Genomic DNA, 57,235 nt, shown 5'->3' on the forward strand with positions numbered 1-57,235 from the left:
CCCACGGTGCCATCCACGGGCGCGCGCAGTTCCGTATAGCTCAGGTTCAGTTTGGCGATGTCCCGCTCGGCAATCGCCTGCGCCAGCGCGGCCTGCGCCTGCTGCTTCTGCGTGCCGATCACATCCAGTTGGCGCTGCGCGGCGAGCAGCGACGCACGCGCGCGCTCGCCATTGGCCTGCGCCTGCTTGTAGTCCGAATCCGCCTTTTGGGAGCTTTGGATCGAGACCGCCGCCTTGGCCACCAGGCTGGCGTAGCGGGCCTGGTCGTCTCGGGCGCGCACGGTGTCGGCGTTGGTCGACGCAATGCCAGCCTTGGCCTGCCCGATCACCGCCTCCTGCAAGCGCGCCGTCGCATCGAGGTTGGCCAGCAGTGCCTGCTGGGCCGCCACGGCGCCCTCGGCCTTGGCCAGCGCGGCGCGATAGTCGCGGTCGTCGATGCGCACCAGCAGGTCACCGGCGCGGACGGACTGGTTGTCGGTCACCGCCACTTCCGCGATATAGCCGCCCACCTTGGCGCCAATCACTGTGACATCGCCGCCGACGTAGGCATCGTCGGTGCTTTCCACGAACCGGGCGGATGTCCACCAGTGGTAGCCGTAGCCCACCCCGGCCAGCCCGGCCGCTACCAACAGGCCAGTCGCCAGCAGSCGCTTGGCGCTGACCTTGGATTTCGTCGCGGGAATAGAGTCGGCTCCGACCCGTTCAGTCAGCGCATCGCTGCTCATGGCACTTCCTCTCTGCATGCGGGGATTGCCCGCTGCCTGCGCAGCGGTGTTGATAAAAGGGGATGGATTCAGGGGATCGACTCAGGCCTCGGCCGAGCGCTCCAGCCGCTGGCGCAGGCGCTCGGTGGCGGCGGGGCCGGGCACGACGTGGAAATCGTGTCCGACGATGGGACGTCCGCTGGCGGCATCCACCAGCACCGGCTCGACGCGCTCGCCGGTCTGRCGRTCCACCAGTTGCACGCTTTCGCCTTCGGGCGCGAGATGCCTGTTACCCCAGGCGAGCATCGCCAGCAGCACCTGGCGGAAGTCACGGCCGCGGTCCGTCAGGATGTATTCGAAGCGCGGCGGGCGCTCGCAGTATTGGSGGCGCTCCARCATGCCCTCCTCCACCAGCGAGTTCAGGCGGCGGGTCAGCATGTTCGGGGCGATGTCCAGRTTCTGCTGGAACGCATCGAAGCGGGTGATGCCGTAGAACGCCTCGCGCAGGATCAGCACGCTCCAGCTGTCAGCGACCCGGGCAACCGTGCGGGCGATGGGGCACGGCGTCTCGCCAAGTGGCTTTTTCTGCATCTCCGGACTCCTTGAAATACACGTTGCTATCAATTTGAAAGTTAGTCTAGACTAGTCACTATCATCATGCAAGTTAGTTGATGCAATTCTCCCTAGTTGCTGTCGAAAGGTGTCCGCAATGCCGCTTCATTCGCCCCGCCCCACCCGCGCCGGTCTCCCGCGCCTTCTCTCTACCCTGATCGCCGCCACCCTCGCCGCCTGCGCAGCCGGCCCGGACTACCACGCGCCCGATGCGAATATGCCGGCGGCCTAYCCGCATGCCGCGGCCCTGGCTGCCCGCGAAGCCACCCAGCCCGCACCGTCACTGGATAGCTGGTGGCTGGGCTTCGACGATCCCGCGCTSACGCGGGTCATCCAGCGCGCGCTGGAGCAGAACCTGGATCTGGCGGCGGCCATCGCCCGCGTGGATCAGGCCCGCGCCGCCGCGCGCCGGGCCGGTGCCGAATTGCTGCCGCAGGGGTCGTTCTCCGCCAGCGTCGGCAAGCAGCGCCAGTCTCTGGAAGGGCCGCAAGGCAGGCTGGGCAGAAACCTGCCGGGCTATGACCGCAACCAGACGCYGTACAGCACGGGCGTGGGGGCAAGCTGGGAGATCGATGTGGCCGGTGGCCTGCGCCGGGGCGCCGAGGCGGCCAGCGCGGAAGCCCAGGCCGCCGAAGCCGAGCATCTGGGCGTGCGCGTGCTGGTGGTGGCGGAAGCCGCCGATGCCTACTTCCGCGTGCGCGGCGCGCAGCAACGCATCGCCATCGCACAGGAACAGGTACGCACCAATGCCAGGCTGCTGGAGCTGGTGCAACTGCGCCTGGCCGATGGCATCGGCGCCGAGCGCGAACGGGCTCAGGCGGAAGCACAGCTCGCGCAGACCCGCGTCACCCTCCCGCCGTTGCAGATCGAACTGGAGACCCAGCTCAACCGCCTCGACGTGTTGATGGGCGCGCAGCCGGGCACCTACAGCGCCGAACTGACGACGCCCACCGAGCGTATGACCGTACCGCAGATCTCCGTGGCGCAAGGGCCGGCCAACCTGCTGCAACGCCGGCCGGACGTGATCGCGGCCGAACGCCGTTTGGCGGCATCGAACGCCCAGATCGGCGTTGCCACGGCGGAGTACTACCCGAAGGTGTCGATATCGGCCCTGCTCGGTTTCGAGAGCCTGACCGCCAGCACGCTGTTCACCGCGTCGGCATTCCAGCCCGCCGCTATCGCCGGGCTGCGCTGGAGACTGTTCGATTTCGGCCGGGTGGATGCCGAGGTGGCACAGGCCAAGGGCGCCAAYGCCGAGGCCCTGGCCAACTATCGCAAGTCCATGCTGCGCGCCACCGAGGACGTGGAGAACGCGATCATCGCGCTGACCCAGCTGGAGGTACAAAGCCGGGAACTGGCCGTGGAAGTGGCAGCCCACGCCCGCTCGCGCGGCGCCGCCGAGGARGCCTAYAAGGGCGGCGCGGTCAGCCTGTTYGAAGTCCTCGAAGAAGACCGCCTGCTATTGGCGGCGCGTGACCAGCAGGCCAGCGTGCGCGCCGACAACGCCCGCGCAGCCGTGGCGACGTTCCGCGCGCTGGGCGGCGGGTGGACGGAGTGAAAGCGCGGCCACGCTAGCCGCGTCAGCCCGGGCGCGCGGGGTCTGCCGGCAAATTCAGATAGTCATCCACTGCGCTGCCCACGGTGGGATGAAAGCGATCATTGCTGAAGACCTCGGTCAGTTCGAAGCGCCTGAGCTTGTCGCGGACMGGGTCCTTCATCTCGGCGAAATGCAGGGCGATGCCGTCCGCGCTCAGGGCGTGGCTCAGTTCGCGCAGCATGTCCGCCGAGGTGACGTCGACACTGGTGACCGGCTCGGCGGCCACCACCACGCGGCGCACCGGGGTGGGCGAGTCCGCCACCGCCTCGGTGAGCCGTTGCTGGAATTGCTCGGCATTGGCGAAGAACAGCGGCGCATCCCAGCGAAACAGCACCAGCCCGTCGATGCGCGCCGCCTCGGGGTAGCGCTTCATGTCGTGATAGCCGCGCAGCCCGGGCACCCGGCCCAGCACCGCGAAGTGCGGCCGCCAGCCGTCCCACAGGAACTCGATCACCGCCACCACCACGGCGAGGCAGATGCCGGGAATCGCGCCGAACACAGCCACGCCGGCAAAGCACAGCATCGACAGCCAGAACTCCCATTGCTGGATGCGAAAGATGCGCTGCAGGTCCTTGAACTCGAACAGCCCGATCGCTGCGGCGATGACCACGGCGGCCAGCGCGCTGGTGGGCAGGTAGCGCAGCAGGTTGGGCGCGAACATCAACAGCGCCGCCACGGCGACGGCGCCGACCACGCCGGTCAACTGCGTGCGTGCGCCGGCCGCCTCCGCCACCGGGGTGCGTGACGCGCTGCTGCTGATCGGAAAGCCCTGGAAAAAGCCCGCCGCCAGATTAGCGGCGCCGAGCGCCACCATCTCCTGATTCGGGTCCACGCGCATATGCGCGCGCGCCGCGAAGGTGCGCGACAGCACGCTGGTATCGGCAAACGCGATCAGCGCCACGGCGCAGCCGCCGAGCACGATCTTGACCAGATCCGCCTCGCTGAGCCACGGCACCGCAAACGCCGGCAGGCCCTGCGGAATTTCGCCGAGGATCTTCACGCCGCGGCTATCCAGATGGAACAAGGCGACCGCCAGCGTGGCCAGGATCACGGCGATCAGGATGCCGGGAACCCGCTCGAAGCGCTTGAGCAGCAGGATCACGACCAGGCTGGCCGCCCCCACCGCGAAGCTGTAGCCGTTGGTCTGGCCATCGGCAATCGCCCGGCCCAGCTCCCACAACTCGCGCAACGGCCCGGCATCCTCGATCTGGATGGCGAACAGTTTCGGCAGTTGGCTGACCAGCACGGTCAGCGCAATGCCATTCATATAGCCGTAGCGGATCGGCTTCGACAGCAGCTCGGTGATGAACCCAAGGCGCAGCAGCCCCAGCACGATGCAAAACAGGCCGGAAACGATGGCCATCAGGCTGRCTGTGGCGATGGCGCGCGCCGGATCGCCGGCGGAAGCGGTAATGACGACGGCCAGAATCGGCGCCGCCAGCGCGGAATCCGGCCCCAGCACCAGAATTCGGCTCGGGCCGAACAGCGCGTAGGCCAGCAAGGGGACGATCGTCGCGTACAGGCCATAGACGCCGGGCACGCCCGATGCCTCGGCATAGGCGATGCCCACCGGYACCAGCATCGTGGTCAGGACCAATCCGGCAGCGATGTCACGGGGTAGCCAGGCTGGCTGGTAGGTCGCCAGGGTTGCCAGTCCGGGCAACCAGCGCCGCCACGGGGAGGCAGGCGCGTCACGCGGTGCAGAGGCGTTGGCCATGGATGGGGTGGGCAGGCACGCCGCATGCAGCGCGATGCTTCAGCATAGGCCGGGAACGCCGCAAAGGGAAATGGCGCGAASGTCAGGTCTGGATGAAGTCCCGGTGGGCCGGCGCGGCGCTCTTGGGGGCYTCGCCGATCATCTCCAGCACCGTCGATTCGATCATGTAGGACATGGCGGTCAGCGCCAGATCATTGGGTTCCTCGCCGAACGGCTCCTCGATCTCGGCGCTGAGCGCCTCCAGCGCGAAGAAGGTGTAGGCGATAAAGCAGACGATCACCGGCGTCATCAGCCCGATCGAATCCAGCAGGCCGAACGGCAGCAGCATGCAGTACAGGTAGATGCACCGATGGATGATGACGGAGTAGGTGAACGGGATCGGCGTGCCGGCCAGCCGCTCGCAGCCGCCCAGCGCCGTGCTGAGCTGATTCAGCGACATTTCCATCGACTGGGCCAGCGGCGGCGCCAGTTGACCGGCACGGAGTCGCTCCCCCACCCATTCACCCGCCATCAGCAGCACGATGGCGGGTTTGAACTTCGCGACCTTGAGGCGGGCCGCATCCGCCTCGTCGAGGAACGGCGCCACATCGGGCCAGGCCTCGCTGCCGCGCAACTGATGGCGCAGCGCGTGCACGAACGCGCAGAGCCGATAGGCCAGCTGGCGCGCGTCGCGCGGGTCGGCCCCGAGCGTCAGCGCCTGCCGCGTCAGCGAGCGCGCTTCATTGAGCACGCTGCCCCAGAGCGTGCGCCCTTCCCAGAAGCGCGCGTAGCTGGTGCTGTTGCGAAAACCGAGGAAGATGGCCAGCGTCAGGCCGATCAGCGAGAACGGCACGAAGTTCAGCGACACCTTCCAGTCGCCAATCCGGCCGTGGAAGGTGGTGATCAGCGCGGCAAACAGCGTGATGGTGACGAGCTGCGGGGCGATCTTGGGCAGCACCGAGCCCCGCAGGACAAACAGCATCCGGAACCAGTGCAGCGGCGGGCGGGTAATCATGTCAGGGGGCCTCGCGCAGCCGCAGCGCCGCCAGTGCCAGCGGCTTGGCGACGACGGTCGTGGCGAGGGCCATCAGCAGCAGCCCCGAGAACGCCGCCGCGCTGATCAGGCGGTTCTCGAGCAGGATGGCCAGCACCACCACCTCCATCAGCCCCTTGGTCTGGGCCAGCGCGCCCAGCGTCCAGGCATCGCGCCGCCCCAGGCCGGCCATCCGCGCCGGCAGCGCCGTACCCGCCATCTTGCCCACCACGGCCACGACGGTGGCCACGGCAAACACCACGAGGGCGTCGCCGCCGGCCGTCGTCAGGTCGGTGCGCAGGCCGGTCATCAGGAAGAAGAACGGCATCAGCACCACCACCGTGGTCGGCTCCAGTTGCCGGCCGATATCGGCCGCCGCGCCCCGCGGCAGCACCACGCCGGCCAGGAATCCGCCCAGGATGTAGTGCAGGCCGATCAACTCCGATGCGCAGGCCGAGCCGAAGATCAGCACCACCACCGCAGCCAGCCGGGCGTCCGTCCCGCGCAGGCGCGGCAGCCCCGCCGCCAGCAGCGGCCGGACGATCAGGAACATGGCGGCCACGTAGGCGGCCCCGGTCAGCACCAGCTGTAGCGGCGCCTGGGCGGCCTGCCCGGTACTGGCGAGAATGCACGAAAGCACGATCCAGATGACGGCATCGCTGACCGCCGCGCAGGCCACCGCCAGCCGGCCGGCCGTGGAATCGCTCAAGCCCATTTCCCGCAGGATGGCGCCGAGCACTGGCAGCGCGGTCACGGCCATCGACACCCCCACGGCAATCGCGAATTGCCAGGGCGTGGCGGCCTCCCCAAGCAGCCCGGGCCGATAGTGGCCGAGCCCCAGCCCGGCGCCCACGCCCAGCACAAACGGCACCAGCACGCAGCCCAGCGCGGCGCTAATGGCGATCTTCCGCAGGCCGCGCGCCTCGCCCCCGCCAATGTGCAGGCCGGACAGGAAGGCGAACAGCACCACGGCCAGCCATTGCAGGCCGGTCAGCGCGGTCAGCCGGGTGGCGCCGAACAGCGCCTGCCAGCTATCCGGCCAGAAGGCCCCGAGCAGCGACGGCCCCAGCAGAATGCCGCCCACGATCTGCATGACCACGAGCGGCACGATGCCACCCATGCGCAAGCCGCGCCACAGCAGCAGCGGTGTGCCGACGACCAGACAGGCCTGGGCGAAGAAAATCGAGGTGGGATTCATGGTCTGAGCGATGGTTGGCGCGATGCAGCGGCGATGATACCTCGCCCGCATCACGCGCCCGTCGCTCAGGCCGGCGYCTTGCGGAAGGCAATCGCGAAGCGGTTCCAGGTATTGATCGCGGAGATCAGCAGCGTCAGGTCGACCAGTTCGGCATCCGAGAAATGGGGCCGCACGGCTTCCCAGACAGCGTCCGGCACGTGATCCTGCGAGACCAGCGTCACCGCCTCGGTCCAGGCCAGCGCGGCCTGCTCGCGCGCCGTGAAGAACSGGGTTTCGCGCCAGACCTGCAGCGTGGCCAGCCGGCGGTCGTCCTCGCCGCCTTTCCGGGCGTCGGCGGTGTGCATGTCGATGCAGTAGGCACATCCATTGATCTGCGAGGCGCGCAGGCGTACGAGTTCGACGAGCGACTTTTCCAGTTCGYTCTTGGCAATGCGATCTTCCAGCCCGAGGACGGCCTTGATGGCGGCGGGACTGGCCTTGTAGAAGTCGAGACGGTGTTGCATGGCTTGCTCCGGTAGTGGATGTAGTCGATTGCGGCGGCAGCGTCGTCGCGGCCTTGGATCCAAGCTTAGGAGCCGGAGTGGTATTTCCCAATTACCAATTTCCGGCATTTTCAGGTAGCCACCCGGCGTGGCGGGTTCACGTGATACAGGCATGATCGATCACACGCGYCAGCGGCATTAGGTCGCAGCCGCAACCGTCACCCGGAAGGTATCCTTGGCGCACGTTCTTTTCGCACGCCTCATGCCCCAAATCGCTCCCCGGCCCGCCGCCCTCGCCAGCGCGGACGCCTCGTACCGCATGCTCTGGCGCTGGCATTTCTACGCCGGCCTGTTCGTGATGCCGTTCCTGATCGTGCTGGCCGTGACCGGCACGCTCTACTGCTTCCAGCCGCAGATCGAGCCCCTGCTCTACCCGCAGTTGCTGAAGGTCGAGCCGTCCGGCGAGCGGCTACCTGCCCAGCGCCTGCTGGACCGCGCACGGGAGGCCGCGCCCGCCGGGGCGACAGTCACCAMCTWCACGCTCAATACCGATCCCCGGGCGAGCGCCGAATTCGTCTTCCGCCTGCCTGCGGGCGGCAGCGACAGCGTCTTCCTGAACCCCTACACCGGCACCTACCTCGGCAGCCTGAGCGTGGAAGACCGCTTCATGAAGCAGGTGCGCATGATCCACCGCGCCCTGCTCGTCGGCAAGCCGGGCGAGTTGCTGATGGAACTGGCGGCATGCTGGGTGCTGGTGATGATCGCCACGGGCCTGGCGATGTGGTGGCCGCGCCTGCGCCAGCGCGGCGCGCGCGCCTTTGTGCCCGGCCCCGCCACGGGATCGCGCGGCGGATGGAAGGAAATCCATCTCGTGCTCGGCGCATGGCTGGCCGTGGGCGCCTTGGCGTTCATCCTGTCCGGTTTGCCGTGGACGGGTTCGTGGGGCAAGCAGTTCAAGGCGCTCGCCACGGCCGCGAATCTCGGCCGTCCGGCCGATGGTCAGGGCGACATGCACGCGCATGCCGCGCCCCCGGCCGCCGGCGCCGATCACGCCAAGCATCACCACACGATGGAATCGCTGCCGCTGGCAGACATGCCATGGGCCGTCGGCCTGACCGCCGTGCCCAGCGTAGCCCCGGCGCAGACCGCGCCGCTGACACTGGATCAGGTCGTGGCCGTGGTGGCCGCCCAAGGCATCACCACCGGCTGCCAGGTGGTCTTCCCGAAGGCGCCCGGCGGCGTCTATACCGCGTCCTGCTTCCCTGCCGATCCGAGCGGCGAGCGCACGCTCCATATCGATCCCGCCAACGGGCGAGTCGTCAAGGATCTCCGCTTCGCCGACTACGGGCCCGTGGCGCAGGCCATCTCGTACGGCACCTCCCTGCATATGGGCCGCTACTTCGGGCTGGCCAACCAGCTTATCTGCGCGGCGATTTCGTTGGGCCTGATGGCGATGGCCATCACGGGTCTGGTGATGTGGATCCAGCGCAAGCCGGCGCGCAAGCTCGGCGCACCGAGCCATCCCGCCGCATTGCCGCCRATGCGCGCCTGGGCCATCGGGCTGGGCCTGCTCGGCGCCGTGTTCCCGATGATGGGCGTCACGCTGCTCGCGGTCTGGCTGCTCGACCGCCGCATCGCTGGGGCGGGCGGTGTGCGGACTGCGCCGACGGTGTGACACGCCTTGCCGGGGAATTGGGGGTAAGATCGCCCCACTCCCCAGCCTTGCCTCCACCGTGGAAGACTTTCCTTACCTTGATTTCGACGCCTTGCAGCAACTGGCGCAGCGCACCGACCACGTCACCACCGACTGCACCTGCGCCGCCGACGCGCTACGCGGCTGGGCCAGCCTGCCAATTTCGTTTCCCGACGCACAACTGAAGAAGATCGGCACGCTGGTTGCCAGCGCCTATGAGGAAGCGACGTTCCAGGAGTACGACCCCGACAGCGTCGGCTTCTGGTCGCCCGAGGCCCCGGTGGCGCCGCTGTACTACCCGGCCAACCGCTGCGATGTCTGGGCCTGCACGGTCTGCGACCGCGCGTTCCTGCGCTATGTGGAAGGCGGCGGCTACTTTGTCGATCCCCGCATCCGCCGGCTCACGGGCCGCGTGCTGGTCGATGCCCGCCTGGGTTGAATCGCCCGACTAGCGCAGGCGCAAGCGCCTGACCCACCGGTCGCCGGCTGCCTGTACGCCGGTGACCAGCGCAATCAGCACCACAATCACCACGACCATCACCACCGTATCGAAGCGCTGGTAGCCGTAGCGGATCGCCAGGTCGCCCAGCCCGCCCGCACCGACCGCGCCGGCAATCGCGGACGCCCCGATCAGCGAGACCACGGTGATCGTGAACCCGCCGACGATGCCCGGCAACGCTTCCGGCAGCAGCACATGCCAGACGATATGGCGGCGCTGGCATCCCATCGCCTGGGCCGCCTCGATCAAGCCATGGTCCACTTCGCGCAGGCTCACCTCGGCAATCCGCGCGAAGAACGGTGTGGCGCTGATCGCGAGCGGCACCACGGCCGCCCAGACGCCAATCGTCACCCCTACCACCAGCCGCGTGAACGGCAGCAACGCCACCAGCAACACGATGAATGGCGTAGCGCGGAAGCCGTTGACCAGGGTGCCAGCCAGCCGATGGAAGCGCGGTGCGGGCCGCATGCCGCCCGGCGCAGTCACCACCAGCAGCACGGCGAGCGGCAGCCCGGCCAGCGCGGCGATCAGCGCGGAGGCGCCGACCATCGTCAGCGTATCGAGGAAAGCGGCCCAGAGGCGGTCAATGAGTATCGGAGACATAACCTAGCGTGGTGACGTGATGGGCGATAGCCCCGGCCGACGCCACCGCAGCCTCCAGCGCGGCGTGGGCGGGGATGGAGAGCAGCAGCGCGCCTTGCGTGTGCCCCTGAATCCGGTCGAGACTGCCATGCAGCAGCCGCACGCCGGCGCCGAACGCGGCGGCCACGCGCGACAGATCCGGCACCTCGCCGCCGGCATAGCGCAGTTCGACCACTCGATGCCAGTCCCCCGCGCCCTCCGGCTGCGCATGCAGGCGCTGCGCGATGTCCTCGGGCACGCGCGTGGCCAGCGGCGCCAGCAGCGCCCGCGTGGCATCGTGCTGCGGATTCCCGAAGACCTGCCACACCGGCCCGGTCTCGGCGATGGCCCCGCGTTCCAGCACCAGCACGCTGTCGCAGATCGCCCGAATCACGCGYATTTCGTGGGTAATCAGCACGATGGTGATGCCAAGCCGCGCGTTGATGTCGCGCAGCAGGSCCAGGATCGACTGCGTGGTCTCCGGGTCCAGCGCGGAGGTGGCCTCGTCGCAAAGCAGGATGTCGGGGCGATGGACCAGCGCGCGCGCGATGCCCACACGCTGCTTCTGTCCGCCCGACAGCCGGCCGGGGTACGCATCCGCCTTGCCGTCGAGGCCGACCAGCGCCAGCAGCGACGCCACGCGCTCCGCGATCTCCGCCCGGGGCACGCCGGCCACCTTGAGCGGCAGCGCCACGTTTTCGGCCACGGTCTTGGCGGACAGCAGGTTGAAGTGCTGGAAGATCATGCCGATCCGCCGGCGCAACGTCACCAGCTCGCCCGTCCCCAGCGTCGCCACGTCCACGCCGCCCACGGTGACCCGGCCTGCGCTCGGCGTCTCCAGCCCGTTGATGGTGCGCAGCAGGCTCGACTTCCCCGCGCCGCTGCGACCGATGATCCCGAAGATGCCGCCAGCGGGAATCTCAAGGTCAATCTCGCGCAGCGCCTCCACCGGCCCGCTCGCCGCGTGATAAGTCTTGCCCACGCCCTCGAATCGGATCGAACCCGCATTGGGCGCGGTTGTGCCTTCCGCGCGTGCCACCGGCGGCGCGCTACGCGAAGCAGTCTGGAGAAGTCCCCTGCGGAACAACGGAAAGGTGGCGGCCATCTGCACGAGTCTCCAGTCAGGGCTTCAGCCAGGGCAGGCTGTAGAGCTTGTCGTTGTTCGCGAACGAGGTGCTGAGCTGCTTGCGCACCGCCGGCGACTCCTGGTAGATCTTCACGAAGCGCGCCACGCGGGCATCGCTGGCATTATTCTCCCGCGTCACGAAGCGGATGGCGAAGTAGGTGTCGTCGATGCCCGAGTAGAGCAGTCCGGAGCCCGCCACCTGCGGCTTGCCGGCGTTGACGAAGTGCGCCGGGTAGCCCTGCGCGAGGTCCACGTCATCGAGCGCGCGCACGAGCTGCGGCCCCTCCACTTCCACGAACTTGAGCTTCTTGGGGTTGTCCACGATGTCGTTGACGCTGCCCTTCGCGCCCACGCCATCGCGCAGCYTGATCAGCCCCGCCTTCTGCAACAGCAGCAGGCCGCGCCCCTGATTCACCGGATCGTTCGCCACGCCCACGCGCGCGCCGTCCTTGAGGTCGCCGAAGCGCTTGATGTGGGTGGAATACAGGCCGATGTTGGGCAGCACCCCAAGCGCCACGCTGCGGAACTTGTAGCCGCGCTCCTTCACGGCGTTGTCCAGAAACGCCTGATGCTGGAAGTAGTTGATGTCGAGGTCCCCGGCAGCCAGCGCCACGTTCGGCGTGGTCCAGTCGGTGAACTCGATCACCTTGACGTCGAGACCCTGCTTGCGGGCCTCGGTGGCGGCCACCTCGACCGAGTCGGCCAGCGAGCCCGGCGTGACGCCAATGGTGAGCGGCGCGGCGTGCGCGGCTGAAGAGGCGGAAGCGACGATCGCCAGCGAAGCAAACAGGGGAAGCAGCAGYGAGGATTTCAGCATGGTGATGGGCAGGATGAAGAATCAAAGGCGGCGGAACTGCGCGGCCGCGTGGCGATCTGGCAGGCGGTCGCCGTCGCCGAACAGCTTGTGGCGCAGCGACCCCTCGGCATAGGCCGTCTTGTAGCGGCCCCGGTTCTGTAGCTCGGGAACGATCAGGTCGACGAAGTGCGTGTAGCTCTCCGGCACCACGGTGCGGCTCAGGTTGAAGCCGTCGATGCCGGTCTCGTCGATCCAGGACTCGAGTTCGTCGGCCACCTGTGCGGGGTCGCCAACGATGGCGGGATAGCGTCCGCCCAGCTCGAACAGATCCAGCAGCTTGCGGCGCGTCCAGCCATGCTGGGCGGCGGTGCGCTGCGCGGACTCGATGGCGTTGCCGCCGCCATAGTCCACCGGCTCATCGAGGCCATAGCGCGCGAAGTCCACGCCCGTGCTGGCGGCGAAATGCGCAAGCCCGGCTTCGCGGCTCGCGTAGTCGCGGTACTCGGCGTGGAGCGCGCGCGCCTCCGCTTCGGTGCGGCCCGTGACCACGGCAGCGCCGGCAAAGACCTTGACGTCATCCGGGCGCCGGCCCGCCGCCACCAACTGCTCGCGCAGTGCGCTGACGGTCTTGCGTGCCGCCTCCTTGCTCGGCGGCGAGATGAACACGCATTCCGCATGGCGCGCCGCGAACTGCTGCCCGCGCCCCGAACTGCCGGCCTGGAATAGCACCGGGGTGCGCTGCGCGGAGGGYTCCGCCAGGTGGTARCCCTCCACGTCGTAGTAGCGGCCGTGATGGACCACCTTGTGCACCCGGGCCGGATCGGCGAATGTGCGCGAGGCCTTGTCGCGCAGCACGGCGCCCTCCTCCCAGCTGCCCTCCCAGAGCTTGTAGAGCACCTCCAGATACTCGTCGGCGCGGTCGTAGCGCTCGTCATGCGGGAACTGCCCGTCGAGGCCCATGGCGCGCGCCGCGCTGTCCAGATAGCCGGTGACGATGTTCCACCCAACCCGGCCGCGCGTCAGGTGATCGAGCGTGGAGAAGCGCCGCGCCAGCAGGTACGGTGCGTCGTAGGTCAGGTTGACGGTTACGCCGAAGCCGAGGTGGCGCGTGGCGGCGGCCATGGCCGGTACCAGCAGCAGCGGATCGTTGACCGGCAGCTGGATCGACTCACGCAGCGTGACATCGACATTGCCGCGATAGAGGTCGTAGACACCGACGATATCGGCGATAAACAGCCCATCGAACAACCCGCGCTCCAGCGTGCGCGCCTGCTCCACCCAGTATTCGAGCGTGTTGTATTCCGTGGAGCGGTCGCGCGGRTGGGTCCACAGGCCGTGATTGATGTGCCCGACGCAGTTCATGTTGAACGCGTTGAGCAGGATCTGCTTGCGCGCCATCAGAGGGCTCCGTGCCGCGTCGGCAGGCGGTCGTTGAGGTAGTAGTTGCCGATGGCGTGATACTTCCATCGCACCGGATCGTGGAGGGTATGGGTGCGCGCGTTGCGCCAGAAGCGGTCTAGCCCTTGCCCGTCGAGCGTCGATGCCGTGCCGCCCAGTTCGAACAGCCGGGTGCCGGCCAGCAGCGAGGCGGTGGTTGTGGCCGCGCGCGCTTCCGCCACGGCGATGGATGCCGCCGCTACGGTCTGGGCGTCGGGGCTGCGCTGCGCCGCATCGACGATGCGCCCGGCCCGCCGCACCARCGCCTCGGCGGCGCGGAGCCTGACCTTGACGTCACCGACCTGATGGATCGTCAGCGGATCCTCGCTGGCATGTGCGACCTTCGCATCCACCCAGGGCCGCGCATGATCGCGGATGAACGGCAACGTGGCGGCGAACGCGCCGTGCCCAATGCCAAGGTCAATGGCCGCATGCATCAGCTGCGCCACGGGACCGATGGTGGTCGGCGTCTCGAACGACGCCTGGAACGGCAGCACCCAGTCCGCCTCGACGCGCACGTTGTCGAAGGTCACCGATCCGCTACCCGTGACGCGCTGGCCAAAGCCATCCCAGTCGTCGACGATGGTGATGCCGGCTGCATCGCGCGGCACGATAGCGATGTAAGTGACCTCGCGCCCATCCTCCTGCGCCACGGCCAGCGTGGGAATCTGGTGCGCGAAGAYYGCACCCGTGCAATAGAACTTGTTGCCGATCAGCCGGAAGCCGTCGCCATCCGGCACCAGCCGCGTGCGGCGCTTGAAGTCCTTGTGACCGATCTCGGCCAGCGCATTGCCGAAGCGCTCACCGGCCAGCGCCCGGGCGTAGAACGCCGCTCGCTGCGCCGCCGTGCCGCCCACGCGCAGCACTTCGAGCGCGTAGTAGTGGTTCTGCGGGATCTGGCCCAGCGAGCCATCGGCAGCAGCGAGCGTTGCGATCACTTCGGCCAGCGTGCCGTTGGACACGCCGGCGCCGCCGTGCTCGCGCGGCACRGTGATGCCCAGCAGGCCGCTGGCGCTCAGCGCGTCGAGTTCTTCCCACGGCAGKCGGCGCTCGCGGTCRCGCAGCGCGGCGKCGGGGGCAAAGCGTTCCGCCAGCAGTTGCGCGGCGGCGATGGCTTCGGCGTCATCGGCAATGCGATGGGCGCGCGGCGGCGGCGCGGCCGGTGCGGGACGGCTGTCCCGATGATCGGCAGCAGGTGGAGGCGTAAACAGCAAGGTCATATCAATTCCAGGAGTGCCGTGCCGGCTGAACGCCGTTGAGGTGATAGTTGCCGATCAGGTGGAGCTTCCAGCGCACCGGATCGTGCAGCGTATGGGTGCGCGCRTTGCGCCAGTGGCGGTCGAGGTTGTGCTTGGCGCGCGTGGCGGAGGAGCCCGCCAGCTCGAACAGCTTCTCGCTGGCCGCGAGCGCGATCTCGGTGGTCAGCACCTTGGCTTCCGCCACGGCCACCGACGCCTCCGCGCTCAGCGCATCCGTCACCGRGCCTGCGGCGATGGCATCGAGCGCGCGCCCAGCCTCGCCCAGCACTTCGCGCGCGGCGTGGAGATCCACGGCAAGCCGGCCGACATCGCCGATCAGATAGGGATCGTCGGTGGCGTGCTCCACTTTGGCGTCGATCCACGGCCGCGCGTAGGCGCGCACGAAGGCGATGGCATCGTCAAAGGCAGCCTGTGCGATACCCAGGTCGATGGCGGCCTGGATCAGCTGCGAAGTCGGCCCGTAGATCCCGGGGCGCTCCGCAAGCTGCCAGACCGGCAACACGTCTTCCTCTGAGACGGCCACGTTGTCGAAGAGCACCGTGCCGCTGGCGGTGGTGCGCTGGCCGAACGACGACCAGTCGTCGTTCACGGTCAGGCCCGCCGCATCGCGCGGCACCCATGCCTGCACGGCGCGGCCTTCGTCGTCCAGCGCGCGTACGGGCACCCGATGCGCGAACAGCGCGCCGGTCGAATAGAAGCGCTGGCCAGTCAGCCGCAAGCCCTGTTCTGTGCGGCGCAGCCGCGTGCCGGTTTGCAGGACGGTCTGGCTCGTGGCGGAGCGGCGYTCCGGCCCYGCATTGCCAAGCCGCTGCCCGGCGAGCACCTCGGCGTAGTAGCGCTGCTTCTGCGCCGGCGTGCCGATCTCGCGCAGCACGCCGAGCAGACCGAAGTGATTCTGCGGGATCTGACCCAGCGAGCCATCGGCGGCGCTGAGGATCGCAAAGACCTCTGCGAGCGTGGCGTACGACACGCCGGCACCGCCGAACACGCGCGGAATCGTGATCGCCCCAAGCCCGCTGCCGGACCAGCGGTTCAGTTCGTCCCAGGGCAGGATGCGCTCGCGGTCGCGTCGCGCGGCGCCTTCGGCAAAATCGGCCGCCAGGGCATGCGCCACGGCGATGGCTTCGGCGTCGTCCGCAATGCGCCGCACAGGCGCACCGGAGCGCTGTAGGACGTGCAATTCCGARAGGTTGGTCATGGTGCAGCGAGTGGGGGAACAAGCGGCCATTGGAGCATGGCCCCCCTACACGTCACGACGAATTTTTTCGAGGATGCTTAGGCGCTGCGGCCCGCATATCGATAGCCGCAGGCAGACATCGGCTGGCGTCAGGAATGGCAGACGAGGCCGTCGCCAAGCTGGCTGGCTTCGTAGGCAATATCGCCGGCGCGCTGCGTACGGGCAGTGGCGAGCGCCCCGCCKATCTTCCAATGCCGCACGGCGCGATCGAGCCACGCKGCGGAGCGGGAGTCGTCCTGCCGGATCACGATCTGCGGACCGGCGTTGTCGGGAAGCAGGCCCGCGTCGAGCCGCCGATAGAAGCGCCACTCGGGCAATCCCATCAGCCGCGCCACCACAGGGGCGTCTTCCGCCAGCGCCTGGCATTCGCCGGCCATAAACGCGGCCACGGCGCGGATCGACGAAGAATACGAACGTACCTGCGCGCCCAGCGTCTCCGTGACGGGATGCGCATAAGGGCTACCCTGTGCGACACAGACCGCGCGCCCGGCGAGATCACTCGGCGCACGATAGTCGCTGCCGCGCAGCGTGACGAGCGCGCCGGCGCCGCCGGTGTAGGCGGTCGGCACGGCATACGGACCGCTATCGATGGCGCCGGCCACCACAAGATCGACACCGGGCACGCTCACGCCGCGCGCATCGGCAGGCAGGCCGACTACCCGCAGACGCACCTGCAATCGTTCAGCAAGATAGCGCGCGAGCGAGACATCGAACGCATCGGGTTCAGGCGGCGTCGGCCGGCTAGGCGGCGCGGGACGGGCGTAYTGCCGCACGCCCACCACCARCTCGCCACGCGCCCGCACGGCTTCGAGCAACGGGCCGCGCGGCAGCGTCGTCCAGTCGGGCTCCCGCTCCAGGTACCGCGCCCCCGCCTGCAAGGCAACCGGCAATCGTTCGACAAGATGCGGCGACTGTTCTAGCCAGCGTGGCGCGGCAGCCAGGCCGAGCAGGCCGGCCGCCACCGCCAGCGCGATGGCATGCCACGCGCCGGGAATCGAACGTGGCGCTGCGGCGACCGGCGCGCACCCGCATTCGGACGCGATCTCAGCCATTGAGCGTGAGCCCCTTGCGCCAGCGCGTCATGCGGCGCTCCACCCGTGCCAGCCCGTAGTTGAGCACCAGCCCCAGCACCGCCAGCAGCAGGATGCCCGCGTACATGGTCGGAATCTGGAAGACCTCCTGCGCGTTGAGCGTCATGAAGCCGAGCCCGGAATGCGCGCCGATCATCTCCGCCGCCACCAGCGCGGTGATGCAATACGTGCCCGCCAGCCGCACACCCGTGAAGATCGATGGCGACGCCGCCGGCAGCACGACCTTGCGGAACACGAACAGCCGCGACGCGCCCATCGAGCGGGCCGAGTCGATCAACAGCCGGTCCACCTGCTTGACGCCGCCAATCGTGCTCAGCAGCACCGGCCAGAACGACGCCCAGAAGATGATCGCCACCTTCGAGGTCTCGCCGATACCAAGGAACAGGATGAACACCGGGAACAGCGCGAAGGCCGAGGTCTGCCGGAACAGTTGCAGAATCGGATCGACAATCGCCTCGAAGCGGCTGAACCAGCCCATCAGCAGGCCCAGCGTCACGCCGAGCCCGATGGCGGCGGCCAGGCCCCACAGCGAGCGCTGGAGGCTGGCGAGCAGGTGTTTCCACAGCGCGCCGCTGCCAATCAGCTGCCAGATGGCGCCCAGGATCTGCGATGGCGGACTCAGGTAGGCGGCGCTGACGATGCCCAGCCGTGGCACCAGCTCCCACAGCAGCAGGAAGCCGATGATGCCCAGCACGCCGAGCGCGCGGTCGGTGGCTTTTCCGCTCATGATGCGGCCCTCGCCAGCACAGGTTCGGCGGCCGCACGCTCGCCGGGATTGGCCGTGGCGCCGAGCGGGCGCGGCACGGCGGCCGGGTTCGCGAACTGCACTTCGTCCTTGAGCACGTCCCACGCCTGCTGGCGCAGTCGCACGAACGCTTCSGAATTTCGCACCTCGGGCGCGCGTGGGCGCGGCAGCGGCACGTCGAGAATCGCCTTCACCGTACCCGGGCGCCGCGTCATGATGGCGATGCGGTCCGACAGGAAGATCGCCTCGTCGATACTGTGGGTGATGAACACGATGGTCTTGCGCGTCTGCTCCCAGATCCGCAGCAGTTCGCCTTGCAGGATCTCGCGCGTCTGTGCGTCCAGCGCGGCGAATGGTTCGTCCATCAGCAGCACTTCGGGCTTGTAGGCCAGCGCGCGCGCAATCGCCACGCGCTGCTTCATGCCGCCCGAGATTTCATGCGGAAAGCGCGGGCCGAAGCCGGTCAGCCCTACCAGTTCGAGGTACTCCCCCGCAATGCGCCGCCGCTCCGCACGCGGCACGCCGCGAATCTCGAGGCCGACCTCGATGTTCTCGAGCACGGTACGCCACGGGAACAAGGCGTAGCCCTGGAACACCACGCCCTGCGCCGGGTTGATGCCCTGCAGCGGCTTGCCGTCGATGGCGATGTTGCCACCGGTGCGGTCAGTCAGGCCRGCGAGGATGCTCAGGAARGTCGACTTGCCGCAGCCGGACGGCCCCAGGATCGACAGCAGTTCGCCGTCGCGGATATCAAGGTCGAAGTCGCGCAGCACGGCCACGTTCTCCGGGCGCCCCGCCTCGTTGCGCACGGCATAGTCCATGCGCACGCCGCGCGCGGTGATCTTGTGGGAGTCGGTCGTGCTCATGCCTTCGCCGGTCCCTGCGTGGCGTACGGATTGAACTCGTTCGTGTAGAGATCGCGCGCGGCGACTTTGCCCTTGGGGAGCTTGCCCTCGGTTTCGAGGACGTCGATGTAATACTGGATCGGCGGCTCGGTGACGACGAGGTTATCGACGTAGGCGTAGCGGTCCACGTAGTCGAGCTGCAGGTTGATGCGCTTGGACACCAGCTTGCGCGCGTCCTCCGGGTTCGCGTTGACCCAGTTGGCCGCCTTGGCGAGCGCGGTCACGACGTCGCGCACGGATTCCGGATGCTCGCGAATGAACTTGCCGTGCGCGCTGTAGGGCTGCATGCCGCCCAGCCCGGCGTCGAGGTCGAAGTCGCTCCACAGCCGCACCAGCTTGTCGGCGTGGTCGGCGCGGCCCGAGAACGGTGCGTGGATGATCGCCAGGTCGGTGTTGCCGGTGACCAGCGTCTGCTCGGCCTGATCGTCCGGAATCACGACGAAGTTGATCTTGTTGACGTCCACGCCCTTCTCGCGCAGGTACGTCTTGGTGACGAACTCCGCGCACGCGCCGAAGCTGTTGATGCCGACGGTCTTGCCTTCGAGGTCTTTCGGGGCGCGGATGCCGGACGCCTTGCGCACGAAGTACTTCATGTGCGGCGCGTCCTGCAGCGTCTTGTTGCCGGCCGCCACTACCTTGATGTCGGAGCCGCTGGCCACCGCCGAGATCACCAGCGGCACCATGCGTGAGCCGAAATCGATCTCGCCCGTGCCCACCAGCGGGATGATCTGGGGCGCCGCCACCTTGCCGATGTACTCGGGCCGCGTGTTCGTGCCTTCGAAATAACCGAGCTGGTCGGCCAGGTAGACCAGATCGAAGGTCGGGTTGTCCGGGTAACGGAAGCGCACCTTGTCGCCAACCTTGCCGACCACCGCCGGCGCACCGGCCGCCGCTTTCGGCGTGGCGGTCTCGTCGCCACGAGAGCACGCGGCCAGCAGCGAGCCTGCGCCGCCGGCAACGGCGAGGGATACGAGTTGTTTGAGCGCGGTACGGCGGGTGTTGGCCACGGAGTGCGACGGCATCGGRAGTCCCTGTTCAGATTGGAATGCGGAGCGRCATTCAGTATCGGAAAGGGGCGCGGCGCGCACAACGAAGTCTTTCAACTATCGATATTGCCCGGGCGCGGCGGGTCGCCGGCGGATTTCGCACGATGTTTGCACGATCCCACGGGGCTGCGGGCAGGAAGTCACCGGAGACGGAATAGCCGGCGCGGGYGGTTCGTCTGACYGCAGACAGCCCATGACGCTGCAATTCATCCCTCTACCTGATCGAAAGGACTGACCATGAAACTCCACCGCACCCTCCCGGCCACCCTGGCCGCGCTCGCCGCCCTCACYCTCGCCTCCGGCGCCATGGCGCAGACSCCKTCGCYGGCGAACACCGTCCCCGTCAAGAACATCGTGCTGGTGCACGGCCTGTATGCCGATGGATCGAGCTGGGAGAAGGTCATTCCGCTGTTGCAGGCGAAGGGCTACCACGTCACTTCGGTGCAGAACCCGACGACATCGCTGGACGCGGACGTCGATGCGGTCAAGCGCGCCCTGGCGGTCCAGGACGGCCCCACGCTGCTCGTGGCGCACTCCTACGGCGGCATGGTCATCAGCCAGGCCGGCGATGACTCGAAAGTGGCCGGGCTGGTCTATATCGCCGCCCGCGCGCCGGACGCCGGCGAGGACTACCCCGCGCTGACAAAGACGTTCCCCGCCGCGCCGGCCTCGGGCGGATTGCAATGGGGTGCGGATGGATACGGCCGGCTTTCCGAACAGGCATTCCTGCACGACTTCGCCGGGGATCTGCCGGAAACGCAGGCGCGTGGCTACTACGCCGTCCAGCAGCCGATGGGCAAGGCCATCACCATGGCGAAGACCACCGTGGCGGCCTGGCGCGACAAGCCGACGTGGTACGCGGTGTCGACCCAGGACCGCACGATCAACCCGGACCTCGAACGCTTCATGGCCAAGCGCATGGGCGCGCAGACCGTGGAGATTCCGGCGAGCCACGTCTCGTTGCTGTCCCGCCCGCAGGAGGTGGCCAACCTGATCCTCCAGGCCGCCGCAGGCAAGTCGGCCGGATAAATACTTCCGCCTGACTGCATCCAATCGCTCCGCTGGTGTGTAGCGTCTGTGCGGCCTCCGGGTTCGCACCGATCCACGACACACCAAGGAGCCCCACCATGATCCGCCACGCCTGCCACCGGCACGCCCGGATGGTGGCATTCGCTGGCGCTCTGGCGCGGTATTACCTTCGGAGCGACGGCCTGCTCGCTGCTGCTGGCCGCCATGCTGGGCCTGCGCGCGTTCGCGCCGCCCGCGCCGCCTGAAACTGATTCCGCTCGGCGCGCAGGCCGCGCCGACCAATCGCGCGCTGCAATTCTGGACCAAGGCCGACGACTGGAGCGGGCCGGTCTCGCTGGGTCTGGTACAGGCYGACCAGTCGCTCGATGTCGCGCTGGACCGCCTGCCGGCCCTCCAGGACAACCAGTTGTTCGAGATCACGCTCGAGCCCGCCGCCGGATCGCCCATCGGCCGCCCGACCGGCCCGGTGCTCTATATCGGCCGCGCGGTGCTGGTGCGTTAACCCGCCCCGGCTTACGGCGCCACCGTCACGCTGCGGAACCCCTGCCGGGCCGCCGGCAGGCGCTTGCATGCCACGCCATCGCGCAGCACACCGCCGTCGTCGCTGAGAATGCGCAGGCGCTGCGTGCCCGGCATCGTGAAGATGGCTTCCGGCTTCAGCGTGGCGATGGCGGCCTGGCCGAACGCCACGGGCCGGTCATTGGCGGCGCCGGACCATTTATATAGGGCGAAGGTGCCATGGTCAGCCACCGGCCCTGCGGCGATCACATACCCCTGCCCCACGCGCTCGATGCTGCGGATGCCCCGTCCGCCCAGATCGAGCAGTAGCGGGCTGCCAAACTTCGCCGGCTTGCCGTCGATGAGCCCATCAGGGTTCTCCAGCGGCACGAGGATGGCCTTGCCATCGACCAGCGGATTGCGGAAGCCGATCAGCAAGCCGCCATCCGCTGCCGCGAGTCCTTCGATATTGAGCCCACCCGGGCTTTCCGGTGCCCGTTCGGCGGCCGTCTTGAGCGGCAGCGAGGCCAGCGCCGGAGACGCCACGAGATCTTTCAGCAGATCCTTGTAGGGCCGGCCCACCGGCTTCAGCGACAGCCGGCCCGGATCGAGTTCCACCGCGAAGAACCGGTGCCGGCGCCCCTGCTCCTTGCCCTTGGCATTGCGGCCGTGCGACGAGATGACGTAGGCGCGCTGGCCGACAACGGCGGCTCCTTCGAGGTCCGACTCGCCATCGTCATCGGTGCCGAGGAAGCCGCCAAGCGTGAAGGTCTTGACCGCGCGCGGCTGATCGGCCTGGTACACCGTCAGCACGTTGTGCTCGTCGCCCACCACGACGAAGTGGTCGGGGCCGAAGGCGAAGCCGGCCGAGGCGTCGCAGAGTCCGGTGTAGGTTTCCACGCCATCCGCCGGCCCAGTCGCCCCAGCCGGGCCTGCGCCAAGCATCAGACATATCGCCAGACAGGCCATGCCACGCAGGGGGATTCGCATCGTCCGTTCTCCGTTGGGGTCGAAGGTGCTACGCCAGATCGGCACCCGGGGCGCCATCCAGCCCGGTCCCAGCATACGCGCACCGGAAGCCCGCCGAGCGCAGTTCTTCGGCGATCAGGTCGGCAATCCACTGCTTGCGGGACTCCTGCATGCGGCTGCGGATGGCGGCCACGCTCACCGCCGCGAAGTTGCCCGGCGTGATTTCGAAGCGCATGCCGACGCCGCTCACGCCCTCGTTGACGAGGCTGTCCGTCTTGGCCAGCCCGGCCGAGCGCGCGCGCGTCACCAGCGTGCGCAGCTTGGCCAGCGACAGCCCGTGCGGCGTGAATTCGGACGTATGGCGCGCGTAGAGCGCGGCAATCTCGCCATCGTCGAGCATCGACAGCAGCGTCACGCCCGCCGAGCCGATGCCGAGCACGCGCATGCCGCCCACCTGCAGCACCAGCGCCTTGACCGGAAACGCGCCCTCCTCGCAATGGAGGCAGTGGCCGTAGTCGCCATTGCGCACCACGAGGAAAACCGTGTCCTCGGTGCGCCGCGCCAGCCGCTGCATCACGGGGCGGCAGCGGTCCAGGATCGGCGCGCCTTTCATCGCCGCCAGCCCGAGCTGCATGGCGTCCAGCCCGAGCCGGTACAGCCGTTGTTCGCGCTCGACCATGCCGGATTCGACCAGACTCGTCGCCAGCCGGTAGGCGGTGGCGCGGTCCAGCCCGGCCGCCTGCGCCAGCACGCCCAGCGCCACGCCGGTCGGGTGATGGGCCGCAATCAGCTTGAGCAGCACCATCGCCCGTGTGACGGTCTGTGCACCCTTGGGAGCGCTGCCGGTGTCCTCGCCGGCTTCCGTCTCTGCTTCTGTCTCTGCTTTTGTCATGTTTTCGGCCTCTCCCCGGTCGAGATGTTCACATAGTGAATATTGGTAAAGATTTCGTTTGAATACTGAACACGTCCGGGATGAAATGCAACCATACCAAGCACGAACACGTGCACACACCCGGAGACAACCCATGACGTTCCGCCGCCTCGCCAGTGCGATCCCCCGCGTGCTTTCCTTGCCGCGACTGGCCATCCTGCTTGGGCTGGCCGCCTCGCTGCAGCTACCCGCGCCCGCTCGTGCCGACACCTGGCCGACCCGGCCGGTGCGACTGGTGGTGGGCTATACCGCCGGCGGCGCGTCCGACACGGTGGGGCGAATCATCGCCAACGAGCTGGGCGCGATGATCGGCCAGCCGGTGGTGGTGGAAAACCGCCCGGGCGTGGGCGGCATGCTCGGCATGGGCACCGTCGCCAAGAGCGCGCCGGACGGCTACACGCTGGGCGTGGCGGTCAGCGGCACCATGGTGATCGGGCCGCATCTGGTCAAGGCCACGCCGTATGACCCGCTGACCGCGTTCGAGCCGGTCAGCATGATCGCCACGGCGCCGATGGTGATGGTGGGCGCGCCGTCCGCGCCGTTCAACAGCGTGCCGTCGCTGATCCAGACCGCCCGCGCGCAGCCGGACCCGATGATGTTCGCCTCCGGCGCCCAGGCGTTCGAGCTGGCGATGCGGCTGTTCGCCGCCAAGGCCGATCTGCGCATGGGCTCGGTGTCCTATCCCGGCGGCGGCCAGGCGTCCATCGACGTCATGGCGGGCCGCGTGCCGGTGATGGTGGACACCATCGGCGCCCAGCAGGCCAATATCAAGGCCGGCAAGCTGCGCGCGCTGGCCGTACTGGATAACAAGCGCTCCGCCATCCTGCCGGACGTGCCGACGGTCGCCGAAGCTGGCGTGGCCGGCTACCAGGCGGTGGGCTGGCTGGGCCTTGTGGCGCCGAAGGACACCCCCGAGGCCATCGTCACCCGCCTGAACGGCCACCTGCGCACGATCATGGCCAAGCCCGAGGTGCGCGACAAGCTGCTGACGCTCGGCTTCGAGCCCAACACGGACACGCCGCAGGCGTTCGCCCGGGACATCCGCGCCGAGTACGCCAAGTGGGGCGCCGTCGTGAAGTCCGCCGGTCTGACTGCCCAGTAAGCGGCCAATAAGCGCCCAGTAACTCCCCATCCATCCGACTCCCTCGCCCCATGACGACCGACATCCAGGCCGCCGCCAAATGGCAGGCCACGCTCGACCACGCCCTGCAAGGCGCCAACTACCCCACCCTGCTGATGGTGCTGCTGCACCTGACCGGGGACCGCCGCTGGCTCGATCCGCGCTACCAGTGCTCGCGCATCCGCGGCCTGGAAGACAACGATCCCGGTGGGCTACCCGATGAGGTCCGCGCGGAAATGTTGGCCGCCGCCCGCGACGCCATCCTGGCGTGGAAGTCCGGCGTGGCCCCCGCACTGCCCGCGCCAGACCCGGACACGCTGGTCGCCATGATGCGGCTGAGCGTGGGCGAGGACATCCCGGCCTCCTACGGGCCGATGATCGCCGCCTGGCTGGGGCTGGACGCGGACATGCGCATTGACCAGCGCGGCCGTATCGACGTGCCCGAAGGCTTCCGCGTGATCGTGATCGGGGCCGGCGTGGCGGGGCTGTGCGCCGCCATCCGCCTGCAGGGTGCCGGCATCCCCTTCGTGCTGATCGAGAAGAACGACGAGGTGGGCGGCACGTGGTACGAGAACCGCTACCCGGGCGCCGGCGTGGATACGCCGAACCATATCTACTCGTACTCGTTCGCCAAGGGCGACTGGTCGCGCTACTTCGCGCTGCGCGGCGAGATCCAGCAATACTTCGAGGACGTGGCGGACCGCTTCGGCGTGCGCCGCCATATCCGGCTGCGCACCACGGTGCAATCGGCCCACTACGATGAGTCCTCGCTGCGCTGGACCGTCCACACGCTCGACGCCGAAGGCCAGGCCGAAACGCTGCACGCCGACATGGTCATCAGCGCCGTGGGGCTGCTCAATGTGCCGAAGATGCCCGATATCGAAGGGCTCGACCAGTTCGACGGTCCCTGCTTCCACACTGCCCGCTGGCCCGAGGGCCTGGACGTGACCGGCAAGCGCGTGGCCGTGATCGGCAATGGCGCCAGCGCGATGCAGGTGGTGCCGGCCATTGCCGACCACGTGGCCGCGCTGACCGTGTTCCAGCGCTCGCGCCAGTGGGCCGCCCCCTTCGAGAAGTTCCAGAAGCCGGTGCCGGAGTCCGCGCGCTTCCTGCTGCGCGAGGTGCCGTTCTATCAGGAGTGGTATCGCCAGCGGCTGGCCTACATCTTCAACGACCGCATCCACGGCTCGCTCCAGATCGACCCGGCATGGCCGCACCCGGAGCGCGCCATCAACCAGACCAACGACCGSCAYCGCGCSTACTTCACGGACTACATCAAGGCCGAGCTGGGCGAGCGCCAGGACCTGCTGCCGGACGTGCTGCCCGAGTACCCCCCGTTCGGCAAGCGCATGCTGATGGACAACGGCTGGTATCGCACGATGGCCCGCCCGCACGTCTCGCTGGTCACGGGCGGCATCGCCCGGGTGGAAGGCAACGCGGTGGTCACGGACAAGGGCGAGCGGCATGAGGCCGATGTGCTGATCGTTGCCACCGGCTTCGACGCCATCAACATGCTGGCCTCGTTTCAGCTATTTGGCCGGGGCGGGCGCTCCGTGCGCGAGGCGTGGGACCGCCACGGCGCCGAAGCCTACCTTGGCGTGGCCGTGCCGGACTTCCCCAACTTCTTCATGCTGGCCGGGCCGAACACGGCGCTCGGCCACGGCGGCAGCGTGGTCTCGCTGCTGGAGACGCAGGTCAGCTACATCCTCAACATCGTGCGGCAGGCCATGGCGCACAGCGCGGGGCGCTTCGAGATCGAGATCCGGCGCGACCGCCACGACGCCTTCAACCAGCGCGTGCAGGCCGCCCATAACGCCATGATCTGGACCCACAAGGGCATGAGCAACTGGTATCGCAACGCGCAGGGCCGCGTGGTGGCCACCACGCCGTTCCGCAACGACGACTACTGGCACATGACGCGCAAGGCCGATTTCTCTGACTACCGGCTGAAGACTGCGCCGGCCGAGGCGGCCGAGTCGCCCGCTGCCGACGCAGAACCCGCCACGCTGGAGGACCGGTCATGAAAACGCCCGGCCCGCACATGCTGAGCGGCCTGCGCATCCTCGACCTCGGCACGATGGTCGCGGGGCCGGTRGCCTGCACGCTGTTCGGCGACTTTGGCGCCGAAGTCATCAAGGTGGAGGTGCCCGAGCGCGGCGACACCGTGCGCGACCTCGGCCCCTTTGTGGACGACGAATGCCTGTACTGGCAGGTGGAGGCGCGCAACAAGAAGTCGATCACGCTGAACCTGCGCGAGCCGGCCGGGCAGGCGCTGCTGTACCGCCTGGTGCGCGAGGTGGACGCCGTGGTGGAAAACTTCCGCCCCGGCACGCTCGAGAAATGGAACTGCGGCTTCGAGACGCTGCGCCAGCACAACCCGGGCCTGATCATGCTGCGCGTGTCCGGCTTCGGGCAGACCGGCCCGTACCGGGAGCGCGCCGGCTATGACCGCATCGGGCTGGCCTTCGGCGGCCTGATGGGCATCACCGGCTACCCGGACCGCCCGCCGGTGCGCAGCGGCACCTCCACCGCCGACTACCAGACCGCCATCCTCGGTGCCTTCGCGCTAATGATGGCGCTTTACCACCGTGACGTGCACGGCGGCGAGGGGCAGGAAATCGACCTGTCGATGTACGAGTCCATCATCCGRTTCACCGAGGTGCTGGTGCCCGAGTACGACCGGCTGGGCGTGGTGCGCGAGCGGCGCGGCAACAAGCATTTCGCCGCCGCGCCGGGCGAGCACTTCCGCACGCGCGACGGGCGCTACCTGATCTTCACCTGCTCGGCGGACGCCGGCTTCCAGCGGCTCTGCGTGGCCATGGGGCGCCCGGATCTGGCCGAAGACCCGCGCTACGCCTCGCACAGCCAGCGCTGGGAGCATGTGGACGAGCTGAACCGGCTGGTCGCGGACTGGATCGCCGCGGAGCCGGAGGACGCGCTGTGCCGCAAGCTGGACGCCGCGCGGCTGGCCTACTCCTTCATCTACACCATCGAGGACATCATGCAGGACCCGCACTACGCGGCGCGGGAGAGCATCGCCACGGTGGAGCACCCGAAGATCGGCCCGGTGAAGATGGCGGGCGTGTTCCCGAAGTTCTCGGGCGTGCCSGCCAAACCGATCGAGCCGGCGCCGGCACTGGGCCAGCACAACGCCGAGATCTACGGCGAGCTGCTCGGCATCGACGACGACGCGCAACGGCAACTGGCGCTGGAGGGCATCATCTGATGGCCGGCCAGCATCGATTCCGCACGGCTGCCGTGTTCGGCGGCGGCGGCGTAGCGGGCATTGCGTGGGAAGTCGGCGTGCTGGCCGGGCTGGCGGGGGCCGGCGTGGCCGTGCATCGCGCCGGGCTGTTCGTCGGCACGTCGGCTGGCTCGGTGGTCGGCGCCCAGCTGGCGTGCGGCCTGCACATCGAGGCGCTGCTGCATGCCCAACTGCATCCGCCCGCCGATTCCCCCGAGCAGTTCCGTCCCTACTCGCAGGCCGAAGCCGACGCGCAGAACCGCAAGCTGGTGGCCAAGGTCGAGGGCGACCTGACGGCGGCGCGCCAGCGCATCGGCGACTTCGCCCGCCGCAGCGAGACCCCCGCCCCGGCCGCGCGCCGCGCCATCATCGCCGCGCGGCTGCCCCAGGCCGACTGGCCCGGGCATCCGCTGCGCGTGGCGGCCGTGGATGCCGCCACCGGCGCGCGCCGGGTGTTCGATGCGGCCAGCGGCGTGCCGCTGGTAGAGGCCGTGTCCGCCAGTTGCGCCGTGCCGGGCGTCTGGCCGCCGGTGCAGATCGGCGACGCCTTCTATATAGATGGGGGGATTGCGTCGATGACCAACGCCGAGGTGGCCATCGACGCGGAGCGGGTGCTGGTCCTGTCGCCGTTCGGCTATGCCGAAGGCAACCCGGTCAGCGGCCACCTGGGCGCCGAAGTGGCGGCGCTGCAGGCGGCGGGCTGCGCGGTGCATGTGGTGGCGCCCAGCCCGGCCGCGCTGGAAGCGATGGGCCCGAACGTCCTCGACCCCGCCCGCCGCCCGGCCAGCGCCGCCGCCGGGCTGCACCAGGGCGACACCCTCGCCCATGCGATCCGGGACTGGTGGGGGGCGGCGATCGCGGCTTGAAGCCGCCACCCGGAGCGCGTCAATCGATCGACGTCCCCGTGCTCGCAAGTTCGGCGATGGCCCGTTTCAGCGCGGCGCGATCCGTCAACACSCGCTCGCGCATGRCGTCCACATCACCTCGCGCGGCGATCAGGTCGGCCTGTTGGGCCAGAACCTGCGCCTGCACCAGCACGGGCGATGGCCCGCCGGCAGCGGTGCGGGCGGCCACGCCGCATTCGGGGTCGAGGCTGCGCGCCACTGCCTCGGGCGACAGGTGCACGGCGCGGCCCGTGTGGCGCAGCGCCGCCGCATCGACCATCGCCGAATCGATCTCATTGGCGGGCAGATGGCGGTCCAGCGCATCGCGCACCACCGCGCCCACCACGTGGTGGGCCTCGCGGAACGACATGCCGGCGCTGCGCACCAGCGTGTCGGCCAGATCGGTGGCCATCGAAAAGTCCCGGCGGGCGCGCGCCAGCATGTGACCGGCCTGTGGCGTGGCGTGGGTCAGCACCAGCCGCAGCAGGGCCACGCAGCGCTTGCACTCGTCCGCCGCCTCCCAGAAGCCGCGCATGCTTTCGCGGTTGCCGTCGCCGCTATGCGTGAAATGGCTGCCCTTCAGCGCCGCCAGCGAGGCCGTGAGCAGACCGATCATGTGACCGCCCTTCCCCTTCAGGTACTCGAGCACGACCGGGTTTTTCTTCTGCGGCATGATGCTCGACGTGCCGGCCACGCTGTCCGGGAAGTCGATCAGCCCGAATTCCGGCGTCGCCCAGACATAAAGATCCTGCGCCACGCGGCCCCAGGTGACCGTGCCGATGGTGATGGCAGCGAGGATTTCCCACGCAACGTCGCGCGAGGCCACGCCATCCAGCGAATTGGTGGTGGGGCCGGAGAAACCGAGCCAGCGCGCCGTGGCCGTGCGGTCGATSGGGAACGCCGTGCCGGCCAGCGCACCGGCGCCGAGCGGGCAGGCATCGAGCCGGGCCAGCGCCTGCCGGAGCCGGGCGATGTCCCGCCCCAGCGACTCGGCCACGCCGGCCAGGTAATAGCCGTAGGTGACCGGCTGGGCCGATTGCAGGTGGGTGTAGCCGGGCATGACCGTGCCGGCATGCTCGGCAGCCTTGTCCAGCAGCACCGTGCGGGTGGCCAGCAGTTCGTCGAGGATGGCCAGCGCGGCGTCACGGGCGCGCAGGCGGTCGTGAGTGGCCAGGATGTCGTTGCGGCTGCGCGCCACGTGCAGGCGGCCGCCCACGTCGGCGCCGGCCAGTGCCATCAGCCGGGCCTCGTAGTTGAAATAGGCGTCCTCGCGGGCCGGGTCCAGCGGCACGGCGTCCGGGCCYTCCGCCTCGATGCGCACCAGCGCCTGCGCCAGTTGCGCGGCCACCTCGGCCGGCACCAGCCCGGCGCCGTGCAGCATCAGCAGGTGCGCCTGGTTGATATCGCTCAAATACGGGAATCCACTGCCGAATTCGCGCGCCAGGCGCGGCAGGTAGATGTGTTCGCAGACCTCGGGGGCGGTGGCCTGGGTCAGGCGGCGGCTGACTTTCGATTCCATACGTGTGTTGTTCTCCGGTACGTTGGAGCCAAGTATGGAAATCCGACKGTCATATCGTCAAATCAGTTRTTTCGGCCTGYACATACGGATTTGATATACCATCGCCCGTATGAATTTCAAACAGATCGAAGCCTTCCGGGCCGTGATGGTGACCGGCTCGATGACGACCGCCGCCACCCAGCTGCACACCTCGCAGCCGAACATCAGCCGCGTGATCTCGCAACTGGAGCGGGAGACGGGATTCAAGCTATTTGCGAGGATTGCCGGCCGGCTGACGCCGACCGTGGAGGCCGAAGCCCTGTTCCGGGACGTGGAGCGTTCCTTCCTCGGGCTCGACAGCCTGCGCGCCTCGGCGCGGTCGATCCGGGAGGGGGGCGTCGGCACGCTACGCATCGGCACCGTGCCGTCGATCGCCATGAGCGTGATGCCGCAGGCCATCGCCCGGTTCCGGGAGCAGCACCCGGACGTGCCCATCGCCGTGCATACCAGTGACTCGCCGACCGTCGCCAAATGGACGGCGAACCAGTTCTGCGACTTCGGGCTGGTGTCCTACGTGGTGGAGACGGCGGGCATCGACAGCGCGCTGCTGCGCGACGAGCCCGGGGTGTGCATCGTGCCCGCCGACCACCGCCTGGCGCGCAAGCGGGTGGTCCACGCGGCGGACCTCGACGGCGAGCGCTTCATCTCCCTCACCCATGGCGATGGCACGCGCGCCATCGTCGATGCCGCCTTTGTGCCGGACCGGCGCGTGCTGACGCTGGAAACGCCCTACGCGGCCACCATCTGCACGATGGTGGAGATGGGCCTCGGCGTCAGCGTGGTGAACCCGGTGGTGGTGCGCAGCCTGAAGCTGCCGGGGGTGCGCGCCATTCGCTTCGAGCCGGCCATCCCGTTCGAAAGCTATGTCCTGCACAACCAGCAGCGCCCGGTGCCGGCGCTGGCGCAGGCGTTCCTGGACTGCCTGCCCGCAGCCGACTAGTACATGCCCGCCTGATCGAGTTCGCGCGCGCGGCGGGCGTCCTCGGCGTGGACGTAGATCGACGTCGTCGCCAGCGAGGCATGGCCCAACTGGTGCTGCACCACATCCAGCGCCACCCCGCGTGCAATCGCATGCGAGCCGAAGGTGTGGCGCAGCCAGTGCGCGCTGGCCTGTCCGAGCCGTGCCGCGCCGGCCGGGTCATCGGCGGCCATGGCCTGCGCCGCCTGCGCGAAGAAGCCCTTCCAGATGGCATCGAGCTGCGCCACGGACAGCCGGCCCACGGCGCCATCGTCCTTCACCCGGCCAATCAGCGGCGTGGACGGGTGCAGCCGCTCCAGCTCGCGCCCCAGTCCGCGCGCTTCCAGATAGTCCCGCAGCGCCTCGATCACCGGGCCCGGCACATGCACCTCACGGGCGCGCGTGCCCTTGCCGACGAAGGAGAGCGTCCACACGCCGCGCTGGTCGGCAGCCAGATCCTGCTGGGCGAGGTCGCCCACGGTCACCTGCGCCTGCTCGGAAATCCGCAAGCCGGTGGCGTAGACAAAGCGCAGCATGAACTGGAGCCGCGCCGTGCGCGGGTCATCGCCCGGCAGCGCGGCCGTGAACTTGCGCAGGAACTGCCACTGGGCGTCGGTAAAGCTGCGCGCCACCTTGATACGGCCCTGCCCCGCCGCCTTGGGCTTGGGCAGCAGCTCGAACGGGTTGTAGCGCAGGTACTGCGCGTTGACGAGCCACGCGCACAGCGATTTGACGATGGTGAACGCCTGCCGCACGCTGCCCGCCGACAGCGGCCCCTCGAACGGCCGCCAGTCGTGGCGATAGCGCGGCGTGCCGCGCGGGCCGACCCACTGGGCCGCCGGCTGCGGATCGGCCAGGAAGATCAGGTAGGCGCTGCAATCCTCGACGGTCAGATCGGACAAGGCCTTGCCGCGCGCGAACACGGCCCAGAGCAGGAAGCGCTCGGCCTGCGTGCGATAGGCGCGCCAGGTGTGGCCGCCCACGGGCGGATGCACGCCCAGCCAGGCGTGGATGGCCATCAGGTCGTTCTGGGCGGAAATGCGGGAATCGACGCCATGCGGCGTGCGGTTATGGCCCTGCCGGCCGTCCAGCGCGGGCGGCAGCAGCAGCGATTCGAGCGGCGCCACCGCCGCTGACGGCGCGCGCAGGCTCGCCAATTCGGCCGCCGTGGCGGTGCGGCGGGGCACCAGTGCGGCGGCGGGAATCGCGCCGATATCCTCGGCCTGATCGGCCAGCCAGGCCTCGATGCGCCGGGCGGTATGGTCGCCGATGCGCCGCGCATGGCGGTGCCAGCGCGGCCCCTCATGGCCGATCACGGCTTGCAGCGCGCCGAGCGTGGCCCAGCCCGCCTCGACCAGCCGCTGGGCGATGGCCGGCGCGAACCAGCCAGTTACGGCGTCATCGCGCGTGGGGCGGGAAACCAGTTGGGGCTTGAGSGCGTCGAGCACGCGCAACAGCTTGCGGCGACGGTTCTGGCGCGCGGTRGCGCTCTCGTCGGCCGGCGTGCGGAACAGCGCCAGCCAGGCGCGCTCGGAGATGGTCGGCTGGCCGTCTTCGCGGGTTTCCAGCCGTTTGACGCCGCGCGCCAATTCGGACTCGATCCAGCCGATGGTGGTCCGGGCGACGCGCAGGTCCAGCCCCGTCTCCAGATAGCGGTCAGCCAGCCGGGCGAGGTCGATGCCTTCGAGATAACCGCGATAGAAAGCGAAGTGATGCGGGCCAAGCAGCCGCTCCGGAGCAACCGGCGGGCGCTGCCGGCGACGGACGGCAGTACGTTCAGGGTCAGACAAGGTGCAATGCGGACATCAAGGCGAAGGGCGCGATGATACCGCTGTTTGTTTTTCTCCCCCCTCCCGCTTCCGGGAGAGGGGAAAACCACCTCTTACACAAACGWAGGTGMCTTGATAATTAACATTATCTCGACCCKTCGTTTAACGCCACAAACTCAGCTACCTACCATCACGAACCCACGGTCACGAACCCACGGTCACGAAGACCGGGTTCGAGTAGAACCAGAGGTCGTTGTAGTTGCGGGCGTTGATGGCGTTGAAGCGCGCGGCGTCCTCGGTGACCGTGGTCTTGGCGTCCGGGAGCGGATTGCCGTCCTGGGTCTCAYCCGCCACGTTCATGCCGAGGTTGGTGCCACGCAGGCGGAAGTACTGGTTCTTCGTCGCCGTGTAGGTGTAGGTCACGGCGTAGTACCCGTCCGAATCCAGCTTCCAGTCGGCCGACGTGAAGGTGGCGATCACCTTGGTCGAGTCGTTGGTTTCCTTGCTGTAGCCCGCCGTGCCGGCCGCGGCGCGCGGCGTCACRTCCCCGGCGATCAGGTCGATGTGGTCCACCGTGGGACGCACGTTGACGTTGATGCCGCTGTTGATCGGGTACTCGAAGTGGTTGCGGTCCGGGCTCTTGAAGCGGATGGTCACCTTCACGGTTTCGCCCGCGCGGGCCTTCAGCTCGCCGCCCATCTCGCTCTTGCCGGCGGCGCCGGCCACGTTGAAGTCGAGCGCGTTGATCAGGTCGCCGAACACCGAGAACATGCGGCCCGAGCGCACGCCCTCCAGCACGCCCTTGATGCCCGTGTACTGGTTTTCGATCCAGACATAGGTCTTGGCGTACTCGCCCGGGAAGTAGCCGCTGCTGTTCGWGCCGATGGTCTTGAAGTGGTGGTCGGARTCGGCCACGTTCCAGAAGCGCCGGCCGTCACCGAGCAGCGCATCCCAGATGCCGCCGACCTGCGCCACCACGTAGTCCACGCCACCGTAGACGCGGTTCTTCAGGTTGGCGTTCACGTAGGCGGTGGTATAGCCGCCGCGGTCTGGCTCCATCTGGTTGCCGACCATGCCCTCCACGCCGAAGGCGATGTTCGGGGCGGTGTCGTTGAATTCGCGGTAGTCGGCGGCGGTGTACTTGCCCGTGTTGCGCGAGGGGTGGTTGATCAGCGCGTAGCTGGTGTCGGGATAGTTGTCGCGCAGCCAGGCCACGGCCTTCACGGCGTCCGCGTGGGTGGTAAAGGCGCGCGGGCCCTTGGCGTTCCAGTTGGCCACGTCCACCGGATCGAACTGGGTGTCGGGGCGGTTCGTGAAGAAGTATTCGAACTCGTTGGCCGCCTTGGTGGCCGTGCCCAGCGGSGCGCCGCCGAAAATGCCCACGTTCATGTGGTCATGGGTGGGCATGTCCCATTCGAAGGCCGAGAAGATCAGTTTGTTGACGTACGAGCCATTGACCTGCATCTGGCGCACGGCCGGCATCTCGTACTCGGCCATGGCCCGTGAGAACGGCAGCGGGCCGCCGACGATGTTGGTGCCGTTCTGGTCGCGCGTGGACGGGCGCAGGTGGTTCGAAATGGCGGTCCAGTCGAGGTTGTTCTTGACCAGCGCCTCGTCCAGCACGTTGGCGAGCAGGCTCTGGGCGTCGTCCGATTCCACGGTGTGGACGTGCAGGTCGCCGGTGGTCCATTTGCCGGTCACTTCGGCGGGCTTGGGGTTGTCCGGCGTGCTGGGATCGTTGGGGGTAGCCGGGGTGGACGGGCCGGAAGGCGTGGCCGGGTTCGATGCCGGGGCATCGTCGCTGCTGTTGCAGCCGTAGAACAAGGCGGAGACAAGCACAGCTGCCGCGATCCCGATCGCGGAGTGGGTATAACGCATTTCAGACTTCCCTGATTTCTAGTTTGAGCGCCGATGGTGCCGGCGATTCGTGACAGGAAAGTGATAGTCGTGCGTATTGTCAGTGARTCGTTGCTTGAGGTGGAATGCTGCTACAGCACCAATGTGACAGTCGCCATGAAGGTGGAGGTGCTGTCGAGCCGGTTCTTGCTGCTCACCGTCGGCACCCAGCGCAGCCCGAACGAGAGCGGATGCTTGCCGCCAAGCTTGGTGTCGTAGGTGACGATCGGCCCCATGGCGAAGTCGTGGCCGTGGAAGCCGTGCAGCAGGTCTGCCGTGGGGCCGCTATCGCCGCCGAGCTGCTGCACCGTGCCCATGACCAGCCCCACGCCCCACGGGCCGAAGCGCTTCACGCCCATCACGTCCAGCGTGAACAGYGGCGCGTTCTGGTAGTCCGTGGCCGTGTTKCGCGTGTAGAACTGGAACGCGCCCACGGCATTGAACTCCAGCCCGTACTGCGGCATCAGGTGGGTGAAGGCCACCTGGGGGATGAAGGTCCAGTTGTTCAGGCTCGGGTTGGCCAGCGCGTCCTTGTTGTACTGGCCGGTCGGCGCCCAGACGTTGAAGCTCAACGCCATGTGGCTGGTCTTGGAGAAGTGATAGCCGGCGATGATCGGGGCGAARTAGATATCGAACAAGTTCGAAGCCCGGTCCGACGTGCCGGTCGAGAAGTTGCCCAGCGCGCCGCTGGCGCCGGCCGTGGCGTGCACGGTGGTCCAGACATAGGGCAACGTGAAGCTGGAGGCGAAGTTCCATGCGCCGGGGCCGGTATCCCAGACCTTCATGGCGGTGGCCAGCGTGAAGGCGATCTTGGCTTCCACGCCGAGCGTGGTTCGCCCGCCGATGGGCACCTGCCGGTCATTGCCCACGGAGCCGTCGAGGTAGATCTCGCCGAAGTTGACCACCCAGACCGGCTCGGGCGGTACCACGCCTGCATTGGCCTGCACGCTGGTGCCGGACACCGGGCGACCCAGCGCCCCCTCCGTGGCCTGCGCGGCCAGCGGGACCAGGCCCGCGCAACACGCCGCCGCACCATAAAGAAGAACCGACTTCCCCATCATCGATTGCCCCCATCCCGTATCTGCCAGCATGCAGGCATGCTGACAGAATCCATACGGAATGGAATTCAGTTTTCTCGTCGGCGAGATGAAACTTTTCAGCGATTTTCGATGAATATCGAGAATCAGACCGCGCCGCGCGTCTCCACGTACAGCGCGTACAGCGAGTGGCTGGACGCCATATAGAGACGGTTGCGCTTGGGGCCGCCAAAGCAGAGGTTCGGGCAGCGTTCCGGCAGGTGGATATGGCCGATGGCCTTGCCCTGYGGATTGAACACGCGCACGCCGTCCAGCTTGGCCGGGTCCGCGCCGGGCGCCCCGCTACTGCCCCAGCCGGCCCAGATGTTGCCATCCACGTCGCACTTCATGCCGTCCAGCGCGCCGGGGCCGTTGGCGTCGATCAGCTTGGTCTTGTTCGACAGACCGCCGTCCGCCGCCACGTCATAGGCCCAGACCACGCGGTGCGGCTGCGCGCGCGCCTCGATCACGTAGAGCTTCTTCTCGTCCGGCGAGAAGCACAGGCCGTTCGGGCCGTTCAGATCGGCAATGACCTGCGTGACCGCGTTGTCTTTCGGATCAATCCGATAGACCGCGTGCGGCAGTTCTGGCGTGGCCTTGTCTCCCTCCCACTCGCCGCCGATGCCGAACGGCGGATCGGAGAACCACAGCGAGCCGTCGGACTTGCAGACGATGTCGTTGGGCGAGTTGAAGCGCTTGCCCTGGTAGCGGTCCGCCAGCACCGTGATGGAGCCGTCGTACTCGGTGCGGGTGACGCGGCGCGTCAGGTGTTCGCAACTGATCAGCCGGCCCTGCTTGTCGCGGCAGTGGCCGTTGCTGAAGTTGGCCGGCTGGCGGAAGACGCTCCACTGGTTGGCGGCTTCGTCGTAGCGAATGATGCGGTTGTTGGGGATATCCGAGAACAGCAGGTAGCGGCCGTCGCCGAACCAGACCGGCCCTTCCACCCAGCGGAAGCCCGTGGCGAGCTGCTCCACGGTGGAACTGAACAGGCGGTATTTGGCAAAGCTGGGGTCGAGGATCTCCACGGCCGCGTCGGGATAGCGCTGGCTCGGCTTGAACTCGAAAGCCTGGGCAAGTGCCCCGCCGCTGGCCGCMGYCGCAGCARCCGCGCCGCCGGCTTTCAGCAGGGTCCGCCTGCGTGCGTCGAATGGGGTGTCTTGCATCGTGTTGTCTCCGTCCTCGTTATAGTTATCAGACATCATATGAGAACAAAAGCGGCGCTGCAAGCATTCGAATAAGGGATGTTGACCGAAATTACCCTAGTTGTACGATGACAAAGACATCTACCCAATGAGGCGCCGCGAGTGGCCCGCGATGCCCACTTCATGAGCACGGGTAAGGGACAGTGATAAGGTGAGCGCATCGGCGCGCCAGSYCCTCAGTTCCTCATGGCCGCGCGCCCACAGCATCTCCAACCTCCTGACCCTCGGCAGACCCTCATGGCCACCGCCATCCTCCTCGAAAATATCCACGCCAGCGCCCAGCAAATGCTGGGGCGCCATCAGATCGACGTCGCCACGCAGGGCAAGGCCCTCGCCGGCGAGCCCCTCCAGCAGGCGGTGCAGGGGCACGAACTGCTTGGCATCCGCTCCGCCACCACGCTCACGGCGGAAACGTTCGCCCAGCCCGGCAAGCTGCTGACAGTGGGCTGCTTCTGCATCGGCACCTCGCAGGTCGACCTCGGCGCGGCGGCCCACGCCGGCATTCCGGTGTTCAACGCCCCGTTCTCCAATACGCGCTCGGTGGCCGAACTGGTCATCGGCCAGGCGATCATGCTGATGCGCCGCATCCCCGAGAAAAGCCGCGCGGCCCATCTGGGCGAGTGGCAGAARTCCGCCAAGGGCTCGTTCGAGATTCGCGGCAAGACCATGGCCGTGATCGGCTACGGCAATATCGGCGCGCAGGTCGGCATCCTGGCYGAAGCCATGGGSATGCGCGTGGTGTTCTACGACATCCGCCCGCGCCTTTCGCTCGGCTCGGCCATGCCCGCCCACACGCTGGAAGACGCGCTGGCGCAGGCCGATGTGGTGACGCTGCACGTGCCCGCCACGCCCCAGACGCGCGGCCTGCTCAACGCGCGGGCGCTTTCGTCCATGAAGCGCGGCGCCATCCTGCTCAACGCCTCGCGCGGCACGGTGGTGGATATTCCGGCCCTCGCCCAGCATCTGGACGACGGCCACCTGGCCGGCGCCGCCATCGACGTGTTCCCGGAGGAGCCGCGCAGCAACACMGATCCGTTCGTCACGCCGCTGCAGGGCAAGCCCAATGTCATCCTGACCCCGCACGTGGGCGGCAGCACCGAGGAAGCCCAGGAGAACATCGGCGTGGAAGTAGCGACCAAGCTCGCCAACTTCCTGGAGACCGGCGCGACCATCGGCGCGGTGAACCTGCCGGAGATCCAGCCGAACCCGCTCGAGGCCCCGGCGCGCATCCTGAACATCCACTACAACCGGCCCGGCACGCTGTCGCACTTCAACCAGGCGCTGGCCGAGATCGGCGCCAATATCGTGGCGCAGCAGCTGCAAACTGCCGGGGATATCGGCTACGCCATCACCGACATCAGCCTGGTGCCGCCGGCCGGCTGGGCCGAGGCGCTGATGCGTGACGATGCCTTCATCCGCACCCGCGTGATCGCCGCCTGACATTCGTCGGGCGCGCTTCCTCCAACGCTCCCCCGGCGCCTCCGGACTTACCCGGAGGCGCCAATGCAGCCGGCGCATGACGTCGATGAAATCGACGGATAGCGGGCTCGCACCTTCTACCAGGCGCCCCGCGCGCCCTGTCTCCCGGTCATACTGCGGCAGATGTATTGCCAGCCGGACAACCACGATCCGGCGTGACGAACCCAAGGAGACAACATGCAACGTCGTACCTTTGTCCGCTTCGCCATGGCCGGCGCCGCCGTGGCCGCCACGGGCGCCGGCATCCTGCCGGGCGTCGCGCAGGCCGCCGATGAATTCCCCACCCGCCCGATCCGCCTGATCGTGCCCTACGGCGCCGGCGGCGTGACCGACCAGGTGGCCCGCGCGCTGGCCGATGCGGCCGGGCGCGAGCTGGGCCAGACCATCGTGGTGGAGAACAAGCCGGGCGTCAGCGGCACGCTGGGCGCCACGCAGATGGTGACCACCGAGCCGGACGGCTACACGCTCAGCATGGCGCCGGTGGTGATCTTCCGCCTGCCGCACGTGCAGAAGATGCGCTACGACCCGCTCAAGGACCTGACCTACGTGTCGATGATCGCGGACTACAACTTCGCGGTGGCGGTGAAGAAGGACGCCAARTGGCAGACCATGCAGGARCTGATTGCCGAGGCCAAGGCCGACAAGCGCGGCATCAGCTACGGCACCACCGGCATCTATGGCAGCCAGCATCTGACGATTTCGGAACTGGCGCGCGTCWCCCAGTCGAACTGGACCCACGTGCCYTATAAGGGCGACGCCGAGGCCATCACCGCCCTGCTGAGCGGCTCGTCGGACGTGGCTGTGCTGTCCAACACCCTGCTGCCCTATGTGCAGAGCGGCCAGATGCGGGTGCTGGCCACGCTGTCGGAGAAGCGCGCGGCGGACTTCCCGGACGCCCCCACGCTCAAGGAAATCGGCTATCCGGTCTGGTCGAACTCGCCGTTCGGCGTGATCGGGCCGGCCGGCATGAAGCCCGCGGTGGTCAAGCGGCTTGACGAAGCGTTCCGCAACGCGCTCAAGGACCCCAAGTTCCTGAACGTGACGCGCCAGTACGGCATGATCACCAACTACATGGGCCCCGAGCAGTATTCGGCCTATGCGCAGAAGGCATTCAAGAGCGAGGGGGAGATCATCGCGCGGCTGGCTGCGGCGATGAAGAACCAGTAAGGGAGCCGAGCAGACGAAATTTGAACGAGATCAGGCGACGGCTGGCCGGTGGCCTAGAACCGGTCCAGCACGTCCTTGATGCGCGCCTTGCGCAACTGCGTGGCCTCCGCGAGGTGGTCCGCATCGAGCGTGGCCATCAGGTCGGCATAAACGAGGACGGGCGGCGCCAGGTCCGGCCGGCCCGGCGGCGGGGACTCCAGCCCCTCTACCGATGGGTCCCAGAACGCTTCGAGCACCTCCACCGTGCCGTCCGGGTCCGGCTGCAGCCGGTGTTTCTGGGTCAGCATCTGGAGCGCGCCCGCCATCCGCGCGGGGGCGATATAGAGCGTCTGGCTGGCCGGACGAATCCCGCCGACCATCGCCGCCGCCGCGACCTCGCCACTCCAGTAGCCGCCCAGCTCCGTTGCGTTGACCGCCTGCCACCAGTCCGCMGCCGGCGCACTGAAGCGGCGCGGCTGTAGCCGGTGGCGCAGGATGGTCGGATAGTTGGCCACCCATTCATCGAGCAGCCGGTCCGGCGCGGTCAGGCGCCGCCCCTCGTCCTCGCGCGTCTCCAGCAGCCAGCCGCGCGCGGACAGCCCGTTGAACACCGCCCCCACCGAGCCCAGCGCAATGCCGCTGACYCGGGCGATTTCCCGGTACGTGGCCTGGAGCAGTTCCGGCTGGCACAGCAGCGCGAAGACCATCCGCTGGGAACTCGGGTTGCCGCTGATGCGCACGGCGGGCCGCACCACGCTGTCCGGCGGGGTCTGGCCGATGACGAAGACGAACAATTCCGGGGCATCGAGGAAGGTATTGCCGGCCGTGTCGAGGAACTGGAGCCCCATCTCGCGGCACTGCCCGGCCAGCGCCGGGGTCAGGTAGGTGGTGACGAGCAGGCCCGGCGCGCGCTCCTGCAACTGGGCGCGCACCACGGAGAGGTCCGCGACCGTGCGCACCGAGCGCCGGCACTCCACCGCGTAGCGATGGGCGGCGTCGCCGCGCCGCAGGGAAATGGCGGCCACCGGCGCCTCGCCGCCCGGGTCGCGCCGGCCATGGCGGATGCGGGCCTGCATGCCCGTAGTGCGGTGCAGGGCCACCAGCGCGGCCTCCACCCAGTCGATATCGCCCGCCTTCTGGTCCATGGCTGCGTCCTCCGGGTCGCCGAACGGGAATCGGGAAAAGTAACCCCGATCATGGACCAAAGGACGCCGCTGTTCAACTTTTCGCGCTGTTCAGCCCGATTGAACAGGCGGCGAAACATGAACATGGCGGGGGGCGCGGGCGCTCCCGCCGCGACGAGATCCGCCCGCGTCACGCGCCARGCGGCGGCCACCGACAGCCCTGTCAGACAAACGCCGATGCAGCATGCCGGGGTCGCCATCCGAGAATATTGGCAGTCCGCGTGGAGACGGACCTCTCAATAATCGGGAAGCGACCAGGAGCACATTCACCATGCCGAAGAATTTTCACATCGTGCTGAACGACGGCTTTTGGGATCTGCGGGCGGACGGCGTGCCGCGCGCCATCAGCCGTCACAAGACCCGGGACGAAGCCATCCGGGTGGGCCGTGCGGCAGCGGAGCGCCTCAAAGTCTCGCTGCGCGTGGAGGACGAGCAGGCTGAGGCAGCAGACGACGTAGAAGAAACGGAAGAGGCCGAAACATCCAGCCCCTCCACGTTCCAGATGGATTGCGGGATTGCGCGCATGGCTGCGGCCTGACGCCCATCCCCCCGTCCTGTGGCAACGCCCCCTCGGGGGCGTTTTTCATGTCAGGAGCGGTTGTCCACGGGCGGCGCATCGGGGTCGCGGCTGCCGGGGTCGTGGAGGTCCTGCTCCCCCACGCCGGGTGGCGCGTTGCCCCGCTCGTCCGGCTTGCCCCGCTCCGCCTGCGGGTTGGACTGCGGGCCCGAGGGCTCGGCGTTGGACTGCGGGCTGGATTGCGGGCTGGATTGCGGCGCCTGCGGGTTCTCGCCACGCTGGCCGGCATCGGCGCCAATCGCATCATGGTTGCGACGACGGTCGCGGTTGCGCCGGCGGCGCGTTCCTGCATAGGCGAATGGCATGGGCGTCTCCTTCTTCTTGCTGTGATACGGATGGTCGTCCTGCGTTGCAACGTCCGGCTTGATTCGTTCCGCGTTAAGGTTCCGCGTTCAGTCTTTCCGCGCTTTCCGCTAGCGGCCTGCCGAAGACCGGTCAGGCGCCACGCGGACGCGGTTCTCCACGGCGCGCACGCCGGGAATCCGGTCGATGGCGTCCTCGACGCGCGCCCGGTCAGCCCGGGTGCCGATGGCGCCTTCCAGCGTCACCGCGCCTTCTTGCACGGTCACCGACACCTCGCTCACATCGATCCCGCTGCGCCAGAGGCGCTCGCATAGCAGGTCATGCAGCGACGCATCGGAGCGCACGCGCGTGGCGCGCTGGCTGYGGTCGGCGCCCGCGCCGGGCGCCGGGTTCAGTTCACTCATGGTGGCTCCCTTCCATCAGGTGGACGATTTGCCGGKTGGGGTCGAACCGGACTGCGGATCTGTGSCSGTGGGCGCCTTGCCGGTCCGGCCGGCCTCCAGTGCGCTGGTGTAGCCGCTGGACGAGGAACCGGGGGTGGTGCTCGCACTGCCCGAGCTGCCCGAGGTACTCAAACCGCCGAGACGGCTGCCCGATTGCATGGCCGATTGACTGCCCGATTGGCCTCCCGCTTCGCGCTGCACCCGCAACTGGTTCTGCACGTCCTTCACGCCGAACACATCGTCGGCAATATCCTCGATGCGGTACTTCTGCTGCCGGTCCATCACCGAGCCGCTCAGCGTGATCACGCCGCCAGATACCGTCACCTCCACGTCGCGGACGTTGAGGCGGCCGCTGTGGGTCAGGCGTTCGCAGAGGTCTTCGCGGATACGTTCATCCGACCGCTGGTAGCCCTTGGGCGCCACGCGCTGGGCACGCGCCGCCGCCGAGCCGCCCGCGCCGCCATAGCCGCGATTGAGCGAGCTACGCTCGTTGGCACCKGTGAACTGCTCGTAGGCCCGGTCGTCGCGGTCGTAGCCGGCCCGGTCGAACCCGGCCGAGCGGCTGGCGCCGCCATAGCCGCGTGATCCGGCGGACTGGCCGCCCCAGTTACGGGTGCCCTGCTGCCCGGCGGATGGCTCGTAGTCGGACACGCCATAGGCGCCGGGATAGTGGGTCCGCATATCCGGCGAATGCCCCGGCTCATCCCACGGCGCGCCGCCGCTGCGTGACGCGTCAGGCCACTGACCGCTCATCTGGCGGCGCGGGTTCTGCTGCTGCATSCTGCGGCTCCGCTGCTGGCTTTCCCAGCCGCCGCGCGCGCCGCCCTGGCTGCGGCCCTGGCCCCATTCGTCACCCTGACTGCCTTGCTGGCTCGACCATTCGCTGCCACGGCCGGCACGGCCTTCCTGATGCCAGTCGCCCCAGCGCTCACGCTCGCCCGAGCCGACAAAGCGCTCGCGCGATCCAGATCCGCGCTGCTGGCCTTCGCCATACTCGCCGTAGCGGCCTTCGCCATAGCCGGCGGGGCCGCCCTGATCCCGCGCGGCGCCGGGGTTCCAGCCCTCGCCGGCGCGGTTGCCGCCGTAGCGGTGCGCTTCCATGCGGCGCGGATCGCCGCCGTAGCCGCTGCGCTGGCCGTACAGCGACGAGGGGTCCTCGCCATAGCGTTCGCGTTCGCCCCGGCTACGCTCGTTCTGCTCGCTGCCGTAGCGCTCCGATTGACCCTGATAGCCGCCGTAGCCGCTTCCCGTCCGCACGGAGGATTCCTGSGAGGTGCTCTGGTTGCGGCCCTGCTGGTTGCCGCCCTGTTGGCCGCTGCCCTGCCAGTCGCTGCCGCCGCCCTGCTGCTGGCTGGGGCGYCCTTGCCAATCGGAGCCRCCGCCTTGTTGCTGATTCCCTTGCTGCTGATGGGACAGCCAGTTGCCGCTGTCGGCCTGTTGCTGGCGCTGCCAGTGGCTGCCGCCCTGATTCTGCCAACCGGCGCGCTGGGTGCTGCCRCGTTGGTCGTCGRTGTTGCGATCGTCGTCGCGGTCACTGCCGTAGCCGCCCGAGKTGCGGTCGTCGGACCCGCCACCCCTGTAGTTGCCCTGGTTCATGTGGATCTCCGGTTGATCGTCGATCGCGGCGCCCTCTCTTGCCACGCCACGCCGCCGTGCTTCTCTCGTGCTTCTCAACCGGGACGCAAATTCCATACCGCGCGCCACAGCACGGCCCGTGCGCCCCACGGCGCACGCCGGGCGTCCTCGTACCCATCTCCGACCTTTCCCCTTTTACATGCCGATATAAAACGTGCAAAACCCAGCACCGGCGGCAAAGTAGTCGATGTCCTACATGCGTTTCAGGCATCGCCCCCAAGTGGCAGRCGGCCGTCCCGAATATCGTGGAACTACCGTGAGGACACAATCTTGGAGAAACCGACATGAAACGCACGCTTACCGCAACCGCCCTCGCCCTCAGCGCGCTGATCGCGATGCCTGCCATGGCCCAGGGGGGCGGCCAGGCCCCCGTCTCGCCGAACGTGCCGAACCCGAGCGCGCCGCCGGCCCCTGAAGGCCCCAGCACGCAGCGCGGCACCTTGCCTTCTGCCACCCAACCCGGCAGCAGCGGCACGATGAGCAGCGGCTCGACCATGCACAAGGACAGCTCGACCACCAAGAAGGACTCCACGGCACGTTCGAAGAAGCCGCGCGAGCAAGGCGCCCCCGCGGTGCCGACCGCCGACGCACCGTCCGGCCCGAAGGGTGACTCGCCGGACCCGGCGCCGGGCACCAAGCGCTAAGTTCGCGCCAAGCCCGCCGACCGGTCATCACCCGCGCCGCCCACTGCGTTTGCAGGCGGGCGGCGTTTTGCGTGCATTCAACTCAGATCTGCACGAAATTTCAGGGCGATATGGATAGGGCTTTGGTCCCGGAACGGCTACCGTCTCCTACAGTGAGACATGACAAGACAACTGCAAGGACATGACGGAGACGTAGATGGATGCATTGACTACTACACTCGCCCGACTGAGCCGCCATGCCCAGTCGTGCGCAGAGTCGTTGTCCGCCGTGGCCGCTGCGGCGTCTGACCCGCAGATGCGCGCCGTGCTGGCGCATCGGGCGAACATGCAGCGCTGTGCGGCAGCCGAACTGGCCGTCCGGGCCGGCGCCAGTCTGGGCGACGGACACGGTACATCGCACGGCTCTGCCGTGCCCCCACCGCGGCGCGATACGCCGGGCAGCCCCGGCACGCCCTCGCCGGACGCCGGCGAGTTGCTGCTGCTGCGCCACGCGGCACAACAGGCCGGCCGCGCGGCCAGCGCCTATGGCGCACTGCTGCGCGAGCCGATCGACGATCCGGACCTGCGGCTGCTGCTCGCCCATTACTACCGGGGCGCCACGGAATTGCAGCGGCTGCTCGAGCATCGCGTAGCCGAGTTCTCTCCCGCGCGGGCCGCAGGCATGACGTCGCGGCGGATGAGTCCGCCGCTGCACTAGGAGGGCAGCGCCCTAACCTTGCGGATAGCCGGCGCGCAGCAGCCCCGCCTGGCGCGGCGCGGTCAGTTCCTGCTGCGGCTGGTACGGCCGGATCACCAGCGCCACATAGTCGTCGTCCTTGGGCGACACCACCAGGTACASCAGACCCGACATGACCAGGGCCACCTCGCCCAACTGCGCGGCGATGCGCGCGGCAATGAAGCGCTGGAGCAGCACCGGGTCCACGGTGGCGTCGATGGCAAGCGCGGCCGTGCAGATCGTCATCAGGCACTGTTCCACGGCGCGGCAGACCACCACCACCTCGTCGATGGCGTACCCGGTGTGGGCCGCGCGCACGAGCACGGAAATGCCCTCGCTGGTCTTGGCGCGATGCCAGCCGGGTTTGGCGCGGAAATCGGGCAGCGCGAGGCGAGACCCGGCGCCCGTCGCCACGGCGTTGAACTGGTGGGCGAAGTCGCGCGGACTGATGGAGAGCAGTTGTTTTTCCACGGGCGTGGAGGAGACGGCTACCGACGAGGCCAGGCTCATCGTCACCAGGATGCCGGACAAGTTCATCGTGATCTCCCTGGCTGACGCCTGGCGGTGCCCTGCACCGCGTAGGTCACGCAGCCCACCATCCCTGAGCAATTGGCATTCCAGCCTCTGGCGGGCGGTCTGCGTGGCGAATGTGTGTCGCGGTCCCCTGCCTGGAACTATAGGCGGCGGCGGGTCTTGGTGAAAACCCTAAACCTTCGCCCCTGCCGTTGCGCATGCCGGCCGCCCCGCCGAGCGGGATGTGCCGACTGGCATGCAACTTGCCGCCCTTCTTGTCGAAGGACATGTGAACCGACCATGAATCGATCATCAGGAGCCCCATCATGAGCAAGACGTCCCGCCATCCGCATGACACGCCCTCCCGACGAGGGGACCAGACCGGCGCCAGCGACCCCGAGAGCATCCCCAGCACGCTCGATCCCAACCTGGACACCGATGCCAGCGACTTGGAACGGGAGTTGGGCCAGGCCGAGCGCGACCTCCACGTGGCCGAGGAAGACAACCCCGAGGACGAGATCTCCGACGAAGTGCAGCGCGCCGCCGAGTCCCTGCCGTCCGACACCCCGGTCGACCGGGCCGACCAGACCGACAAGCGCATGGAAAATCCGCCGAACGGCAGCGATCTCTAGGGTGCCCGTCTCCGGGCCATCCCATGAAAAATGCCCCGGCGAACCGGGGCATTGTCTTTCGCGAGGGGGGCAAATCGGACTAGTTCGACACTAGTTCGACACTAGTTCGACACTAGTTCGATTATTCCGAGGCCAGCACGCCATACGGGCGGATGTGGAGCTTGTTGATCACATCCGTCACGCCGAAGGTGTCATCGGCAATGTCTTCCACCTCGTACTTGATGCGCCGATTGTCCACCGAGCCGGTCAGGGTGACGATGCTGCCCATGACCGTGACGTCCACTTCGCTCACGTCGAGGCCCGACTGATGGGCCAGCCGCTCGCACAGTTCCTCGCGGATGCGCTCGTCGGTGCGGGTGTAGTTCTTCGGTCCCACCCGGCGCGAATAGCCATAGGGCGACCGCTCCTGCCCGAACGACTGGTCACCGCGTGAGCGCTGGCGGTAGTTGCGGCCGGCCTCGGCCTCGTAGCCGCGCTGGGGCTGGGGCTGGGGCTGGTAGGGCTCGTAAGGGGGATTGGGGTCGGCGCGCCGGGCGGGCGTGGTGCCGGGCGAGCGCGAGGCGGCCTGATAGCCATCCTCATAGCCGCTGCTGTAGGCGGTCACGTAGCCGCGGTTGTGCGGCGTGCTCTCGTCGCGGTTCTCGTCGTAGGTGGAGCGGGCTGGATAGTAGACCGGGCCGCCACGTGCCTGGTTGCCCTGCCGGCCCGATTCCGTGCCCCATGCCGTACGGCCGCGCCGCCAGGCGCCATCGTCGCGCACATTGTCGTCGGGCGCGTTCCAGCCGTTGTCGCTGGCGTCATAGGGATTGCGGTCGCGCGTGTTGCCGTACCGGCCGCCCGACAGGTCGCGTTCCCGCCAGTTCCGATCATCGCCCGGTACGTGACCGTAGCCTTGCTCCGAGCCGCCGTAACGCTGGTCCGGCCACCGGCGTCGGCCATAGTCGTCTGATCGCTTCATTGCGTTCCTCCATGGGCTGGGGCGCGAGACGCGGCCCCGATACGGAAGAAGCGGCAAGTTTCATACCGAGCGCGGCAGGCGCCCGGTGTGGCGAATCATCCACCTACGGCATGCAGTTTCTACAAGCTGTGCGCGCACAAAGCGGCGCCGCTTATKTCCTGATTATTTGCCGGCGGCCCGCATCGCGGCGCTGTCCGCGCTGTCCGCACTTTGCGGCGTCACCAGCCGCAGGCCGCTGGCGATGGCCGCCAGCCCGGCAAAMCCGGCGCCGAGCGACAGCGCCAGGGTCGGCCCATGCTCGCCGGCAATGCTGAACGACAGCGCCACCAGCGCAGCGCCCGTGGCCTGACCGATCAGGCGCGCCGTGGCAATCACCCCGCTGGCACCGCCCGAGCGCTCGCGCGGCGCGCTGCCCATCAGTGCCTTGAGGTTGGGCGACTGGAAGAAACCGAAGCCAGCCCCGCAGATCGCCATGCGGATGCCGATGTTCAGCGCGCTGGCATCCGCCGGCATCATCGCCAGCGACGCCATGCCGACCGCCATGACGGCCAGCCCCACCCCGCCGAGCAGGCCGGGCGGATAGCGGTCAGACAGGCGCCCCGCCAGCGGCGCCATCAGCGCGACCACGGCGGACCACGGCGTCAGGAGGAAGCCGGTTTCCACCGGATTGCGCCCCAGCACATGCTCGAAATAGAACGGCAGCGACACGAAGGCCAGCCCCTGCGCGGCGAACGAGCAGACGGCGGTCAGCGTGGACAGCGCGAACATCGGCCGACGGAACAGGTCCACCGGCAGCATCGGGGCCGGATGACCGCGTTCGCGGCGCAGCAGCAGCACGAAGGCGATGAGGAACACCACGGCGGCTGCCACCACGTATTCCACCGGCTCGCGCTGCACGCCCTCGCCGAGCGCGAAGATCAGCGCCGCGAAGGTAATGACGTTGAGGATGGCCGCCACGGGGTCGAAGCCATGCGTGCTGCGCTTGCTCTCCGGCAGCGAGCGCCAGCCGATSGACAGCGCCAGCAGCCCGATCGGCAGGTTCACGGCGAACAGCCACGGCCAGGTGCCGAACGAGAGGATGACGGACGCCACGGTCGGCCCGACCGCGAACGACACCCCGACGATCAACGCGTTCAGCCCCAGCCCGCGCCCAAGCCGGTGCATCGGAAAAATCGCGGAAATCAGTGCCGTGTTCACGCTCATGATGGCGGCGGCGCCGATGCCCTGCAGCGCCCGCGCGGCAGCCAGCGACGGCAGCGACCACGCCATGGCGCAGATCACCGACGAGATGACGAAGACGATCACCCCGCTCAGATACATGCGCCGGTGACCGACGATGCCGCTCAGCGCGGCGAACGGCAGCAGCGTGGCCACCATCGCCAGTTGGTAGGCGTTGATGATCCAGACTGAGGCCTGCGGGGTGCTGCGCAGGTCCGCCGCGATGGCCGGCAGCGCGGTATTGGCGATGGCCGTGTCGAGCGTGGCCAGCGCCACCGCGATCATGATCGCCGCCATGCCGCGCTTCTCGCGGGGCGTCATGGCGTTGTCGAGCGGGGGCTGCGTGGCCGGGCTGGGCGGCGCGGAGGACGGCTGGCTGGCGGGGGTCTGCACGGTCGGATTACCAGTAGGGGCGATCGGGGCGAAGGCGCCGGACGGGGGGCCGTCCATGTCGCCAGATCGAGACAATACGGGAAAACGCGCGGGCCTGCTGAAGCCGCTTCAGCGTCCGCTTAATAGATCAGAGGGAAGTTGCCGGGAGATCGCGGCCGATGGGAAGAGGTTTCCCACCGTTAGCGGCGCGATATCAGCGAAATGCTGGATAAGTCAACGATTCAGTACCGCATCTGCACGTCGTCCACGCGGCTGGTGCGCGTGTTGAACAGGCAGGTGTAGCGGAAGGCCATGGCCGAGTCCGAGGCATCGGGCTCGAAGGTGCCCTCGCCGTTGACGCCGGTTTGCGTGCTGGTCTGCTGATAGATTCGTTCACGGTCCGGCATCATCATCACGCTGCCGGGCTGCGGATAGCGCTGCTTGACCGCGTTGGTGACGGCCTTTTCGCAGGCGTTGCCGGCGGCTTCCATCTGCGAACGGCTCAGGCCACCGGAGCCGCCATAGGTGACGCCCGGCGCCGGTGTAATCGTGGTGGAGGGTGACGCAGGCATGCGCTGCGGCGGGGCCGGGGGCGGCGTGGTGCACGCCGCCAGCAAGGCGACTGTGGCCAGCCCGAGGCTGGCCAACGGCACATCAGAGAAACGAGAAAGAAAGCGTGATGAAAAACGGGGCATCGGGTCGGTTCCGGTATCGGCTACGGACCGTCGGATGACGGGGATATCGGAACGACTCTATGCCAGGAATGCAGTGGGAGCAACCTGGATCAGGTCTTTTTCATCACATTCACGCTTATTCCACCCTCATTCCACTGCGATCCCCCGCTTTTCCTGCTCGGCGCCTTCGTGGGGTTCGCGCGCCAGCACCGGCACCAGCGCCGCGCCGGTATGGCTCGCCGCGTTTCGCGACAGCGTCTCCGGGTCCGACGCGCCGACGATGGTGCCGCCGGCCGCCCCACCCTCCGGGCCGAGATCGATGATCCAGTCCGCTTCGGCAATCACGTCGAGGTCATGCTCGATCACCACCACGCTGTGCCCGCCATCGGTCAGCCGGTGCAGCACGCGAATCAGCCGCGCCACATCGGCCATATGCAGGCCAACGGTCGGTTCATCGAGCACATACAGCGTGTGCGGCGCCTTCTGGCCCCGGCGCGTGATGTCGTCACGCACCTTCGACAGCTCCGTCACCAGCTTGATCCGCTGCGCCTCCCCGCCAGACAGCGTGGGCGATGGCTGCCCCAGCGTCAGGTAGCCGAGGCCGACATCCTTCATCAGTTGCAGCGGATGGGCGATCTGCGTGATGGCGCCGAAGAACTCCACCGCCTCGTCGATCTCCATGGTCAGTACATCGCCGATGTTCTTGCCGCGCCAGGTCACCGCCAGCGTCTCCGGGTTGAAGCGCTGGCCATGGCAGACGTCGCACAGCACCTTCACATCGGGCAGGAAGCTCATGCCGATGGTGCGCACGCCCTGGCCCTCGCAGGCCGGGCAGCGCCCGTCGCCGGTATTGAACGAGAAGCGCGAGGCGCTGTAGCCGCGCGCCTTGGCCTCCAGCGTCTCCGCAAACATCTTCCGGATCGCGTCCCAGACACCGATATAGGTGGCCGGGCACGAGCGCGGCGTCTTGCCGATGGGGGTCTGGTCGACCTCCAGCACGCGATCGATGGACTCCCAACCGCTGATCGACGTGCAGCCATGCCACGCATGCGCCACATTCAGCGCGCGCGTGGCCGTAGGCTTGCCGGCCTTCTCGGCGGCAGCCCGGGCCCGGCGCGTGGCCGGCGACGACATTACCGAGCGCCCCACGGCGTCCAGCAGGTTGGTCATCAGCACGTCCCGCGCGAGCGTGGACTTGCCCGAGCCGGACACGCCGGTAATCGCCACCAGACGCGCCAGCGGAATCCGCGCCGTGACATGGCGCAGGTTATGTAGATGCGCACCCTCCACGGTCAGCCATTGCGCCGGCTCGGCTTCCCGGCCCGCGCGCGCCGGCCGCACCGCGCGGCGCGGCTGAAGCGGATGGATGATCGGCCGCGCCAGGAACTGGCCCGTGGTGGAGTCCGGTGCGGCGGCCAGCGCCGCCACCCCGCCCTGCGCCACGAGATGCCCGCCGCGCTTGCCGGCGCCGGGGCCAATATCGATGATGTGGTCGGCACGGCGGATGGTGTCCTCGTCATGCTCCACCACCACCAGCGTGTTGCCCTTGTCGCCAAGCTTGCGCAGGGCGTCCAGCAGGATCTGGTTGTCGCGCGGATGCAGGCCGATGGTCGGCTCGTCCAGCACGTAGCACACGCCCTGCAGGTTGCTGCCGAGCTGTGCCGCCAGGCGGATGCGCTGCGCCTCGCCGCCCGAGAGGCTCGGCGCGGCCCGGTCCAGGCTCAGGTAGCCCAGCCCCACTTCTTCCAGGAACTGCAGCCGGCTGGCGATTTCCGACACCACGTCGCGCGCGATCTCGGCATCGCGGCCCTTGAGCCGCAGGCCGTCCACCCAGCGCCGCGTATCAGACACGGTCCATTGGGCGACATCGGTAATCGCGCTGGCCTCGAAGGTCACCGCGCGCGCCACCGGGTTCAGGCGCGTGCCGCTGCAATCGGCGCAAGGCGTATCGCCCACGCCTTCCGGCTCCTGCTCCTCGGACGGCAGGCTTTGCTCGCGCCCGCGGTTGTCGTCGGCGCCAAGCACCGTGTCGTCGTATGCCGCGCGCTGCTCGCGGGTCAGCGCCAGCCCCGTGCCCACGCAGGTGGTGCACCAGCCATGCTTGCTGTTGTACGAGAACATGCGCGGATCGAGTTCCGGGTAGCTCGTGCCACAGACCGGACAGGCGCGCTTCGTCGAAAACACCTTGGTTTCGCCGACGTGGCGGGTGCCGTTGCCATCATGGATGGCGTCGTGCAGCCCATCCAGCGGCGCCAGCAGGTGCATCACGCCCTTGCCCACCTCCAGCGTCTGGTCCAGCAGCGCGCGCAGCGCCGCCTCGTTATCCGCCGAAATCACGATGTCACCCACCGGCAGTTCGATGGTGTGCTCGCGGAAGCGGTCCAGGCGCGGCCACGGGTCCACCGGCAGGAATTCGCCGTCCACGCGCAGGTGGGTGTTGCCGCGCGCCTTGGCCCATTTGGCCAGATCCGTATAGACGCCCTTGCGGTTCACCACCAGCGGCGCCAGCAGGCCCACATGCTGGCCGCGATGGTCGCGCAGCAGTTGCGCCACAATGGACGCCGCGCTCTGCGACGTCACCGGCGCGCCGTCATGCACGCAGTGCTGGATGCCCAGCTTCACGTACAGCAGGCGCAGGAAGTGCCAGACCTCGGAGGTCGTCGCCACCGTGCTCTTGCGGCCACCGCGCGACAGCCGCTGCTCGATGGCCACGGTCGGCGGAATGCCATACACCGCGTCCACCTCCGGCCGCCCGGCCGGCTGCACGATCGAACGCGCATAGGCATTCAGCGATTCCAGATAGCGGCGCTGGCCCTCGTGGAACAGGATGTCGAAGGCCAGCGTGGATTTGCCCGAGCCCGAGACGCCCGTAATCACATTGAACTTCCCGTGCGGGATGTCGACATTCAGCGATTTCAGGTTGTGCTCGTGCGCGTTGACGATGCGCACCACTCCCTCGCCCTCGATGGCCCGGCGCGCGCGCTTGGCCTGCAGCGCGGCTTGCAGCGGCAGGCCGTGCYCGGCCATCTCGGCGCGCTCGGCGGCCAGCGTGCCGGCCTCGCCCATGGCCTGGTCATACTGGATCAGCGCATGGCCGGTATGCGAGTGTTCGCAGCCCTTGACGTCCTCGGGCGTGCCCACGCACAGCACCTCGCCGCCGGCGTCGCCGCCTTCCGGGCCCAGGTCGATCAGCCAGTCCGCCGCGCGAATCACATCCAGGTTGTGTTCGATCACGATCAGCGAATGGCCGCCGTCCAGCAGCTTGCCGAACGCGCGCATCAGCTTGGCGATGTCGTCGAAATGCAGGCCGGTGGTGGGTTCGTCGAACATGAACAGCCGCCGGGGCAGGATCACCGCCTTGCGGTTCTTCACCGGCTGGGTCTGCGCGGTCTCGGCCAGGAAGCCGGCCAGCTTGAGCCGCTGGGCCTCCCCGCCGGACAGCGTCGGCACGGGCTGGCCCAGCTTCACGTATTCCAGGCCGACGTCGGCAATCGGCGCCAACACGCGCAGGACGGCGGCATCGTCGGCGAACAGCGCCGTSGCCTCGCTGACGGTCAGCTCCAGCACATCGGCCACGCTCAACTGGCGCGRCGGCTGGCCRCGCACSGCGCGGGCGATCTTCACCTCTAGCACCTCGGCGCGATAGCGCGTGCCGTCGCAATCGGGGCAGCGCAGGTAAACGTCGCTCAGGAACTGCATCTCCACGTGCTCGAAGCCCGAGCCGCCGCAGGTCGGGCAGCGCCCGTCGCCCGAATTGAAGCTGAACGTGCCGGCCGTGTAGCCGCGCTGGAGCGCCAGCGGCGCGCGGGCGAACAGCTTGCGGATCTCGTCGAACGCGCCCACGTAGCTGGCCGGGTTGGAGCGCGCGGTCTTGCCGATGGGTGACTGGTCCACGAAGACCACGTCATCCACCTGCTCGGCGCCGATCAGGTCGCGGAACGCGCCGGGGGACTCGGTGGCCTTGCCGAAATGGCGCGCCATGGCCGGGTACAGCACGTCCTGCAGCAGCGTGGACTTGCCCGAGCCGGACACGCCAGTCACGCAGACCAGCCGGTTCAGCGGAATCTCGACGCTGACATCGCGCAGGTTGTGCTCGGTGGCGCCTTCCAGCCGGAGGCGCGGCGTGTCCGCATCGACCTTGCGCGCCTGCCAGTGCGACGCATCCGTCACAAGGCGCCGCCCGCCGAGGTARTCSCCGGTCAGCGTRCGTTCATGGCGGATGGCCGCCGGSGTGCCGTCGAAGACGATGTCACCGCCGCGCTCGCCAGGGCCGGGGCCCATGTCGATCAGCCGGTCGGCGGCCAGCATGACCGAGGGGTCGTGCTCCACCACCACCAACGTGTTGCCGGCGTCGCGCAGCCGATGCATCGCCTCGACGATCCGGTTCAGGTCGCGCGGATGCAGGCCGATGCTCGGCTCATCGAGCACGAACAGCGTGTTGACCAGCGAGGTGCCCAGCGCCGTGGTCAGGTTGATCCGCTGGACCTCCCCGCCAGACAGCGTGCGGCTCTGGCGGTCCAGTGTCAGGTAGCCCAGGCCCACGTCGCACAGGTATTTCAGGCGCGTGCGCACCTCGGCCAGCAGCAGCTTGAGGGCGTCGTCGAGCAAGGCGCTCGGCAGCGTCAGATCGTCGAAAAAGCGGCGGATGCGGGCAATCGGCATCAGCATCAGGTCGTGCACGGTCAGGCCCGGCAGCGCCTCCAGCTGGGTGCGATCCCAGTCCACGCCGCGCGGCAGGAAGCGGTAATCCGGCTGGAGCACGGCGTCTGCATTGGCCTTGTCGCCCAGGCGCCAGAGCAGCGATTCGGTCTTGAGGCGCGCGCCGCCGCAGGTTTCGCAGGGCGTGTAGCTGCGGTACTTCGACAAGAGCACGCGGATGTGCATCTTGTAGGCCTTCGATTCCAGGTAGCTGAAGAACCGCATCACGCCGTACCACTGCTTGTTCCACTGGCCGTTCCAGTCCGGCGAGCCGTGGATGACCCAGTGCTGCTCGGCCTCGCTGAGCTGGTTCCACGGCAGGTCGCGCGGAATGCCGGCGCGGGCGGCGTAGCGCATCAGGTCGTCCTGGCATTCCTTCCAGGCCGGCGTCTGCATCGGCTTGATCGCCCCGTCGCGCAGCGATTTGCGGCTGTCGGGAATCACCAGGCCCAGGTCCACGCCGATGACCCGGCCGAAGCCCCGGCAGGTCTCGCAGGCGCCATAGGCGGAATTGAACGAGAACAGCGCCGGCTGCGGGTCCGCGTAGCGGATATCGCTTTCCGGGCTGTGCAGGCCGGTGGAGAAGCGCCAGACCGGGCCGTCGCYGGCGTCGGTCACCACCTGCACGCTCACGCGACCGCCGCCGCGCTTGAGGGAGGCTTCGATGGCCTCCACGGCGCGGGCCTTGTCCACATTGGCGATGCGGAAGCGGTCTGCCACCACGTCCAGCACTTTGCGGCTGCCGGTGGCGGACTCGACCACGCGCTGGCCGTGCACGCGCGTGTAGCCGCTGACGGACAGCCATTGCGCCACTTCTTCCTCGGTGGCCGAGGCCGGCAGTTCCACGGGGAAGGTCACCACCAGCCGGGCGTCGGCAAAGGGCTGGCCGGGCGCGGTGCGGGCGGCCAGTTCGGCGTAGATGGTCTCGGGGGAGTCATGACGCACCGGCAGCGCCGTCTGGCGGTCGAACAGTTCGGCCGCGCGCGCGTAGAGCAGCTTCAGGTGGTCGTTCAGCTCGGTCATGGTGCCGACGGTGGACCGGGAACTGCGCACCGGGTTGGTCTGGTCGATGGCGATGGCCGGCGGCACGCCGTCCACCTTGTCCACCTGCGGACGGTCCATGCGGTCCAGGAACTGGCGCGCGTAGGCGCTGAAGGTCTCCACGTAGCGGCGCTGGCCTTCCGCGTAGAGCGTATCGAAGACCAGGCTGGACTTGCCCGAGCCCGAGGGGCCCGTTACCACGGTCATCTGGCCCGTGTGCAGGTCAAGGTCGATATTCTTGAGATTGTGCTGACGGGCGCCGCGGATGCGGATCAGGCCATGGTCGGACAATTTTGCCTCGCAAATCAATGGGTTAAGCGCAATGCAGGGGGCGGACGCACCGCCGGAGCCCACCATCGTACTCCGATCGGCTTGGCGAATTACGATGGCTTCGCAGGCCCCGGCGGGGTCTGGTGTGGCGCTACTATACTGTACAAACGTACAGTATGTGGAGCGCGGCTTGCTGCGGCAGAGTGCGCAGCGGAGGGAGAGAGAAAATCTGGGMKGGSGRCGGYTACCCCAGCCGGTAGGCCAGCGCCACGATGATCGGCCCGAGTACGGGAAGCATCACATTGGCGATGGCATAGGTCACCGTATAGCCGAGCAGCGGCACCGAACTCTGGCTGGCGGCCAGGATGGCGCTGATCGCCGGCGTGCTCACGTGCTGCCCGGCGATGGCGCCAATCAGCAACGGGCCCTCGATCTTCAGGAACACGTGGCCGATCCATAGCGACAGGCAAGCCGGCACGAGCGACACGGCGAGGCCGACCAGCGGCAGCATCGCGCCATGCTCGCGCACCAGCGTGATGGCATCCGGCCCCGCCGACAATCCCACGCTGGCGACAAATATCGCCAAGCCGAGGTCCTTCAGCAACTGGACGCCAGCCGGCGGCATGTCCCCCAGCCCGGGCCGCTTGAAGTTGATCCAGCCGAACACCAGCCCGCTCAGCAGCGCCCCGCCGCCGCTGCCGAGCGAGATCGGAATCCCGTACACGGTCACGGACAGCATGCCCACCAGCAGACCCAGCAGGATCCCCACGCAGAGGAAGACGAGATCGGTGGTGTCCACGTGGCGCACGGCCGTGCCCAGCTCCTGCGCGGCCGCGCTCAGCGCCGGGTCGGTGCCGACCAGCGTCAGGCGGTCGCCGTGCAGCAACTGCGTCGCYGGCGTAATCGGCAGGCTCATGCCGGAGCGCATGATCTGCTGCACCCAGACGAAGCGGATATGCCGCTGCGTGGCCGCCCGGGCGAGATCGCCCAGCGTGCGGCCGTTCAGACCGGGCTTGTTGACGATGACCTGGCGTTCGTCGAGCTGGAGCACATCGTGGTGGGCCGCCGGCGGCAACACCTCCACGCCGACCCGTTCGCCCGCATTGACCAGCCGCTCGCGCACACCGATCAGGGCGACGATGTCGCCCGCCTCGATCTTCTGGTCCGGRTCCGCCGTGACGGCCTCAYTGCCGCGGAACAGGCCCGCGACGAGGGTGCGCCCGCCAATCTGGCGTTCAAGCTGGCCGACGGTCAGCCCGGCGGCCCCTTCGGCGCGATAGGCGCGGCCTACCAGACGCGGGAGCGCCGGTTGCGTGGCCACGTCGTCATCCGAGGCGGCCTCCAGCCGGGTGGCGAGCTCGCGGGACGCCGTCTTCAGGTTGAGCCGCAACAGCATCGGCGCGACCTGACTGGTGAAGAAGACAATGCTGACGAGGCCGACCAGATAGGTCAGCGTGTACGCGGTGGCGATGTTCGATTCCATCCGCGTGGTTTCCGCCGCGCCCAGGCCAAGGTGCTTGAGCGCTTCGGCCGCCGTGCCGACCACAGCCGATTCTGTCGCGGCGCCGGCCGCCAGCCCCGCCGCCGTGCCGGGGTCCAGGCCCATCATCCGCGTGGCGGTCAGCACGATCGAGATAACGGCAATCGCCTCGATCAGCGGCAGCACCATGAAGCGCAGGCTGGAGCGGTTCAGGTTGGCGAAGAACTGCGGGCCGCCGGAATAGCCCATCGCGAAGATGAACAGCGCGAAGGCCACCTCCTTCAGTTCCCCGTGGAGCTGGCAGCCGGTCTGCCCGATCAACAGCGCCACGATCAGCGTGCC

The 57,235-nt window shown here is 68.4% G+C and carries 49 protein-coding genes; 16 read left to right on the top strand and 33 right to left on the bottom strand.

Annotation, left to right across the window (positions count from 1 at the left end; genetic code table 11):
- A partial coding sequence (locus AB4Z27_RS23205; RefSeq protein WP_441645350.1) for an HlyD family secretion protein occupies positions 1-725 on the bottom strand: 725 nt, incomplete at its 3' end.
- Positions 726-806: 81 nt separating this feature from the next.
- Positions 807-1,295 carry a winged helix-turn-helix transcriptional regulator gene (locus AB4Z27_RS23210; RefSeq protein WP_441645351.1) on the bottom strand — a complete coding sequence of 163 codons (489 nt, stop codon included), beginning with the start codon at positions 1,293-1,295 and terminating at the stop codon, positions 807-809.
- A 118-nt stretch (positions 1,296-1,413) separates the two neighbouring features.
- Here AB4Z27_RS23210 and AB4Z27_RS23215 point away from each other — a divergent pair, with 118 nt between their 5' ends.
- On the top strand, positions 1,414-2,874 hold the full coding sequence (locus AB4Z27_RS23215) for an efflux transporter outer membrane subunit (protein ID WP_441645352.1): 1,461 nt from the start codon (positions 1,414-1,416) through the stop codon (positions 2,872-2,874).
- Positions 2,875-2,896: 22 nt separating this feature from the next.
- Here the strand turns inward: AB4Z27_RS23215 and AB4Z27_RS23220 are convergent, their stop codons facing one another.
- The 4 genes from AB4Z27_RS23220 to AB4Z27_RS23235 form a co-directional block, all read right to left on the bottom strand.
- A complete protein-coding gene (locus AB4Z27_RS23220; RefSeq protein WP_441645353.1) occupies positions 2,897-4,630 on the bottom strand; it encodes a SulP family inorganic anion transporter in 1,734 nt (577 codons plus the stop codon).
- An 82-nt stretch (positions 4,631-4,712) separates the two neighbouring features.
- Positions 4,713-5,624, bottom strand: coding sequence for a bestrophin family protein (locus AB4Z27_RS23225; protein WP_441645354.1), 912 nt, complete (start codon positions 5,622-5,624; stop codon positions 4,713-4,715).
- Between the two features lies 1 nt (position 5,625).
- Complete coding sequence (locus AB4Z27_RS23230; RefSeq protein WP_441645355.1) at positions 5,626-6,840, bottom strand: cation:proton antiporter; 1,215 nt, start codon at positions 6,838-6,840, stop codon at positions 5,626-5,628.
- A gap of 65 nt (positions 6,841-6,905) precedes the next feature.
- Entirely contained in the window at positions 6,906-7,343 is a 438-nt protein-coding gene (locus tag AB4Z27_RS23235) for a carboxymuconolactone decarboxylase family protein (protein WP_441645356.1), read from the bottom strand.
- 241 nt (positions 7,344-7,584) lie between these two features.
- Here AB4Z27_RS23235 and AB4Z27_RS23240 point away from each other — a divergent pair, with 241 nt between their 5' ends.
- Both AB4Z27_RS23240 and AB4Z27_RS23245 read left to right on the top strand, forming a co-directional pair.
- Positions 7,585-8,997 (top strand): PepSY-associated TM helix domain-containing protein, encoded by a 1,413-nt coding sequence (locus AB4Z27_RS23240; RefSeq protein ID WP_441645357.1) that lies wholly within the window; start codon positions 7,585-7,587, stop codon positions 8,995-8,997.
- Positions 8,998-9,055: 58 nt separating this feature from the next.
- The gene (locus tag AB4Z27_RS23245) at positions 9,056-9,454 is read left to right on the top strand and encodes a hypothetical protein (protein ID WP_441593028.1); all 399 of its coding nucleotides are present in this window, start codon (positions 9,056-9,058) and stop codon (positions 9,452-9,454) included.
- 9 nt (positions 9,455-9,463) lie between these two features.
- Here AB4Z27_RS23245 and AB4Z27_RS23250 read toward each other — a convergent pair whose 3' ends face one another.
- The 10 genes from AB4Z27_RS23250 to AB4Z27_RS23295 all read right to left on the bottom strand — a co-directional run bounded on the left by AB4Z27_RS23250 (position 9,464) and on the right by AB4Z27_RS23295 (position 19,753).
- Complete coding sequence (locus AB4Z27_RS23250) at positions 9,464-10,117, bottom strand: methionine ABC transporter permease (RefSeq protein ID WP_092300508.1); 654 nt, start codon at positions 10,115-10,117, stop codon at positions 9,464-9,466.
- A complete protein-coding gene (locus AB4Z27_RS23255) occupies positions 10,098-11,240 on the bottom strand; it encodes a methionine ABC transporter ATP-binding protein (protein ID WP_441645358.1) in 1,143 nt (380 codons plus the stop codon). The genes AB4Z27_RS23250 and AB4Z27_RS23255 overlap by 20 nt, the downstream gene beginning before the upstream one ends.
- Before the next feature lie 16 nt (positions 11,241-11,256).
- Positions 11,257-12,078 carry a MetQ/NlpA family ABC transporter substrate-binding protein gene (locus AB4Z27_RS23260; protein WP_441645359.1) on the bottom strand — a complete coding sequence of 274 codons (822 nt, stop codon included), beginning with the start codon at positions 12,076-12,078 and terminating at the stop codon, positions 11,257-11,259.
- Between the two features lie 21 nt (positions 12,079-12,099).
- Positions 12,100-13,455, bottom strand: a complete 1,356-nt coding sequence (locus tag AB4Z27_RS23265) for an LLM class flavin-dependent oxidoreductase (RefSeq protein WP_441645360.1) — start codon at positions 13,453-13,455, stop codon at positions 12,100-12,102.
- Positions 13,455-14,714: an SfnB family sulfur acquisition oxidoreductase gene (locus AB4Z27_RS23270; RefSeq protein WP_441645361.1), complete on the bottom strand. Its 1,260-nt coding sequence runs from the start codon at positions 14,712-14,714 to the stop codon at positions 13,455-13,457. Before AB4Z27_RS23270 ends, AB4Z27_RS23265 begins: the two co-directional genes overlap by 1 nt.
- A gap of 1 nt (position 14,715) precedes the next feature.
- Complete coding sequence (locus AB4Z27_RS23275) at positions 14,716-15,951, bottom strand: SfnB family sulfur acquisition oxidoreductase (RefSeq protein ID WP_441645362.1); 1,236 nt, start codon at positions 15,949-15,951, stop codon at positions 14,716-14,718.
- 128 nt (positions 15,952-16,079) lie between these two features.
- Positions 16,080-17,042: an ABC transporter substrate-binding protein gene (locus AB4Z27_RS23280; RefSeq protein ID WP_441645363.1), complete on the bottom strand. Its 963-nt coding sequence runs from the start codon at positions 17,040-17,042 to the stop codon at positions 16,080-16,082.
- On the bottom strand, positions 17,035-17,808 hold the full coding sequence (locus tag AB4Z27_RS23285; RefSeq protein WP_092300528.1) for an ABC transporter permease: 774 nt from the start codon (positions 17,806-17,808) through the stop codon (positions 17,035-17,037). The genes AB4Z27_RS23280 and AB4Z27_RS23285 overlap by 8 nt, the downstream gene beginning before the upstream one ends.
- Complete coding sequence (locus AB4Z27_RS23290) at positions 17,805-18,692, bottom strand: ABC transporter ATP-binding protein (protein WP_092300530.1); 888 nt, start codon at positions 18,690-18,692, stop codon at positions 17,805-17,807. The genes AB4Z27_RS23285 and AB4Z27_RS23290 overlap by 4 nt, the downstream gene beginning before the upstream one ends.
- Positions 18,689-19,753 (bottom strand): ABC transporter substrate-binding protein, encoded by a 1,065-nt coding sequence (locus AB4Z27_RS23295; RefSeq protein WP_441645364.1) that lies wholly within the window; start codon positions 19,751-19,753, stop codon positions 18,689-18,691. Before AB4Z27_RS23295 ends, AB4Z27_RS23290 begins: the two co-directional genes overlap by 4 nt.
- 261 nt (positions 19,754-20,014) lie before the next feature.
- Here AB4Z27_RS23295 and AB4Z27_RS23300 point away from each other — a divergent pair, with 261 nt between their 5' ends.
- Both AB4Z27_RS23300 and AB4Z27_RS23305 read left to right on the top strand, forming a co-directional pair.
- Positions 20,015-20,806: an alpha/beta hydrolase gene (locus tag AB4Z27_RS23300; protein ID WP_441645365.1), complete on the top strand. Its 792-nt coding sequence runs from the start codon at positions 20,015-20,017 to the stop codon at positions 20,804-20,806.
- Positions 20,807-21,095: 289 nt separating this feature from the next.
- Entirely contained in the window at positions 21,096-21,308 is a 213-nt protein-coding gene (locus tag AB4Z27_RS23305) for an anti-sigma factor domain-containing protein (RefSeq protein ID WP_441645377.1), read from the top strand.
- Between the two features lie 11 nt (positions 21,309-21,319).
- Here AB4Z27_RS23305 and AB4Z27_RS23310 read toward each other — a convergent pair whose 3' ends face one another.
- Positions 21,320-22,294, bottom strand: coding sequence for a DUF3616 domain-containing protein (locus AB4Z27_RS23310; protein WP_441645366.1), 975 nt, complete (start codon positions 22,292-22,294; stop codon positions 21,320-21,322).
- A gap of 28 nt (positions 22,295-22,322) precedes the next feature.
- Positions 22,323-23,165 (bottom strand): IclR family transcriptional regulator, encoded by an 843-nt coding sequence (locus AB4Z27_RS23315; RefSeq protein ID WP_092300551.1) that lies wholly within the window; start codon positions 23,163-23,165, stop codon positions 22,323-22,325.
- A 133-nt stretch (positions 23,166-23,298) separates the two neighbouring features.
- On the opposite strand from AB4Z27_RS23315, the gene AB4Z27_RS23320 reads away from it, so the two are divergent.
- The 4 genes from AB4Z27_RS23320 to AB4Z27_RS23335 are packed head-to-tail and all read left to right on the top strand — an operon-like array spanning position 23,299 to position 28,434.
- Positions 23,299-24,306, top strand: coding sequence for a Bug family tripartite tricarboxylate transporter substrate binding protein (locus tag AB4Z27_RS23320; protein ID WP_441593011.1), 1,008 nt, complete (start codon positions 23,299-23,301; stop codon positions 24,304-24,306).
- A 50-nt stretch (positions 24,307-24,356) separates the two neighbouring features.
- The gene (locus tag AB4Z27_RS23325; protein ID WP_092300556.1) at positions 24,357-26,348 is read left to right on the top strand and encodes a flavin-containing monooxygenase; all 1,992 of its coding nucleotides are present in this window, start codon (positions 24,357-24,359) and stop codon (positions 26,346-26,348) included.
- Positions 26,345-27,550 (top strand): CaiB/BaiF CoA transferase family protein, encoded by a 1,206-nt coding sequence (locus AB4Z27_RS23330; RefSeq protein WP_092300559.1) that lies wholly within the window; start codon positions 26,345-26,347, stop codon positions 27,548-27,550. Before AB4Z27_RS23325 ends, AB4Z27_RS23330 begins: the two co-directional genes overlap by 4 nt.
- Positions 27,550-28,434 (top strand): patatin-like phospholipase family protein, encoded by an 885-nt coding sequence (locus AB4Z27_RS23335; RefSeq protein ID WP_441645367.1) that lies wholly within the window; start codon positions 27,550-27,552, stop codon positions 28,432-28,434. Before AB4Z27_RS23330 ends, AB4Z27_RS23335 begins: the two co-directional genes overlap by 1 nt.
- Before the next feature lie 19 nt (positions 28,435-28,453).
- Here the strand turns inward: AB4Z27_RS23335 and argH are convergent, their stop codons facing one another.
- Positions 28,454-29,971: an argininosuccinate lyase gene (argH, locus tag AB4Z27_RS23340; RefSeq protein WP_441645368.1), complete on the bottom strand. Its 1,518-nt coding sequence runs from the start codon at positions 29,969-29,971 to the stop codon at positions 28,454-28,456.
- Positions 29,972-30,080: 109 nt separating this feature from the next.
- On the opposite strand from argH, the gene AB4Z27_RS23345 reads away from it, so the two are divergent.
- Complete coding sequence (locus tag AB4Z27_RS23345; RefSeq protein ID WP_441593004.1) at positions 30,081-30,950, top strand: LysR family transcriptional regulator; 870 nt, start codon at positions 30,081-30,083, stop codon at positions 30,948-30,950.
- On the opposite strand, the gene AB4Z27_RS23350 is transcribed toward AB4Z27_RS23345, so the two are convergent.
- The 4 genes from AB4Z27_RS23350 to AB4Z27_RS23365 form a co-directional block, all read right to left on the bottom strand.
- Positions 30,947-32,758 carry a tyrosine-type recombinase/integrase gene (locus AB4Z27_RS23350; protein ID WP_441593002.1) on the bottom strand — a complete coding sequence of 604 codons (1,812 nt, stop codon included), beginning with the start codon at positions 32,756-32,758 and terminating at the stop codon, positions 30,947-30,949. The genes AB4Z27_RS23345 and AB4Z27_RS23350 overlap by 4 nt on opposite strands.
- A gap of 183 nt (positions 32,759-32,941) precedes the next feature.
- Positions 32,942-34,615, bottom strand: a complete 1,674-nt coding sequence (locus AB4Z27_RS23355) for an S-layer protein (protein WP_441645369.1) — start codon at positions 34,613-34,615, stop codon at positions 32,942-32,944.
- Between the two features lie 110 nt (positions 34,616-34,725).
- Entirely contained in the window at positions 34,726-35,694 is a 969-nt protein-coding gene (locus AB4Z27_RS23360; protein ID WP_255370978.1) for a SphA family protein, read from the bottom strand.
- 122 nt (positions 35,695-35,816) lie between these two features.
- Entirely contained in the window at positions 35,817-36,872 is a 1,056-nt protein-coding gene (locus tag AB4Z27_RS23365; RefSeq protein WP_441645370.1) for an SMP-30/gluconolactonase/LRE family protein, read from the bottom strand.
- Between the two features lie 276 nt (positions 36,873-37,148).
- Between AB4Z27_RS23365 and serA the strand changes: the two genes are divergently transcribed.
- Positions 37,149-38,351 (top strand): phosphoglycerate dehydrogenase, encoded by a 1,203-nt coding sequence (gene serA, locus AB4Z27_RS23370; RefSeq protein ID WP_092300584.1) that lies wholly within the window; start codon positions 37,149-37,151, stop codon positions 38,349-38,351.
- Between the two features lie 216 nt (positions 38,352-38,567).
- Complete coding sequence (locus AB4Z27_RS23375) at positions 38,568-39,557, top strand: tripartite tricarboxylate transporter substrate binding protein (protein WP_441645371.1); 990 nt, start codon at positions 38,568-38,570, stop codon at positions 39,555-39,557.
- 53 nt (positions 39,558-39,610) lie between these two features.
- Here AB4Z27_RS23375 and AB4Z27_RS23380 read toward each other — a convergent pair whose 3' ends face one another.
- On the bottom strand, positions 39,611-40,681 hold the full coding sequence (locus AB4Z27_RS23380; protein WP_092300590.1) for a type IV toxin-antitoxin system AbiEi family antitoxin: 1,071 nt from the start codon (positions 40,679-40,681) through the stop codon (positions 39,611-39,613).
- A 310-nt stretch (positions 40,682-40,991) separates the two neighbouring features.
- On the opposite strand from AB4Z27_RS23380, the gene AB4Z27_RS23385 reads away from it, so the two are divergent.
- Positions 40,992-41,258, top strand: coding sequence for a DUF2188 domain-containing protein (locus AB4Z27_RS23385; RefSeq protein ID WP_441592994.1), 267 nt, complete (start codon positions 40,992-40,994; stop codon positions 41,256-41,258).
- Between the two features lie 50 nt (positions 41,259-41,308).
- Here AB4Z27_RS23385 and AB4Z27_RS23390 read toward each other — a convergent pair whose 3' ends face one another.
- The 3 genes from AB4Z27_RS23390 to AB4Z27_RS23400 form a co-directional block, all read right to left on the bottom strand.
- On the bottom strand, positions 41,309-41,602 hold the full coding sequence (locus tag AB4Z27_RS23390) for a hypothetical protein (RefSeq protein WP_441645372.1): 294 nt from the start codon (positions 41,600-41,602) through the stop codon (positions 41,309-41,311).
- Positions 41,603-41,710: 108 nt separating this feature from the next.
- Positions 41,711-42,004 (bottom strand): BON domain-containing protein, encoded by a 294-nt coding sequence (locus AB4Z27_RS23395; protein WP_441645373.1) that lies wholly within the window; start codon positions 42,002-42,004, stop codon positions 41,711-41,713.
- 15 nt (positions 42,005-42,019) lie between these two features.
- Positions 42,020-43,639 (bottom strand): BON domain-containing protein, encoded by a 1,620-nt coding sequence (locus tag AB4Z27_RS23400; RefSeq protein WP_441645374.1) that lies wholly within the window; start codon positions 43,637-43,639, stop codon positions 42,020-42,022.
- A 323-nt stretch (positions 43,640-43,962) separates the two neighbouring features.
- On the opposite strand from AB4Z27_RS23400, the gene AB4Z27_RS23405 reads away from it, so the two are divergent.
- Both AB4Z27_RS23405 and AB4Z27_RS23410 read left to right on the top strand, forming a co-directional pair.
- Positions 43,963-44,322, top strand: a complete 360-nt coding sequence (locus tag AB4Z27_RS23405; protein WP_441592989.1) for a hypothetical protein — start codon at positions 43,963-43,965, stop codon at positions 44,320-44,322.
- Between the two features lie 196 nt (positions 44,323-44,518).
- Positions 44,519-45,019 (top strand): hypothetical protein, encoded by a 501-nt coding sequence (locus AB4Z27_RS23410; protein WP_092300604.1) that lies wholly within the window; start codon positions 44,519-44,521, stop codon positions 45,017-45,019.
- 12 nt (positions 45,020-45,031) lie between these two features.
- Here AB4Z27_RS23410 and AB4Z27_RS23415 read toward each other — a convergent pair whose 3' ends face one another.
- On the bottom strand, positions 45,032-45,574 hold the full coding sequence (locus AB4Z27_RS23415) for a malto-oligosyltrehalose synthase (protein WP_441645375.1): 543 nt from the start codon (positions 45,572-45,574) through the stop codon (positions 45,032-45,034).
- Between the two features lie 302 nt (positions 45,575-45,876).
- On the opposite strand from AB4Z27_RS23415, the gene AB4Z27_RS23420 reads away from it, so the two are divergent.
- On the top strand, positions 45,877-46,182 hold the full coding sequence (locus AB4Z27_RS23420) for a hypothetical protein (protein ID WP_092300610.1): 306 nt from the start codon (positions 45,877-45,879) through the stop codon (positions 46,180-46,182).
- A 121-nt stretch (positions 46,183-46,303) separates the two neighbouring features.
- Here AB4Z27_RS23420 and AB4Z27_RS23425 read toward each other — a convergent pair whose 3' ends face one another.
- From AB4Z27_RS23425 to aspT, 5 genes are all read right to left on the bottom strand, one after another.
- Entirely contained in the window at positions 46,304-47,140 is an 837-nt protein-coding gene (locus tag AB4Z27_RS23425; RefSeq protein WP_092300614.1) for a BON domain-containing protein, read from the bottom strand.
- A 162-nt stretch (positions 47,141-47,302) separates the two neighbouring features.
- Positions 47,303-48,679, bottom strand: a complete 1,377-nt coding sequence (locus AB4Z27_RS23430; protein ID WP_092300759.1) for an MFS transporter — start codon at positions 48,677-48,679, stop codon at positions 47,303-47,305.
- Positions 48,680-48,972: 293 nt separating this feature from the next.
- Positions 48,973-49,425: a short-chain fatty acid transporter gene (locus AB4Z27_RS23435; protein WP_255370974.1), complete on the bottom strand. Its 453-nt coding sequence runs from the start codon at positions 49,423-49,425 to the stop codon at positions 48,973-48,975.
- Between the two features lie 126 nt (positions 49,426-49,551).
- Positions 49,552-55,434 carry an excinuclease ABC subunit UvrA gene (uvrA, locus tag AB4Z27_RS23440; protein ID WP_441645376.1) on the bottom strand — a complete coding sequence of 1,961 codons (5,883 nt, stop codon included), beginning with the start codon at positions 55,432-55,434 and terminating at the stop codon, positions 49,552-49,554.
- A gap of 223 nt (positions 55,435-55,657) precedes the next feature.
- Positions 55,658-57,235: aspartate-alanine antiporter (gene aspT, locus AB4Z27_RS23445; protein WP_441645378.1), on the bottom strand; the 1,578-nt coding region annotated here is incomplete at its 5' end.

Origin of the sequence: Cupriavidus sp. KB_39 (genome assembly GCF_052114485.1) — a bacterium.
Taxonomy (GTDB): Bacteria; Pseudomonadota; Gammaproteobacteria; order Burkholderiales; family Burkholderiaceae; genus Cupriavidus.

Bases quoted from the DNA above. Each gene is read 5' to 3' on its own strand.
- AB4Z27_RS23230 (WP_441645355.1), bottom strand. From the start codon at position 6,840: ATGAATCCCACCTCGATTTTCTTCGCCCAGGCCTGTCTGGTCGTCGGC.
- AB4Z27_RS23250 (WP_092300508.1), bottom strand. From the start codon at position 10,117: ATGTCTCCGATACTCATTGACCGCCTCTGGGCCGCTTTCCTCGATACG.
- AB4Z27_RS23285 (WP_092300528.1), bottom strand. From the start codon at position 17,808: ATGAGCGGAAAAGCCACCGACCGCGCGCTCGGCGTGCTGGGCATCATC.
- AB4Z27_RS23295 (WP_441645364.1), bottom strand. From the start codon at position 19,753: ATGCCGTCGCACTCCGTGGCCAACACCCGCCGTACCGCGCTCAAACAA.
- AB4Z27_RS23310 (WP_441645366.1), bottom strand. From the start codon at position 22,294: ATGCGAATCCCCCTGCGTGGCATGGCCTGTCTGGCGATATGTCTGATG.
- AB4Z27_RS23315 (WP_092300551.1), bottom strand. From the start codon at position 23,165: ATGACAAAAGCAGAGACAGAAGCAGAGACGGAAGCCGGCGAGGACACC.
- AB4Z27_RS23320 (WP_441593011.1), top strand. From the start codon at position 23,299: ATGACGTTCCGCCGCCTCGCCAGTGCGATCCCCCGCGTGCTTTCCTTG.
- AB4Z27_RS23335 (WP_441645367.1), top strand. From the start codon at position 27,550: ATGGCCGGCCAGCATCGATTCCGCACGGCTGCCGTGTTCGGCGGCGGC.
- AB4Z27_RS23345 (WP_441593004.1), top strand. From the start codon at position 30,081: ATGAATTTCAAACAGATCGAAGCCTTCCGGGCCGTGATGGTGACCGGC.
- AB4Z27_RS23385 (WP_441592994.1), top strand. From the start codon at position 40,992: ATGCCGAAGAATTTTCACATCGTGCTGAACGACGGCTTTTGGGATCTG.
- AB4Z27_RS23390 (WP_441645372.1), bottom strand. From the start codon at position 41,602: ATGCCATTCGCCTATGCAGGAACGCGCCGCCGGCGCAACCGCGACCGT.
- AB4Z27_RS23405 (WP_441592989.1), top strand. From the start codon at position 43,963: ATGAAACGCACGCTTACCGCAACCGCCCTCGCCCTCAGCGCGCTGATC.
- AB4Z27_RS23410 (WP_092300604.1), top strand. From the start codon at position 44,519: ATGGATGCATTGACTACTACACTCGCCCGACTGAGCCGCCATGCCCAG.
- AB4Z27_RS23420 (WP_092300610.1), top strand. From the start codon at position 45,877: ATGAGCAAGACGTCCCGCCATCCGCATGACACGCCCTCCCGACGAGGG.
- AB4Z27_RS23425 (WP_092300614.1), bottom strand. From the start codon at position 47,140: ATGAAGCGATCAGACGACTATGGCCGACGCCGGTGGCCGGACCAGCGT.
- AB4Z27_RS23435 (WP_255370974.1), bottom strand. From the start codon at position 49,425: ATGCCCCGTTTTTCATCACGCTTTCTTTCTCGTTTCTCTGATGTGCCG.